The 57,671-nt window shown below is 29.1% G+C and carries 52 protein-coding genes and 1 other annotated feature (2 of these 53 only partly in view); of the genes, 11 read left to right on the forward strand and 41 right to left on the reverse strand.

Annotated features, from left to right (window positions below; genetic code table 11):
* A protein-coding gene (gene tyrS, locus ACSYT2_RS07245) for a tyrosine--tRNA ligase (protein WP_438385007.1) crosses the window boundary here: on the reverse strand, positions 1-219 show its start. It extends 990 nt beyond the left edge of the window; the window shows 219 of its 1,209 coding nt (coding positions 1-219); it begins with the start codon at positions 217-219; the stop codon falls past the left edge of the window.
* 74 nt (positions 220-293) lie between these two features.
* Positions 294-556, reverse strand: a binding site (T-box leader).
* A gap of 252 nt (positions 557-808) precedes the next feature.
* Here tyrS and ACSYT2_RS07250 point away from each other — a divergent pair.
* The 3 genes from ACSYT2_RS07250 to yidC all read left to right on the forward strand — a co-directional run bounded on the left by ACSYT2_RS07250 (position 809) and on the right by yidC (position 2,181).
* Positions 809-1,126, forward strand: a complete 318-nt coding sequence (locus ACSYT2_RS07250) for a hypothetical protein (RefSeq protein WP_430856515.1) — start codon at positions 809-811, stop codon at positions 1,124-1,126.
* 181 nt (positions 1,127-1,307) lie between these two features.
* Positions 1,308-1,550, forward strand: coding sequence for a hypothetical protein (locus ACSYT2_RS07255; protein WP_430856516.1), 243 nt, complete (start codon positions 1,308-1,310; stop codon positions 1,548-1,550).
* A 22-nt stretch (positions 1,551-1,572) separates the two neighbouring features.
* Entirely contained in the window at positions 1,573-2,181 is a 609-nt protein-coding gene (gene yidC / locus ACSYT2_RS07260) for a membrane protein insertase YidC (RefSeq protein ID WP_430856517.1), read from the forward strand.
* Positions 2,182-2,213: 32 nt separating this feature from the next.
* On the opposite strand, the gene ACSYT2_RS07265 is transcribed toward yidC, so the two are convergent.
* From ACSYT2_RS07265 to ACSYT2_RS07290, 6 genes are all read right to left on the reverse strand, one after another.
* Positions 2,214-2,411 carry a hypothetical protein gene (locus ACSYT2_RS07265; protein WP_438384343.1) on the reverse strand — a complete coding sequence of 66 codons (198 nt, stop codon included), beginning with the start codon at positions 2,409-2,411 and terminating at the stop codon, positions 2,214-2,216.
* 9 nt (positions 2,412-2,420) lie between these two features.
* Positions 2,421-2,717, reverse strand: coding sequence for an MBL fold metallo-hydrolase (locus tag ACSYT2_RS07270; protein ID WP_430856519.1), 297 nt, complete (start codon positions 2,715-2,717; stop codon positions 2,421-2,423).
* A gap of 44 nt (positions 2,718-2,761) precedes the next feature.
* Positions 2,762-3,835 (reverse strand): helix-turn-helix domain-containing protein, encoded by a 1,074-nt coding sequence (locus ACSYT2_RS07275; RefSeq protein WP_430856520.1) that lies wholly within the window; start codon positions 3,833-3,835, stop codon positions 2,762-2,764.
* 117 nt (positions 3,836-3,952) lie between these two features.
* Complete coding sequence (locus ACSYT2_RS07280) at positions 3,953-5,977, reverse strand: penicillin-binding transpeptidase domain-containing protein (protein WP_438384345.1); 2,025 nt, start codon at positions 5,975-5,977, stop codon at positions 3,953-3,955.
* A 44-nt stretch (positions 5,978-6,021) separates the two neighbouring features.
* Complete coding sequence (locus ACSYT2_RS07285; protein WP_430856522.1) at positions 6,022-6,372, reverse strand: hypothetical protein; 351 nt, start codon at positions 6,370-6,372, stop codon at positions 6,022-6,024.
* A 221-nt stretch (positions 6,373-6,593) separates the two neighbouring features.
* Positions 6,594-7,274, reverse strand: coding sequence for a pseudouridine synthase (locus ACSYT2_RS07290; protein ID WP_430856523.1), 681 nt, complete (start codon positions 7,272-7,274; stop codon positions 6,594-6,596).
* 186 nt (positions 7,275-7,460) lie between these two features.
* On the opposite strand from ACSYT2_RS07290, the gene ACSYT2_RS07295 reads away from it, so the two are divergent.
* Both ACSYT2_RS07295 and ACSYT2_RS07300 read left to right on the forward strand, forming a co-directional pair.
* The gene (locus ACSYT2_RS07295; protein WP_430856524.1) at positions 7,461-8,405 is read left to right on the forward strand and encodes a hypothetical protein; all 945 of its coding nucleotides are present in this window, start codon (positions 7,461-7,463) and stop codon (positions 8,403-8,405) included.
* 120 nt (positions 8,406-8,525) lie between these two features.
* Positions 8,526-8,684, forward strand: coding sequence for a hypothetical protein (locus tag ACSYT2_RS07300; protein WP_430856525.1), 159 nt, complete (start codon positions 8,526-8,528; stop codon positions 8,682-8,684).
* A gap of 48 nt (positions 8,685-8,732) precedes the next feature.
* Here ACSYT2_RS07300 and ACSYT2_RS07305 read toward each other — a convergent pair whose 3' ends face one another.
* The 3 genes from ACSYT2_RS07305 to ACSYT2_RS07315 form a co-directional block, all read right to left on the reverse strand.
* Positions 8,733-9,440 (reverse strand): DUF881 domain-containing protein, encoded by a 708-nt coding sequence (locus tag ACSYT2_RS07305; protein ID WP_430856526.1) that lies wholly within the window; start codon positions 9,438-9,440, stop codon positions 8,733-8,735.
* A 309-nt stretch (positions 9,441-9,749) separates the two neighbouring features.
* Complete coding sequence (locus ACSYT2_RS07310) at positions 9,750-10,157, reverse strand: PH domain-containing protein (RefSeq protein ID WP_430856527.1); 408 nt, start codon at positions 10,155-10,157, stop codon at positions 9,750-9,752.
* A gap of 126 nt (positions 10,158-10,283) precedes the next feature.
* A complete protein-coding gene (locus ACSYT2_RS07315; protein ID WP_430856528.1) occupies positions 10,284-10,517 on the reverse strand; it encodes a hypothetical protein in 234 nt (77 codons plus the stop codon).
* A gap of 151 nt (positions 10,518-10,668) precedes the next feature.
* Here ACSYT2_RS07315 and ACSYT2_RS07320 point away from each other — a divergent pair, with 151 nt between their 5' ends.
* Positions 10,669-12,159: an aryl-sulfate sulfotransferase gene (locus tag ACSYT2_RS07320; RefSeq protein WP_438384349.1), complete on the forward strand. Its 1,491-nt coding sequence runs from the start codon at positions 10,669-10,671 to the stop codon at positions 12,157-12,159.
* Between the two features lie 38 nt (positions 12,160-12,197).
* Here ACSYT2_RS07320 and ACSYT2_RS07325 read toward each other — a convergent pair whose 3' ends face one another.
* The 5 genes from ACSYT2_RS07325 to ACSYT2_RS07345 all read right to left on the reverse strand — a co-directional run bounded on the left by ACSYT2_RS07325 (position 12,198) and on the right by ACSYT2_RS07345 (position 21,210).
* Positions 12,198-13,973, reverse strand: a complete 1,776-nt coding sequence (locus ACSYT2_RS07325; protein ID WP_430856530.1) for a M3 family oligoendopeptidase — start codon at positions 13,971-13,973, stop codon at positions 12,198-12,200.
* Positions 13,974-14,228: 255 nt separating this feature from the next.
* Positions 14,229-14,930, reverse strand: a complete 702-nt coding sequence (locus ACSYT2_RS07330) for an ABC transporter ATP-binding protein (RefSeq protein ID WP_430856531.1) — start codon at positions 14,928-14,930, stop codon at positions 14,229-14,231.
* A gap of 13 nt (positions 14,931-14,943) precedes the next feature.
* The gene (locus tag ACSYT2_RS07335) at positions 14,944-17,436 is read right to left on the reverse strand and encodes an ABC transporter permease (RefSeq protein WP_438384351.1); all 2,493 of its coding nucleotides are present in this window, start codon (positions 17,434-17,436) and stop codon (positions 14,944-14,946) included.
* 250 nt (positions 17,437-17,686) lie between these two features.
* Positions 17,687-19,474 (reverse strand): ABC transporter ATP-binding protein, encoded by a 1,788-nt coding sequence (locus ACSYT2_RS07340; protein ID WP_438384352.1) that lies wholly within the window; start codon positions 19,472-19,474, stop codon positions 17,687-17,689.
* Positions 19,474-21,210: an ABC transporter ATP-binding protein gene (locus tag ACSYT2_RS07345; protein ID WP_438384354.1), complete on the reverse strand. Its 1,737-nt coding sequence runs from the start codon at positions 21,208-21,210 to the stop codon at positions 19,474-19,476. The genes ACSYT2_RS07340 and ACSYT2_RS07345 overlap by 1 nt, the downstream gene beginning before the upstream one ends.
* 578 nt (positions 21,211-21,788) lie before the next feature.
* Here ACSYT2_RS07345 and ACSYT2_RS07350 point away from each other — a divergent pair.
* Positions 21,789-23,156, forward strand: coding sequence for a [Fe-Fe] hydrogenase large subunit C-terminal domain-containing protein (locus tag ACSYT2_RS07350; protein WP_430856535.1), 1,368 nt, complete (start codon positions 21,789-21,791; stop codon positions 23,154-23,156).
* A 51-nt stretch (positions 23,157-23,207) separates the two neighbouring features.
* On the opposite strand, the gene ACSYT2_RS07355 is transcribed toward ACSYT2_RS07350, so the two are convergent.
* The 20 genes from ACSYT2_RS07355 to ACSYT2_RS07450 all read right to left on the reverse strand — a co-directional run bounded on the left by ACSYT2_RS07355 (position 23,208) and on the right by ACSYT2_RS07450 (position 47,517).
* Positions 23,208-24,941, reverse strand: a complete 1,734-nt coding sequence (locus tag ACSYT2_RS07355; RefSeq protein WP_430856536.1) for an FUSC family protein — start codon at positions 24,939-24,941, stop codon at positions 23,208-23,210.
* A 116-nt stretch (positions 24,942-25,057) separates the two neighbouring features.
* On the reverse strand, positions 25,058-26,194 hold the full coding sequence (locus tag ACSYT2_RS07360) for an NAD/NADP octopine/nopaline dehydrogenase family protein (RefSeq protein ID WP_438384357.1): 1,137 nt from the start codon (positions 26,192-26,194) through the stop codon (positions 25,058-25,060).
* A 286-nt stretch (positions 26,195-26,480) separates the two neighbouring features.
* Positions 26,481-29,546 carry a glycosyl hydrolase family 18 protein gene (locus tag ACSYT2_RS07365; RefSeq protein ID WP_438384359.1) on the reverse strand — a complete coding sequence of 1,022 codons (3,066 nt, stop codon included), beginning with the start codon at positions 29,544-29,546 and terminating at the stop codon, positions 26,481-26,483.
* A gap of 62 nt (positions 29,547-29,608) precedes the next feature.
* On the reverse strand, positions 29,609-31,327 hold the full coding sequence (locus ACSYT2_RS07370; protein WP_438384360.1) for a glycosyl hydrolase family 18 protein: 1,719 nt from the start codon (positions 31,325-31,327) through the stop codon (positions 29,609-29,611).
* Positions 31,328-31,518: 191 nt separating this feature from the next.
* Positions 31,519-32,244, reverse strand: coding sequence for a TIGR03943 family putative permease subunit (locus tag ACSYT2_RS07375; RefSeq protein WP_438384362.1), 726 nt, complete (start codon positions 32,242-32,244; stop codon positions 31,519-31,521).
* A gap of 13 nt (positions 32,245-32,257) precedes the next feature.
* On the reverse strand, positions 32,258-33,853 hold the full coding sequence (locus ACSYT2_RS07380; RefSeq protein ID WP_438384363.1) for a permease: 1,596 nt from the start codon (positions 33,851-33,853) through the stop codon (positions 32,258-32,260).
* Positions 33,854-33,875: 22 nt separating this feature from the next.
* A complete protein-coding gene (locus tag ACSYT2_RS07385) occupies positions 33,876-34,826 on the reverse strand; it encodes a CobW family GTP-binding protein (protein WP_438384364.1) in 951 nt (316 codons plus the stop codon).
* 176 nt (positions 34,827-35,002) lie between these two features.
* Positions 35,003-37,183, reverse strand: a complete 2,181-nt coding sequence (locus tag ACSYT2_RS07390; protein ID WP_438384367.1) for a dockerin type I domain-containing protein — start codon at positions 37,181-37,183, stop codon at positions 35,003-35,005.
* 176 nt (positions 37,184-37,359) lie between these two features.
* Positions 37,360-38,001 carry a pentapeptide repeat-containing protein gene (locus ACSYT2_RS07395; protein ID WP_430856544.1) on the reverse strand — a complete coding sequence of 214 codons (642 nt, stop codon included), beginning with the start codon at positions 37,999-38,001 and terminating at the stop codon, positions 37,360-37,362.
* 89 nt (positions 38,002-38,090) lie between these two features.
* Complete coding sequence (locus ACSYT2_RS07400) at positions 38,091-39,419, reverse strand: MATE family efflux transporter (protein ID WP_430856545.1); 1,329 nt, start codon at positions 39,417-39,419, stop codon at positions 38,091-38,093.
* Positions 39,420-39,469: 50 nt separating this feature from the next.
* A complete protein-coding gene (locus ACSYT2_RS07405) occupies positions 39,470-40,279 on the reverse strand; it encodes a MerR family transcriptional regulator (protein WP_430856546.1) in 810 nt (269 codons plus the stop codon).
* A gap of 111 nt (positions 40,280-40,390) precedes the next feature.
* Entirely contained in the window at positions 40,391-40,729 is a 339-nt protein-coding gene (locus ACSYT2_RS07410) for a hypothetical protein (protein WP_430856547.1), read from the reverse strand.
* A 60-nt stretch (positions 40,730-40,789) separates the two neighbouring features.
* Positions 40,790-41,101, reverse strand: a complete 312-nt coding sequence (locus tag ACSYT2_RS07415; protein ID WP_430856548.1) for a rhodanese-like domain-containing protein — start codon at positions 41,099-41,101, stop codon at positions 40,790-40,792.
* Between the two features lie 218 nt (positions 41,102-41,319).
* Positions 41,320-42,162, reverse strand: coding sequence for a hypothetical protein (locus ACSYT2_RS07420; RefSeq protein WP_430856549.1), 843 nt, complete (start codon positions 42,160-42,162; stop codon positions 41,320-41,322).
* 81 nt (positions 42,163-42,243) lie between these two features.
* Entirely contained in the window at positions 42,244-42,981 is a 738-nt protein-coding gene (nadE, locus tag ACSYT2_RS07425) for an NAD(+) synthase (protein WP_438384371.1), read from the reverse strand.
* Between the two features lie 14 nt (positions 42,982-42,995).
* Positions 42,996-44,465 carry a nicotinate phosphoribosyltransferase gene (locus ACSYT2_RS07430; protein WP_430856552.1) on the reverse strand — a complete coding sequence of 490 codons (1,470 nt, stop codon included), beginning with the start codon at positions 44,463-44,465 and terminating at the stop codon, positions 42,996-42,998.
* Positions 44,466-45,014: a cysteine hydrolase family protein gene (locus ACSYT2_RS07435; RefSeq protein ID WP_430856553.1), complete on the reverse strand. Its 549-nt coding sequence runs from the start codon at positions 45,012-45,014 to the stop codon at positions 44,466-44,468. It abuts the gene before it with no gap.
* Positions 45,015-45,027: 13 nt separating this feature from the next.
* Complete coding sequence (gene prs / locus ACSYT2_RS07440) at positions 45,028-45,816, reverse strand: ribose-phosphate diphosphokinase (RefSeq protein WP_430856554.1); 789 nt, start codon at positions 45,814-45,816, stop codon at positions 45,028-45,030.
* An 18-nt stretch (positions 45,817-45,834) separates the two neighbouring features.
* Positions 45,835-46,722 carry an NrtR DNA-binding winged helix domain-containing protein gene (locus tag ACSYT2_RS07445; protein WP_438384374.1) on the reverse strand — a complete coding sequence of 296 codons (888 nt, stop codon included), beginning with the start codon at positions 46,720-46,722 and terminating at the stop codon, positions 45,835-45,837.
* Positions 46,723-46,911: 189 nt separating this feature from the next.
* Entirely contained in the window at positions 46,912-47,517 is a 606-nt protein-coding gene (locus ACSYT2_RS07450) for a hypothetical protein (protein WP_430856556.1), read from the reverse strand.
* 251 nt (positions 47,518-47,768) lie between these two features.
* On the opposite strand from ACSYT2_RS07450, the gene ACSYT2_RS07455 reads away from it, so the two are divergent.
* Positions 47,769-48,272 carry a CarD family transcriptional regulator gene (locus ACSYT2_RS07455; RefSeq protein WP_430856557.1) on the forward strand — a complete coding sequence of 168 codons (504 nt, stop codon included), beginning with the start codon at positions 47,769-47,771 and terminating at the stop codon, positions 48,270-48,272.
* A 31-nt stretch (positions 48,273-48,303) separates the two neighbouring features.
* Here ACSYT2_RS07455 and ACSYT2_RS07460 read toward each other — a convergent pair whose 3' ends face one another.
* Complete coding sequence (locus tag ACSYT2_RS07460; RefSeq protein ID WP_430856558.1) at positions 48,304-49,095, reverse strand: endonuclease/exonuclease/phosphatase family protein; 792 nt, start codon at positions 49,093-49,095, stop codon at positions 48,304-48,306.
* A gap of 213 nt (positions 49,096-49,308) precedes the next feature.
* Here ACSYT2_RS07460 and ACSYT2_RS07465 point away from each other — a divergent pair, with 213 nt between their 5' ends.
* Positions 49,309-50,367: a YbjQ family protein gene (locus ACSYT2_RS07465; protein WP_430856559.1), complete on the forward strand. Its 1,059-nt coding sequence runs from the start codon at positions 49,309-49,311 to the stop codon at positions 50,365-50,367.
* Positions 50,368-50,441: 74 nt separating this feature from the next.
* The gene (locus ACSYT2_RS07470) at positions 50,442-51,593 is read left to right on the forward strand and encodes a 3D domain-containing protein (RefSeq protein WP_430856560.1); all 1,152 of its coding nucleotides are present in this window, start codon (positions 50,442-50,444) and stop codon (positions 51,591-51,593) included.
* 67 nt (positions 51,594-51,660) lie between these two features.
* Here the strand turns inward: ACSYT2_RS07470 and ACSYT2_RS07475 are convergent, their stop codons facing one another.
* Positions 51,661-52,125: a pyridoxamine 5'-phosphate oxidase family protein gene (locus tag ACSYT2_RS07475; RefSeq protein ID WP_430856561.1), complete on the reverse strand. Its 465-nt coding sequence runs from the start codon at positions 52,123-52,125 to the stop codon at positions 51,661-51,663.
* Positions 52,126-52,434: 309 nt separating this feature from the next.
* Between ACSYT2_RS07475 and ACSYT2_RS07480 the strand changes: the two genes are divergently transcribed.
* A complete protein-coding gene (locus ACSYT2_RS07480; RefSeq protein ID WP_430856562.1) occupies positions 52,435-54,099 on the forward strand; it encodes a GxGYxYP domain-containing protein in 1,665 nt (554 codons plus the stop codon).
* A gap of 23 nt (positions 54,100-54,122) precedes the next feature.
* Here the strand turns inward: ACSYT2_RS07480 and ACSYT2_RS07485 are convergent, their stop codons facing one another.
* The 4 genes from ACSYT2_RS07485 to ACSYT2_RS07500 all read right to left on the reverse strand — a co-directional run.
* Positions 54,123-54,740, reverse strand: coding sequence for a DUF488 domain-containing protein (locus ACSYT2_RS07485; RefSeq protein WP_430856563.1), 618 nt, complete (start codon positions 54,738-54,740; stop codon positions 54,123-54,125).
* A gap of 144 nt (positions 54,741-54,884) precedes the next feature.
* Positions 54,885-55,289, reverse strand: a complete 405-nt coding sequence (locus tag ACSYT2_RS07490; protein ID WP_438385008.1) for a dockerin type I domain-containing protein — start codon at positions 55,287-55,289, stop codon at positions 54,885-54,887.
* A gap of 12 nt (positions 55,290-55,301) precedes the next feature.
* On the reverse strand, positions 55,302-57,431 hold the full coding sequence (locus tag ACSYT2_RS07495) for a hypothetical protein (RefSeq protein WP_438384378.1): 2,130 nt from the start codon (positions 57,429-57,431) through the stop codon (positions 55,302-55,304).
* A 218-nt stretch (positions 57,432-57,649) separates the two neighbouring features.
* Positions 57,650-57,671, reverse strand: partial view of a hypothetical protein gene (locus tag ACSYT2_RS07500; protein WP_430856565.1) — the final stretch only. 392 nt of this gene lie beyond the right edge of the window; only the last 22 of its 414 coding nucleotides appear in the window; its start codon lies beyond the right edge, outside the window; the stop codon is at positions 57,650-57,652.

Genomic DNA, 57,671 nt, shown 5'->3' on the forward strand with positions numbered 1-57,671 from the left:
TACTACCTTGTGCCCTAAATCTTGCAACTGTTTCATCTTTCTTAAAACGACAGTGTGTCCAATATGAATGTCTGGGGCACTTGGATCTAACCCAAGCTTTACCACTAATTCTTTATTATCCTTCCTTGCTTTCTCTAATTTTAATTTTAAATCTTCTAGTCCTATTATTTCATTTACCCCTTTAAGAATAATTTTAATTTGTTCATCTATATTCATTATTTATCCCTCCAATATTAAACTAATTTCTAGCTACGCGCGCCAATAACTAGAAACATAAAAAAACCCTCGCCCTATAAAAGGACGAGAGTACTACTCACATGATACCACCTTAATTCATTATTACCTCACGATAATAACCTTTTCGAGTACGCCAACTTAACATTACCTGGTTATACTCTAGCACTATAACGGGTGCATCCCGACATCTGCCTACTGGTTGTTATCTTTCGGAGTGCTGCTCAAAGATGTATTCAAATTAACTTGTTTGCCCTTTTCACCAACCAGGAACTCTCTTTAAAACTCTATTAATCCTACTCTTTCTCTTCACGGCTTTACTTTTATATTATTAAAAAGTATTATATATTCTCTTTTATATTTTGTCAATAGATACTATTATTTCACTCTCTTTATTAGTAATTATTTAGGCTATCCTTAAAGATATTATATTGTTACACATCTAAATTTTATATTTTATTAATATTCCATCCTTGAGTCTAATTGCATTAAATTATCAATTAGTGTAGTATATTTACTATAGCTATGATAAGGAGCTTTTCCTTATACAAATGACTAAAGGTGGTAATTAATTATGACGTATGCAATAGTTTACTATTTACAAGAAGAACATAGTTCATGTGGATGTGGGGATCATAACCATGATCATGAACATCACCATGAAGTACGTTCAGATGCAAAATTAGTTGGCCAAATTAAAGAATTAGGTCCATGGGCTTGCTTTATGCCTGACAGCTACCTAGTTCAAACTGATTTGTCTGCTGATGAAGTATTAGTAAAATTAAGAGCTACTGTTGAAGAAAAGGATTTAATTTTCGTAACAGAAGCTAATTCGAAGAGCACAGCTTCTTCAACTCCACAAGTTGTCGAATGGATTGCTAGCAAAGAATAATTTAAAATTAAAAGGATATCTCAAAATTAAAGATGAGATATCCTTTTCTTATTCAATAAAAACATAACATTTATAATTATATATTTATTAATACCATATAATAAATTAATTTTAAACTTATATATTGCTATTCACTGGAATTAATTGTATTATATAATTATTCTATAAAGGAGGTGTGGATATGAATTTTGATAGTATAATCTTTGTAAACTTATATTTCATTATTTCTATTATTTTAATGGCAACAACCTTATTTGCTTTTGTTAATAGAAATAGCCAAAAAGTTAAACATAAGATTTTATCTACTTCAAGCTCCATAATTATTAATTCTTTTAAGAGTTTAGTAATTGAAGATTACCTCTCCTTTGAGAAGTACCAAATATGGCGCTATACAACATATAAAAGAGTTCCTTCTAATTTTTAACAATAAATTTTAGGAGGATTATATGGAAAACCTTATTAATTTTATCTATTTATTAACAGGTGATTTAGGATTAACAATTATTGTTTTAACTTTAGGAGTAAAGATATTAATGCTTCCCCTTTCAATTAAAAGTAAGAAAACTAGTTTAGAACAAATAGAAGTAAATAATCAAATTGATGAGATAAAGAAAAAATATAAAAAAAATAAAAGAAAGCTTGAGGAAGAAGTGAAAAAGCTTCAGAGTGAAAGTGTTAAAAGTATTGGCGGTTGCTTTACTCAATTTTTGCAGATACCTGTCGTTTCACTTCTCTATATTACAATAAATAGCATCTCAGTAGAAGCTGCAACTTTACTGGTACCTTGGGTAGAAAGTATTAAATTATCTGATCCATTTTTTATTATTCCAATTATTTATGTCATGGTTTCCCTATTACCAACTATAGTAAATCTCTTCAAAAAAGAAAATAAAGAACCTATGACTGTAATGAATTTTTTACCTGCTATATTTAGCTTTTTAATTACTATTAAAGCTCCAATAGCACTTGGGTTATATTTTATAACTTCTGGCTTCTTTACATTTTTAGAAGGTGAAGGATTTAAATTATATTCTAGAAAAATAGGAATAAATTAAAGAAAACTCCCCACTACTGGGGGGTTTTTATTTTATGGTTCTAACTCTATTCGTTCTTTTTCCTTAACTATTTTAATGTCCTCTGCTTTGCTGTTTATTCCATGTATAGGTATAACATATTTCGCTTTAATTAATTCTGATACTCTCTTTGTTTCTACCGGTCCTATATTAAATTCTCCATCATATGGCAAAAGTGCGTAGATTATTTTCTTATCTGAAAAAGTACTCATTTCAATAGTTTATGAAGTATCTCCGGCATGATAAATTTTAATTCCATCTACTTCTATAATGTAGCCTACACATAAATCTTTTTTATGATTTTTATTATAAGCTGGCACAGACTCTATTTTTATTCCCTGCTCATCAAAGGTATAGTAGGCACCATCTTTTAATGCATCTCTTGATCTTATTATCTTAGTATTATCCTTTTTAGTAACTAAATCTAGTTTATTGTGATCTTCATGCTCGTGAGTAATTAAAATTATATCTGCTGGATAACTATTTACATTTACCTTATTAAATAGCTTTAAACACAAAAAAAATCCAGTTATCACCACTGGATTTTAAAAGTTATAATAAACTATTTTTTTCTTTTAAAATATGTATTCCTCTTCTTTAAACCAAGTAATATCTCAACATCATCAGGATTTAAAGTCATTTTATTTTTGCTTAATATCTCAACAATTTCTTCTAAAGTTAAGTTATTTCTATCCATAACTGATCGAAAACCAACTACATTGTTATCCTTTAAAGAATCATCTAATGGTTCTTTTTTAAGCCAGCCTTTCTTTTCCATTTCTAATAGTAAAAACTTATATTTCTTATAATCTATAATTCCTAATCCATAAGCTCTAAATATCATTGCAGATACTGGCGCTAAATATTTCTTTTTGATATCTAAGTATCCATTTAAATTAGTAGGATTTACTAAATCCTTAAAGAATTCTTCCTTTGGCAATAAGAACTCACATGCAAATTCATCCATTGGGAATTTCTTAACTGGAATACCAACTTCATTTGCAATCATATACCCAAGTTCGTAAGCAAGATCATAATTTCTTCTTGCAATTGATCTATTATCATTACCTAAAGATACAATATACTTAAGATCTCCATTCATTGTAACTTTTTGAGTAAATGTTGAAATACCTTTTTTATCAAAATAAATATCTGAAACTATAATTCCATTATCAACCATTGCTGATACCATATTTTTTATAGGTCCATCACCAATATTCCAAGTCTTCCTTACAGCATTTACGATAGCTTCTAAATCCCTGTATTGCCCTCTCTTAGGTAAATTAACATTCTTAGTAGGTACATATTCATCTAATAGACCATAAATCTTACCTATCATTACTAACCCTTCTTTACAGGCTATCTCTTCATTCTTATTAGTTGAAGCTTTAGAGTTTAATGAAGTTCCTTCTATAATAACCTTTATAAGATCCTTTTCGTAAAAATACTTATTAGGAAATTTTAATGCCTTACATAGCTTCCATACGTTATCTTCAACTGGACGGTACTTATTTTCTTCAAAGCACATAATATCCTTTCTGTTTACTCCACTTTCTTCTGCTAATTGATCTAATGATTTACCTCTATACAACCTTGCTGACTTTAACCTTCTATAATTTATCGCTCTTTCTTCCATTCTATCTCACTTTCATTTCTTTTATTGAAAATGCTCTAGACATCATTGATATCCAGAGCATTTTCTATCCTTATTAATCTATTAAGTCTATCATAATTTTATAATTTAGTCAATTATCTACTTTACTGTTTCCAGAGCTTTCTTGACTTTTGGTATTACATAATGACTACCGCCTCTATCCTTTACATCTTCTGCCATTGTTACTACTAATAAATTATTTTTATCTTTATTTGTAGTCATTGCTGCGAACCATCCAAGTTCTGTTCCTGTTGTATCATCTTGAGATGCCTTTATTTCTGCTGTCCCTGTTTTTGCTGCTATGGTTAGTCCGCTTGTTTGAACTTCATGACCTGTACCACCAGTATTTTCAACTACTTGAATCATATTCTGTAATACAAGATTTGCAGACTCTTTACTAATTGCATTCTCCTTCCATATCTTAGATTCCGGATTGTTCTTGTACTCCAAATAAGGAGAAATAATATTACCTTGGTTTAAGAATGCAGTATATATTGAAGCTAAATGTACTGGATTCACTAATACTTCACCTTGTCCATATCCGCTATCTGCTAATTGAACTTCAGTTTTTATATTACCATCTGATGCTATTTGAGATTTGGTCATCCCGTATTCAAAAGGTAGTTCCTCACCAAAACCAAAACTCTTTAGTTTTTCTGCAAAAGTATCTTTACCAATATCTAATGCGGTTTGTGCAAAATAAATATTATCAGAATATACTAAGGCATTTAAAAGATTATTTCCCCCACCATACTCACTTACCCTAGTAACTGAATAATCTCCCCAACTGCTGTCTTTTTGCCATTTAAGACCACTTATATTCTTATTTCCATTTGGATCTAAAGTCTTACTATCTAATCCTATCGCTGCTGTAAGAGGTTTAAATATGGATCCTGGTACAACTTTACTTGAAAATCTATTGTATAATGGTTTATTGATATCATTATTTAAACTATTCCATTTGTCTGTTGATATCCCCATTACAAAGTCGTTTGGATCATATCCTGGAGTACTTACTAATGCAAGAACCTCTCCAGTATTAGGGTTCATTGCTACTGATGTCCCTTTATCCTTAGATAACTCACCATATAAAAGGCTTTGCATATTAGAATCGATTGTTAATTTTAAATCCGAACCATTTTGTGGTTCTTTTGATATTATACTACTAACTTTTTTACCATTCATATCTACTATATTTATCTCAAATCCATCGATTCCCCTAATCTTATCTTCGTATATCTTTTCTAAACCAGTTTTACCTATTACTGAATCTGATCTATAATTCTTATCACTATACTCCTCTAGTTCTTCTGCATTTATGTTTTGAACATATCCTGTTAAGTGTGCAGCATCTTCCCCTAAAGGATATACTCTTGCTGCTTTATCGTTAATCATAATCCCTGGAATCTGCAAAAGACTTTGTTTTCTTGTATCTGTACTAGATATAACCTTTATAGGTACAAACATATCTGACTTAACATAGGATGCCTTTAATTTGCTTTTTATATCATCTGCAGAAATTTCTAGTATACTTGCTATTGATGCTATTGCCTCATCTTGGTTAGCACTTAGCTTTCCTGGTACAATCCCAACATTTGCTGCTAACCCATCAGTGGCTAATGCTTTCCCGTTTCTATCTAAGATTTCTCCTCTTTTAGCTTTATTAGTTTTTACAGAAACCTTTTCTACTTCATCAAGTTCAGGGTAAATAACTTTCGACTCCCAAATAACACTAAAAGATTTATTTTCATTCTTCATTTTTATACTATTATCAAAAGTTAATTCACTTCCCATTACCGTCATAGATGTAGTATAATCAATTTTCTTATCCCCGCCATCACTTGTGACTTTGCTAATATCAATTTTTATGTCCTTTGCTTCAATACCTTCATAGATGTTCTTATTCCTTTTTATAAAGTCATCTTTTGATATTTTTTCCTGACTCTCACTACTTATCATTTCATACATACCTTCGTAGTTCTTATCATTAATTAAATCGAAGTATTTACTTAAAGCTTCATTTGGCTTATTAGAAGTTTTAGTAACTATAAATATAGCTCCACCTAATAAAACTAATATTGCTAATATTGCTATAGATACATAAATTTTAAGTTTTTTATTCATACTTTCTCCCTCCTCCTGTATAGCACAATCTATTTTTAACCTTTTTAATCATTAATTCCAGGTTTTAAGTTCATTACATATTCATTATTTACTTTACTAATTTCAATACTTACATCCTTATAATCATCTGGCAAAATAACCTCATCAAAATCCCTTTTGTAAGAGTTCCCTTGTAAATCATTAAATTTCACCATTAAATATCCAGCTTTTCTCATACCTCTTTTATTAATTGCAATTCTTTCTTTCGATTTTCCTAATACCTTCTTTATCTTGCTTGTCCCCATCGGAACATCCTTAAGGATAATTTCTATATCCTTTATTTCTTCACAAGTGTTATTTTCAACTCTAGCCCACATATTACCGAATATAGATTTAAAGTATAACCCTACAATCATTATATACCCCTCTCACATAGTAAGTTTTAACAATTTTCTCCTATCCTATTATACACCATAACAACAACAATATTATACAAATATATTACATAAAATCTTCTAGAATATACTATTTTTAGCACCTACTAGACTATTTCATTCAATTACTTCCACTAACTCTAATTTATGCCCCTTTGCTAATCCCAAGCTCTTTCCAAATAGAAGTCTCACATTAACTCAATTTAACATTTACTTAATGTCTCCACTTCATTTAAAGTTAGATGTCTCCACTTACCATAAATTATTCCATCTATTTTTATATTCATTATTCTAATACGTTCTAACCTTATAACAGTATATCCAAAAGCTTTACACATTCTTCTAATTTGCTTGTTAAGTCCTTGTGTTAGAATTATTTTAAAACTATCTTCTGAAATTCTCTCTAGCTTGCATGGTTTTGTTTTAACTCCACAAATTTCAACGCCACTTTCCATTCCTTTAATAAAATCTTCATTATAGGACCTATTAACTGTTACTAGATACTCTTTCTCATGTTCATTATCAGATTCTAATATTTTATTGGCTAAATCTCCATCGTTTGTCATTAGAATTAACCCCTGGGATTCTTTATCTAACCTGCCAACTGGAAAAATATATTCTGGATAATCTAAATACTTAATAATATTATTATCAACATCTTCAGCTGCAGTGCATGTTATTCCTATAGGTTTATTCAATGCAATATATATTTTTTCTTTTCTTTTAATTGGAATATTATCAATTAGAATAGCATCCCATTCTTCTACCCATTGTCCTGGCTCACATAACTTTCCATTAACAATAACCCTTTTATTTTCAATTAATCTATTTACATCCTTTCTAGAACAATATCCATAATTGCTAAGAAGTTTATTAATTCGCATTAATCTAATCCTTTCATTATACTATTTATTTAGTTCAATAATCGAAGTCTTTATGATGCTTTTGCACGAAATTTCTATCATTTAACTATATATTATTTAATGACATATGATATGTCAAATCTCATTTACTAGTAAAAGTTTAATTTGTTATAATAATACATATTGTCAATGAAAGGGGTATCTTATATGAAGGACAAACTACTTTATAATCTTGCTGAATCAATTGGATTAACATTTGTAAATCAGCAAGATATATTATATGGATTATATAGAGGATATAATCTTACAATTAACTCAATAAATTATGTATACTTTATTTACTTTCCAGTAAGACTCACTAATGAATTTGGACTTAATGATATGAATAAGTTCCTAAATGAATTAAAAGGCGAATATAAAAAAATAAAAAACGTTGTATATAAAGGTAGTGAAATTCAACTAGAATACGCTCCTAGGACTAGTAACAATGGAAATGACCTCATACTACTATCTATACTTGATAAAATTGTTAATATGGCTATGATAAATAATTTATTAACTTGCTGTGGCTTTTGTGGTGAATTTAATGAATCCCCTCCATTTTTATTAAATAACATTGTTGTACCTCGTTGTAAAAATTGTCAGAATAAAATTAATAATGTAATCCATGAGCAACGAAACACTTATGAGTCCAAGAAAAATAAAATATTTTTAGGAATAATCGGCTCTCTGCTTGGAGCCTGCATCGGATCTTTTTTATGGGTGATAATAGCACAAATGAATTATATTGCGGCTATTGCTGGTTTTGCTATTGCTCTATGTAGTATTAAAGGATATGAAAAATTTGGTGGAAAGCTAAATATTTCAGGTATTGTTATTACCTCAATCATAACAATTATTATGGTTTTCTTTGCAAGCTATATTTCACTTGCTTTTGATATTTATTTAGAATATAAAGCTGATTACCTAATTACTTTCTTTGATGCCTTTAAATCTGTTCCTGAATTTTTAACCGCACCTGAAATAAAGGATGTCTTTATGAAAGATTTAGCAATTGGTTATCTTCTTACAATACTTGGTTCTATATCATTTATTATTAGATCCTATAAAAATGCTAACTACAGAATAGAAACTGAAGAAATAGAGCTTTAAAAATCTCCACCCTTTCTGTGTGAGCATTAATAAATTTTCCATATATAAACCATAGTAAAATTTAACTCGAATTTTTTTCTTATTTGTGGCCAAAATACTATCGTAAGGAGTTGATGTACTATGAGTAATAAAAAACAACATAGAACTGATGGAGTAATTCATTCGGCAACAATGAAATTCCCAGCATCTATGCAATCTTACAATACCCCAACTTCTGATTACTCTTACACAAGAGGAGTTCATGCTAAAAAAACAGCTTCTCAAAATCCAGTTTATTAAAAAAGGGCAATCTTAATCTAGGTTAATTCTAGATTAAGATTGCTCCTTTTAATTTATTCCTTGTATATGATCAGACTTTATAGATTCAGTACTTTTATTAATTATGATTTCATTTTGTTCGACTATATCAAAATCGTAAGCTTTTAAACCTCCATACTCTATGTCCATCTTGAAAGTCAAGGCCTTTTTTAATTTAGGTACATCACCTATAATCTTTATAACAATTTTTTCAGCAGGATTAATTTTACCAGCTGAGCCTATAGTAATAAATTTCCCTGAATTTTTTATACCTGTTTGAGGTGTTACTCTATACTCATTTATTTCAATAGCTTCTGCTTGAGCATACCATATAAGATTTATTAGATGAACTAATTCTACTTCCCCTAAATTTTGTGCATCACCACTAACATTACCACCAAAAAATGAATTTTTCTTTGTAAGTGTAAGCTCTATACCTTTTCCCTTTACACTTACAAGTCCAAGCTGCATTCTTGCACTATCAAGTTGCTTTTTGATTTCTTGACCAATATCAGTTTCATCTGTTGCACTACCTTCAAGTTCTTTTAATTCTTTCATAAGCTCTGTCTGTGACTTTGTTAATTCATCTTTTTCTTTTCTTAATCCCTCTACTTCACTTACTATATCACTGCTATACCCTGTATTTCCTTTAGATAATGTTTTAAATTGGTATGTAATAAGAAAACCTAAAAGTACACATATAATTGCAATTGATACCTGCGATGTCCTTTTCTTCAACTAATCCACCTCAATTTTTATTGACTTTATTTATAATCTAATAGCTCTTAATACCTATATAGTAATATTCTCCCTTAAATATTTCAAGGGCTAGATATTTATCTCTTATTATAGAATATGAACTTTTCTAACTTTTATATCTAAACTATATTATAACATTACTTACCTGTTTATTATATTACAATTACATTACATATTAAATTTGTAAATCATTTTAACACAAAAAGAACCTAAAGTTAAAAGAATAGCACCTAAAATATTTTCTCAGGTAAATTCATTCAACTTTAGATTCTTCAACTTATCTTTCAATTAGTCACATAAGTAATATCTTTTTACTAATCCTATTATTTCTTTAGCTTCATTAGATTGTTTCTTAGGTACCTTAAAGGAAATTGGAGCACTGAAATATGCACCACCAGGCCCCATAACTGTATTTCCATCAACACCTATCTTTATATCTACATCTAAATCAAAATTCCCTGCGGTCTCATAAGTAACACTTTTTATATTTTTTTTCGGGAAAAACTTAACTTCTACTTTCTTCCCTGTAAGTCCTTGTACATCTACTAGGTAAACACCTAAATTTGTTAGAATAACTGAATCTCGAATAAATTGATAAGAGCTAAGAACCTCTTCCCCCTCGAAAATATAGTCTTCTACATATGTAAGATCTGCTCCCATTGTTGCCTTACCTGATAGTTTATCATATAATCCCATAAAACCCTCCAAAACTTTTTAATTATTTATCATCTATAATTATACTATATTACTAACTAATTACAAAAGAAAAAAAGTGTAAGTTATCCTTACACTTTAAAAATAGATAATTTATCAATATGTTTATTAACCATTTAATAGTTGAAACATATCTTTAACTGTATGCTTAACTCTGTCTGGCAACTTATCTATAGCTTTTTGTCGTTTTTTATCATCATTTATTTGAGCTATTTTCATTACTTCTTGCTGAAGCCCAGGTATATTATTAAGTTCATTTGTTAATGCTGTAAATCTAGCAGCGAAGTTAGGGTCAGTATTCATTCTTTGTTGTATTTTCATAATTAGCTCATAGGGATTCATTATATCTAATCCTCCTATTTACTGTTTTCTTTATATTTTCATAATATTCATTTATTAGATAAATGTTCATAACCGCATATAATTTTAAAAAATCTATTCTACAAATCTAAAAAAAGATATGGTATAATTCTGCTTTAGAAAGGAGTAGTATATGATAAATTTAATATATAAACAAAAGAGTATAACAGATCAAATAAATGAAGAATTTAAAAGTAGAAACTATACTTTAGAATCACCTTACATAAAAATAAATCCATATAATTTTTGTCCACTTTCAGCATTAGTGCTATTTACAACAAAAAACCCTTGCAGAATTAGTTTATACATAGAAGATGATATTGTTCAGGATTTAAAGGAATATTCAAGAACACATAGATTAAATGTCATAGGGTTAAAGGCTAATTTCAATAACACTATTAAGATAACCTGTACATATAAAACATATAAAACTGAAAGTTTCACCTTTAATTTAGAGACAAGTCCTCTACCAGAAGATTTCCCTAAGATAAAAATTCTTAAATCTGAAGATAATGCAATATTAGATGGTTTTTATGCATTATCTCTTACTAACACATCTGGCAATCGAGGTAAATCTCATTATATTTCTTTGATTGACTCAAAGGGTAATATCAGATGGTACTATAAAGGTATCTCAAATTATCTCTTCAAGAAGCTTAATAATGGTAACTTTCTAATAGATGCTTCTTATCCTTCAGAGAATTTAACTAAAAATACATCTCCTGGATTCTTTGAGATAAATCTTATTGGTAGAATTATTAATTATTACCCTATTGATGATGGATTTTATTATGAACCAACAGAACTACCAAATGGAAACTTCTTAGTGATTACACAAAGTAGCAGTAATAAAAGAGACTTAGTTATTGAAATTGATCGAAAATCAAGGCAAATAATTAATAGATGGTACTTTAATGAAATATTAGATACTAAAAGACCTGCAGATTTATGGTTAGATGATGACCCTGATGATTGGATTCATATTAACTCTGTTTTCTATGAAGAAAAGGATAATTCTCTGATAGTTTGTTGTAAAAACCAAAATGCCATAGTCAAAATAAATAAAAACACTGCTGAGATTAAATGGATATTAGCTCCACATTATGAATGGAGAGATTCCTTTAAAGAATATCTACTATCACCTAAAGGCAATAATTTTGAATGGTCTTGGGGTCCACACTCCCCTATAATAACAAATGATGGTAGTTTATTTGTATTTGATAATGGAAACTTTAGAAGTAATGATATGGATGATGTAGTACTAGCTCATAACAATTATAGTAGGGCTGTAGAATACATAATAGATGAAGACGCTATGGAAGTAGAACAGATATGGCAATACGGTAAAGAAAGTGGTAATACCCTTTACTCTGCCCAAGAGGGTTCTATAGATATACTCCCAAATTCAAATAGATTAATAACTTTTGGTAGTATAACAAAAGATATCTATGGTAATCCAATAGATGATGTTCATAATCCAAGATGTAAAAAGGAAGCTTATATTATTGAAGTTTCTAATTCACAGAAACCCAAAGTTATATTTGAAGCTATAATAAAAAATAATATCTTTAATCCAGAAGGTTATATCTGTTTTAGTTCAAAAAAGTGGTATATTTCAAGGTAATACTTGAAATATACCACTTTCAATTGATAATACACCTTTTATTTCTTGCTTAACTCAATAAACTTTTCTATATCTTCTTCAATAGTCTTTAAAGACTCTTTCCAGAAATCTTTACTTCGAATATTTATCCCCATAATTTTTGTTACATCAGCAAGATTATTCTTACCTGTAATTGCAAGTAATTTTTCATATGCCTCTGGGAATGAATCCCCCCTCTTTAGATACTCTGCATATAATCCCTTTGAAAATAATAGTCCAAAGGCATAAGGGAAGTTATAATAATTAGTATCCGCTGAATAATAATGAGGTTTCCATGCCCACATATAAGGATGTAGGTAATCAGGATCTAATCCATCTCCATAAGCTTCTCTTTGAGCTTCTAACATTAATTCTTTAATCTCTTCTACTCCTAAAGCACTTACCTTTCTCTTTTCAAATACTGACTTTTCAAACAAGAATCGTGAATAAATGTCAACAATTACTTGAGTACAATCAGATATTTCACTTTCCAATATTGCTAGGGCCTCTTCTTTTGAAGCTTCTTTTACAGCTGCTTTCTTAATTATTGTCTCACAGAAAGTTGATGCTGTTTCAGCAATAGGCATAGGATAGTCAGCATTTAATGTAGTTTCACCCTTTAAACATTCATTATGGAATCCATGACCTAATTCATGAGCCATAGTAACTACATCACCAAACTGCCCTCCAAAGTTTAATAAAACTCTACTTTCCCCAAGACTATGAATTCCTTCACAGAAAGCTCCACCAACTTTACCTTGCTTTGGATAAACATCTATCCAGTTATTATCTATAGCTTTTCTTGCAAATGTACCTAAATTCTTACTAAATGTATTAAAGTTTTTTTCAATAAAACTACCAGCTTCTTCATAAGTAAATTTCATCTCTGCATCTGCAACTGGTGCATACATATCATAGAAAGGAAGCCCATTCTTATGGCCCAATAGCTCACCTTTCCTTCTTAGATACTTTCTAAAAATAGGTAAGCTATCTACCATTGCCGAAAGCATTGCATTTAAAGATTCTTCATCCATTCTTGATTCTATTAGAGTCATTTCTAGTGGTGACTTATAACCTCTAAATTTACAAACAGATATAACTTCACCTTTTATTCCATTAAGTGCAGCTGCTACCCCTTCTTCTACCTTTGAATATGCTGCTATCTCAGCTTCATAACCATTTTTTCTAACCTCTGAGTTTTCATCGTAAGCCATATTAAGAACTACAGTTAGAGGTAATTCTTTTATTACTCCATCCTCCTCAATATCTACCATCAATGAAGATATTAAATTATCTTTAAGCTTTAACCAAGCATTTGATCCTGTATTTTTCATATTTGCAATAATTGATTCTTCTTTATCAGAAAGTAAGTATTTGCTCTTTTCAACTATTTCTTTTAATATAAATTCATGATCCTTTAATAATTTTGATCCATTAATAACAGAATCCAATTCTGGTATATTACTAATCCATCTTTCAATCTTAGTAGAACTCTCCACTAATTCTGAAGACTTCTTATCTAATATGTCTGAATACTTAAGAGCAGTAGTATCTTTTGTATTTACACTTATAGATAATTCTGCAAATGTATATAGTTTATGAATTATATCTGTATATTTAGAATATCTCTTTATATATTCTTCTAATTTTGTAGTCAGATCCTCATTATTCTTAACTACTTCTGTTGCCCATATATTAATATCAGCAATCATATCATTAAGCCTCTTTATATCACTTTTAAATTCATCACTATCAAATGAAGAATATAACTCTTTCAAACTCCAATTTAATTCCATGTTAATTCCTCCCATAAGTCTTTTTATTATTATATCACGAAAATACTAAAATTTAGTTTAATCTATCCGAATTAAGTAAAAATTTTGTAGAAAGTAGTATTCCTTTATTTATAATAGATTCATATAACTCCTATATTTCCTAAATAATATTAGTTAGATTTCACAAAAAATAACCATATACTAATTTAATAGTTTATGGTTATTATCTTATTATAGTTCCAATTAGATATAAAAAGTATTACTATTTATTTTTTTCTATCCTACTTTTTTTACAGTAAGCTCCTTCCTATCAACAATTTCGCCATCAATTAACTTTATGATAGAGGTTCCATATTGTGCAGCTTCACTAGAGTGTGTCACTTGAATCAAAGTTTTCCCATACTCAAGATTTATCTTTCTAAATAGCTCCATAATTTCCGTACCAGTTTTAGAATCTAGATTCCCAATAGGTTCATCTAAAAAGATTATCTCTGGATCAAATATTAAAGCTCTTGCAATTGCAACCCTTTGTTGTTGTCCTCCTGATAATTCCCTTGGGGTTACCTTTCTCTTATCCTTCATACCTATAATATCTAATATTTCACTTAGTTTTTTTTCATAATCCTTTATCTTCTTTCCATCTAATATTAATGGAAGCATTATATTATCTTCAACAGTTAAGTTAGGTACTAAATTATAGAATTGAAATACAAATCCCATTTCACATCTCCTCATTCTACTCATTTCCTTAGTCTTAATAGTGCTTAGATCCTTTCCATTAATTGATACCATACCAGATGTTGGCTTATCGAGACCACCAAGAAGATATAATAAAGTTGATTTCCCACCACCTGAAGGTCCCATTATTGATATAAACTCTCCTTTTTCTACGGTAAAATCAATATTCTTTAATACCCTTGTTGTTTCCTTACCTACTTTAAATGATTTATCTAAATTTTTTACTTCAATTATATTCATATCTCTAATCTCCTTACTCATACTTTAATTCTTCAATTATTGATAGCTTTCTATTTTTAAATAGTATTGGAATTGTCGCTAGAAGTATTACAACTAATGATGCTATGAAATATAGTGGAATTAAATTAACATCTAGTTCTACATTTAACGGCATCCCTACAACTGTTAACATTCTAGTTAATAGTGATAACCCTAAGTAGCTATATGGAATAGCTATTACTAATGACCATACTACTGATAAAATTGATTCTGTAATTAGCATTGTTCCTCGACCGACTCCTGTCATTCCAACTGAACTGAATACTGCAAGCTCTCTTTTTCTTTGTAAGAATCCTATTATTATATTGTTTAATACACCTAATGCTGCAATAAACATAGCCATATATGAAAATATACTAAGAACATTTACAACCATCTGATTAGATTTTATATTATCCTTTTCGAATTCTGCCTTTGTAGTTGCCTTAGCTCCAAATTCCTTAATAATTGGTGTTATTTCCTCTTTTACTTCTTCAGGATCACCACTTGTCTTAATTGAAATTTCCGTTGCTTCTTTTATATTAAATTCTCTTTTAAAATCATTCATATCCATAAAAATAACTTGCCCATTATTGTATAGTTTTCCATCTACTGAGCCTAAAACTTCAAATTCTTTTGTAATCTCATTACAATCTAATTTTATTTTGTCTCCTACTTTTACATCCAATGTCTTTTTTAATTTATTAGTTATTATTACTTTATTACTACCTGCTTTTTCAAACTCATCATAAAGTTTAGAATTTTTTGAAGATCCAAATTCTAAATAACCGTTAAAATCCTTATACTTACTCTTCTCTATACCCTCTACTGAAACCATAGCTTTTCCTACAAATCCAAATCCTTGATTTTGTAACTGAATACTATCTTCATTGATATTTTTATTCTCTTTTAGACTTTTAACAATTTTTTCGGTAACATTTGATTCCTTAACCCCAGAAATACCATTTATTTCACTTATACTTATATCAAAATTCAACTTTGAATAAGCATCTGTTACCATACTCTTCATACTAGTTCCTATAGAATTAATCATAAATATTGATAGTAAGGATATTACTATAAGTGTTATATTTCCCATAAGAACTTTAGATGTCCTTAAATTATTTAAAGCAAAAATAATAACCTTACTTCTACCTCTAAATATATTAAATAGTAAATTAGTAACTATATCTATAACCTTTGGATACATAAGAACTAACCCTATAATGGATATTATTATAAATAACCCACTAAAATTAATTGCCCAATCTATATTAACAAAGTTTATGCAGATTGATATAGCTAATAATGCAGCGCCTATAATAAACTTACTCCAGCCTATTCTCATTGAGATATTCACATTATTTAAAATTACTTCTTTTACTTCTATTTTTCTTATTCTTCTAATTGGAATAACTGCTGATATAAATGATAAAATTATTGCAAATCCTGTACCAATTATAAAGTATGATGGATTTACTACCAGTTTTTCTATAACACCATAGTCCCTTAATGGTGATATTACGTAATTTATTAAATATAACCCACCTAATCCAATAACATTACCTAGAATGGCGCCTATAATTCCATAAGCTATACTTTCTAAGTATAATATTTTTTCTACTGTCCAGTGTGTTGCACCTTGGCTTAAGAATGTTCCAATTACTGATAGCCTTTCAGTAATTGTTAACTTAAATGAACCATATATAATTATTGCACTCATCACAACGACTACTAATAACATTACATATAATACTGATGTGAATTGCCCCATTTGGCTTTTTACTGCTTCTTCATCAAATAATTCTTTAGCCTCAAATTCCGAATTATTTTCATTAAATATTTTTATACTATCCTTAATATTATCCATTTCTTTATTTGCAAGATAATAATTAAACTTCCCATCTAATTTATATTGACTTTCTAGATATCCATAAGGAACTATTATCCCATATGATTTTGCTGTTTCTATATAAAATCTTCCATTGTTAGATGATATAGCTTCAATGATAAAACTCTTTTTTTCCCCACCCACTATTAGTTCAAGTTTATCGCCTATTTTTAAACCTTCTTCTTCACTTACTCTTTTAGAAATAATACATTTTTCTCCTATAAAATCATTTAAATTTCCATCTAATAAATCCTCTTTTGATATAGTATTATTTTCTCTACCGCTTATACTTACATTTTTCGGCTCATCTTCAACTGTTGTTGAAGGTATTATTACTTCCCCCTGTATTCCCTGAACACCTTCTTCTTTAATTCCCTCTAAAGTAAAGAATGCTTCTCCTTTTTTTGATGTTATTGTAATTTCTTTTCCTTCATAAGCTTCCGTCATTGGCTTTTCGAAACTTTTTATAGCCACTTGCACTGCGCCTGTAATTGATACTAATAGCCCTGTACTTAGTGATATAGCTAAAATTAACAATGCAAACCTTGCTTTCTTCTCTGTCATACACTTAGCTATATATTTAAAAAATATCTTCATAGTTTCCTCCTAATATAAAACACTTAATTGATTCTGTATCAGTGTACTAATTGAATGGTACACTAGTATAGTTAAATTTACAAAGTTAACCATGAGTGAAATTGAGTTATTATATGTATTTATATGGTTCAATCTCCACTTTTCACCTTATTGCTCTGTTTTATCCATTTTTTTCTATTTAGATTATTTCTCTATATAAAAATAAGGTATCTATGATAAAAATATCATCATAGATACCCTATTTTTTCATTTATGCCCCTTCATTAATGAATTCATATTGAGACATATAAAGATTATAATATATACTTCTATTTGCTAATAAATCTTCATGATTACCTACTTCTACTATTCTACCACTTTCAACTACTATAATCCTATCACAGTCCCTAATGGTTGATAATCTATGTGCTATTACAAAGGAGGTTCTGCCCTCTAATAATTTCTCTATACCAGATTGTACTAACTTTTCGGTTTTTGTATCAATATTTGATGTTGCTTCATCAAGTATTAATATACTTGGATTAGCTAAAAGAGCTCTTGCAAAGGATACTAGTTGTCTTTGTCCTAAAGATAGCCTTGAGCCTCTTTCATTAACCTCTGTATAATATCCACCTTCTAACTTACTAATAAATTCATGAGCATTTACAGTCTTTGCTGCCTCAATTACTTCTTGATCAGTAGCATCTAATCTACCGTATCTAATATTCTCCATAATAGTAGTTGAGAATAAAAATGTATCTTGAAGCATTATTCCTAATTGGCTTCTATAAGTCTCTAAATCTAATTCTTTTATATCCTTACCATCAACTAAAATCTGCCCTGATGTAACATCATAAAAGCGACTTAAAAGCGATACAATAGTTGATTTTCCAGCACCTGTACTACCAACAAGGGCTATTTTCTCTCCTTGCCTTACCTTTAAATTTATATTCTTCAAAACATCATAACCATCTTCATAGGCAAATCCAACATTATTAAACTTTACATATCCTTTAATATTATCAATTATTTCTGGATTTTTAACATTAACTATATCTGGCTGAATATCTAAAATATCAAAGATTCTATCAGCTGCTGCTAAATTTGTTATTAAAGTATTATAAAAGCTTGATAAATTCATTATAGGTCTCCAAAACATACCTGAATACATTGAAAATGCTAACAAAGTTCCTATTTCTATCTCTCCATTAACTATTAACTTGTATCCTAAACCAAATACTACAACTGTTCCAATTCCCCATGATAATTCTACAAGTGGCCAGAATAAATCATTAAGTCTTACTGCTTTGTTAAAAGCAAGCTTCTGCTCCTTAACTAACTCCCTAAATTTATCTTCAGTATTATCCTCACTAGCAAAAGCTTGAACTACTTTCACCCCTGAAAAATCTTCATGAGTAAAGGCGTTTAAATTAGATCGCTTACTCCTGTACTTTTCCCATCTTATTCTTGAATTTATTTCAATGAAAAACATTGCAAATCCTAGTACTGGAAGCAATGCAATGCATGCAAGGGCCAATTTGACATTAAGAATTAACATTACAACTGCTACAGTTATTAAATTCAACATTTCAGGTATCAATGATTGAATACTTTGATCAAATAAATTTTTCAGAGCATTAACGTCACCAACAACCCTTGCTAATATTTTACCTACAGGTCTATTATCAAAGAAGTTAAATGAAAGCTTTTGAATATGTGAATACAGTTCATTTCTTATATTAACTAAAATATTATTGGTAATTGATGCTATCATTTTCCACCTAATCCTTGATAATATCCATCCAATTAAATTCATTATTACTAAGATAATACCTATAATAATCAATCCATTTGTATCTTTATTAACAACTTTATCGTCGATTGCAACCTTTAAAAGATATGGATTTATAACACTACAAATCATAACAAATATCATTAGGAGTATTACTAACACTGATTTTGATTTATATGGTTTTAAATATACTAAAAGTCTTCCTACTAAATCTTTTTTTCTTCTACTACTTATCTCTTCATCTCTTCTTATAGAATTTTTAGCCATTATACCACCTCTCTATCTAAGGTATCGAAATCTTTAAACTGCTCAGAATAAATATTATGATAAATCCCTTTTTTCTCTAATAATTCCTTATGAGTCCCTAGTTCTTTTATTTCTCCATTTTCCACATATAAAATTGTATCTGCATTTTTCACTGCAGATATTCTATGGGCTATTATAAATGTTGTAGATGATTTTTCTCTTTTATTTAAGTTTTCTAATAAATCATGCTCTGTCTCCATATCTAGTGCTGAAGTTGCATCATCTAAAATTAATATAGGTGCTTTTCTTAATAAGGCTCTTGCTATAGAAATTCTTTGCTTTTGACCACCAGATAGCCCAAGACCTCTCTCTCCAATCTCAGTTTCAAACCCCTCTTCTAAATTTTCAATAAAATCTAGACAACATGCTACTCTACATGCCTCAATAACTTCATCTTCAGTAGCATTCAAACTGCTAAACTTAATATTATTTAATATAGAATCAGAAAATAAAAAGGTATCTTGTGGGACTATAGACATATTACTTCGTAATATATTTATGTCATAATCCCTTACATCTACTCCATCAACTTTTACTGCACCAGTATGGACATCATAATATCTACCAATTAAATTTAATATTGTAGATTTACCAGATCCTGTTGTACCCATAATTGCTATAGTGCTTCCTTTCTTAATATTGAGATTTATGTTATTTAGAACATTATCCTCATTATATCTAAAGTTCACATCTTTAAATTGTATATCTCCTTTAACTTTTTCAGGACTATAAGCATCATCTTTTGTAGTTATATTAGACTTCCTATCAATTATATTAAATATCTTCTTTGCAGAAGCAGTATTTCTTGACAGTATATCCATTAAATTACCAAGCATCCTCATAGGCCAAATCAGGTTCCAAATATACCCACTAAATGCTACTAATATTCCAATTGTAATCTCTTCATTCATTACAAAATATCCACCTAAAATAATCATTACCACCAATGAAATATTAGTTAAGAATTCGATTGGTGGAAAGTACTTAGCTATAACTGTTGCTTGTTCCATATTTAAATCATAATAAGATCTATTCATCTTTAGGAACTTATTAACCTCATATTTCTCCCTTGCAAATGCCTTAACCAGTCTAACTCCTGCTATATTTTCTTGTGCTGTTGTATTTATCTCAGCAGTCTTATCACTTATTTTCCCATAACATTCACCAAAGATTTTCTCAAGCTTTATTCCAATAAAACCTATAGGAATCATTATTGTAAAGCAAGCTAATGCTAACTTCCAGTTTAGATAAAATAGTATTATTGTTGATAAAACAAAATATAGTATATTTTCAACAAATAATCTTAAACCAAAGGAAATGGTTTGCCAGATATTCTCAGCATCCTCCCCTATCCTAGACATTAATTCTCCCGTATTCATTCCATCGAAATATTTAAATTCTAACTCTTGTATATGAATGAATATATCATTTTTTAATTCTTCATGAACTTCACTACTTGCAATATCATAAAGATATTCCTTAAAATAGCCAAGAATAGCTTTAATTATAGAAATTGATAAAATCATTAAAACTATTGGTGCAATTATAGATTTATCTCCTTGAATAATTCCTTGATCTAAAAATACCTTCTGAAGGTATGGTATACATAAATCAGCACCAATAATTGCAAGCATGGATAAGCTACCTAAAGCTACCCAAAGTTTATACTTTAAAACATATTTTAGTACTCTTTTCATATTATTGCCCCCTTAATTGCGACCTTTATTATAATTATTACTCCCGCCCTAAAGAAAAAAAGGTCATGGATATACCATGACCTTAATAATCTATTATTTTCTAATTTATGGCGCCTATAAACTATAATAATAAAAGGTCATGGGCTACAACCCATGACCTTGTTTTACAATACTAAATAAAACATAAAAACAACTAGAAACCTAGTCCTTTTAGTGAGATAGGGTTATAACTATATTTTTTACCATATGAATTTTTAACAATTCCATTAATATTAAATGATTTCATCGTTATATTAAACATAGTCCTACCTCCTTAATATTTTTTTCTTCTTTTTTATTATATTTAAAAGTTTTCTTTTTGTCAATAATTTCTTTTAATTTTATTTTTTAACATTAAATATTATACTTTTGCAAGTTAAAAATCATATTACATAAGAATATTATTGAAAATGAAAATAATATTGTTCTTAAATTATATTAGATTATCATATTAATCTAGGTATTATTTTCTATAAAATTATATATACTAAGGATATGAAATTTGCATAAATAAGTTTTAATAAATTGGAGGATTTTTAATGAATAATAAATATAATGATATATTTGATACTTTAGTTAAGTCTTACTATGATGGAAACTTTGATGAAACATTAAATAAAATCATGCTTTGCCATGAAAAATCACCTCAAGATACCTTCCAAATAATCACATCCCTATGTGGGGTTGATGTAAAGTATGATAATAATTATCTATATAATTTAAAGAAAGCTATTACTGATTATACAGTTAGTAATAGAATAATAAAAAAACTTCATGATTGTTCTGTATCCTGTGTAAGTAATGATTCTAAAGAACATAGCTGCCAAGTTGCTTGTCCTTTTGATGCTATAGGTTATGATGAAAAAAAGAAATCAACATATATTGATCCGGAAAGTTGTGTAAGCTGTGGTTTATGCGTGGATGCATGTAAAACCGGAAAAATAATAGATAAGGTAGAGTTCCTACCAATAATGGATCTTATTAAAAATCATGAAACCGTTATAGCAGCAGTGGCACCTGCTATTTCAGGTCAATTTGGTTCAGACGTAACTATGGATCAATTAAGAGCCGCCTTTAAAACAATAGGCTTTACAGATATGATAGAAGTAGCTTTTGCAGCTGACATGCTAACAATTAAAGAGGCTTGTGAGTTTAATAAACATGTAAATAAACCTGGTGATCTAATGATAACTTCTTGTTGTTGCCCTATGTGGGTAGGTATGTTAAAAAAAGTCTATAATGATCTTGTCCCTGACCTCTCCCCTTCTGTTTCTCCTATGATTGCAGCTGGAAGAGTAATTAAAAAGCTAAATCAAGAAGCTAAAGTTGTATTTATAGGACCTTGCATTGCTAAAAAAGCAGAAGCTAAGGAGAAAGATATAGAGGGGGCTATTGATTTTGTTTTAACCTTCCAAGAGGTAGAAGAAATTTTTAAAGCTTTAGAGATAGACCCTAGAGATTTAAAGGGGATACCTTCCCTTGAATATGCTTCTCGTGGTGGAAGACTTTATGCACGTACAGGTGGTGTAACTATAGCAATAAGTGAAGCTATAGAAGAACTATATCCGGCTAAATATAAGCATTTAAAAGCAACTCAAGCAAATGGCATTAAAGAATGTAAGGAAATACTTAAAGCTGCATTAGAAGGTAAGATTGATGCAAACTTTATAGAAGGAATGGGCTGTGTTGGTGGCTGTGTTGGTGGTCCAAAGGCTATAATTCCACCTGCTCAAGGGAAAGTAGCAGTTGATGATTTTGCTTTTGATTCCCCAATTAAAGTTCCTGTTCATAGTAGAGTTTTAGATAATATTCTTAATGAAATTAATATTACCTCTTTAGAAGACTTTAATGATCCTGAGAAGATAAGTATTTTAGAACGTGATTTTATTCAACCTAAAAAAGCGTAAAATATTAAGGCTTCATTCTACAATGGTTGAAGCCTTAAACCTATTAATAATTTAACTACCACCACCCATTTCAAATAATATTTTATATCCCACCTCTACAACTAAATTAGTATTTGAATCTATAAACTTATCAATTTCTTCCCTTTTTTCTTTAAGATTTCTAAGATAAAGTTTATGACATAAAAGGGTTGTATGAATTATTATATCCCTAATATCATTTGTTTCTTTCTGCCTTGCAATATTCTTTATACTTTCACCGATTAACATATTACTTAATTTTATAATCTTTTTCTTTAAATCCTCTATCCCATACTCAAGCTTATATGGAAATAGATATCTATTCACTAAGATAATAACCAGCACACCTACAAGTACATAACTTACCCTATAGAATATTAAAGTATTAATATTCTCTGTTAAAGAAGAGATACAAATTGATGCTACTGCAGCAAATAAAGAAATTTTCGAATAATCTTTAAATCCATAAAGTAAATATAAAGATATAATTAATATTAAAACAGTTACCCATCTAATATTAATAAAATTTATTGTTACGCCCGTAAAAATGATTGCAATCACATTACCTACTATCCTTTCCTTTGTCCTTGATAATGTATCTTCGTAATAGGGTTGCATTATAGACATTATAGTAATAATTACCCAAATTATTTTATAATATCCTAGAGTTTCACCAATAAATAATGCCATAGTTAAAGTAATTGCCATTCTCATAGCAAACTTATACCTTATACTTTCTGGATTAAAGTACTCTTTAAAAGTTGTTTTTATTCTATCTAAATCCGATCTCTGCCATTCTTTATATACCTTATTTATCTCCTTCTTTCCTAATAATTCGATTTCTTTAATATTTTCTACTAAGAGTAAAACTGTATCCATTAAATTATATGGATACTTTAATGGATCAATATATTTATCAGATATCTCATATGAGTACTTTAGCAATTCTGAACTCTCAATATTACCCTCTGAATAAAATATTATGTAATCAACTATTAATAATAAATCTTCTATTACTTCTTTCTCTATTTCACCCTTTAAATAATCTTTATATATTTTTTTCAGGTTTAAATTCATATGTTCTATAGCTATAAATATTTTGAACTGAAATCTACCAAGGTTAGTTGTTAAATACTTTTTATGCCTGGTAATGTAAATCCTATATACTAGTTCCCTCATGCTCTTTGATGAACTAATTAATAAAGCTTCATCAAATTCTCCATGCAATATATTCTCTATCTGTTTTTTAAAATTATTAAGTGTATTAATTACATTTTTACCCAATATCTTTTTCTCATCCTCCATATGAATAAAACTCCCAACCACCACCACTAGAACTCCAAATATTACTGCTAAAAATCTATTAGGTAGTTCAGCTAGTGATATGGAAGCGTATTGTGTAAATACATATAGCATTATAAAAGGTTTATAAAATGTAAGATCATATGGTGAAACAACTGTGTAAATTATTAAAAAAATACTAATAAAATTTATAGGAACTCCTAAATAAATATTTTGAGATGATAAAAATGATATAAATACAATAAGTAAATCTAAAGCGATGATTCTAAATACCTTACTTGTTTTTTTTACTTGAAAGTTCTGCCTACTCATTACAGCAGATGTTATCGCAATAGGAAATGCAATCATAATATTTTTAACTCCAAAGAACATTCCAACACCAAACATTGTTATAAATGCAACTGTCCCATGCTTAATCATTGAATATTTATTAATTTTAAATTTAGATATCAATTTATTAAACATCTACTTACCCTTATTCCTTTCATGCTATTATTTATAGATATTATTTCTCTTTGTAATACTATGTATTCAGTAATTATTTTATATAATAAAAGATACTAGGTTTCCCTAGTATCTTTTTATAATTTTTTATAATAGTTTATTAATTCTTCCTTTGTTTTAATTCCCTTAGCCTGTGGAATTAATAACTCTCCTTTATCTTTTCCTACTAATTTTCCATTAATCATATACTCTTTTCCAACTAATTTCTGTCCCCAAGTAATTACCTTATCAACTGTTGGTGTATCAACATCACAAAGCTCTCCAAAAGCTTTTATAATACAAAGCCCAAATTGTATATCTTCAACGAAATATCTAGAATTCTTATCTGGAATATATCCCCCTTCAATTTTTACCATTGGTGAATCAATTCCTTGGAATCCTGGTGCTTTATTTATCTTACATGAAAGTTCCTCAGGTTTTTCTATTTTATATCTTTTTTTAATTTTCTCTATATCCTCTTCATCAAAATCATTATCTTCATTTAATGAATTAAATATTAAAGCTAACTCCTCATCTAAATCTAATAATGTTTTCGATGCTAAGGTACTCCACTCCTCATAAAAATATGGATTTCTACTATATACCTTTTCGCCTTCTATATAATCATTAAATAGTTCATATAATCTAGATGGGTGCATTGTTGGATTAGATGGAGATAATGTTATAGGCAAATAGTTACTTAATGGAATACAGGGTATATCAATAAAGCTAGTCAATATTTCACATACCTTACCTGAATATTCACCGGGAATTACCCTTACCTTCATAAATTCATTTTTTTGCTTAAGTAATACAGATTCACCATATGTTTCTAATCTTATTATTGATGGTACCCTTTGTGTGCCAAAAAATATACATCCCTTCTCTAATAATTCATCTATTAAATATTCTTTACCACCAAAGCCAGGAATAACACCTATTACGGTACCTTTTTTCACATATTTGCCTATAATTTTCAATGTTTTCTCAATCATGAAGGAAGGATATGTTATTAATATATAATCAGCTTCCTCCACTGCCTCTTTATAGTCAGATGTTATTGAATGTAATTTTACTTTATGTTTTAAGTTTTTTTCCTCTTCTACTAAAAGTAATTCACTTTTAAAATTTTCTGGTTTTGATGTATGTAACCAAACTTTACAATCCTTTTTCATTGAAATATATGTTGCTAAATATGTACCAATATTACCTGCACCAATTATAGAAACATTCATAATATTACTCCTTTATCCTTCTTTTTCAGTATTAATACTCAGAACTATATTTTTAATTTAATAGTATTCTATCTCTATCTTCCAATTTATCTCTCCCATTAAATTCGATATATTGTCTAATTATTCCTATATCTATGGCTTTATTAAATTATCTACTACTCTAATATTATATCCTCTTTTCTTATATAATAACTTATTTTAATCTTCTTTATTCTTAATTCATTTTAATAAAAAGCTCATCCAAATCTTATATTGAATGAGCTTTTTATTTTATTATATTTATTAACTAGTTTACCTTTTTCCAAGGTCCCCATTGATTATCTGGAGCCTCACTATTAGTATCCCATTTTTCACATAAATACTTTTCTCCATGGTATATAACTATATCGCCCTTATAATATTGCTTTCCTTGTACCCATGTATCATTAGGAAATGGATTTGGTTTTTCTGGATCAATCTTTGATGATACTATTACAATATCATATATATCAATTACTCCGTCACCATTCATATCACATTTAGCATCATAATTAGCTTGACCATAAACCGTATTGTACTTAGATGCTACTAAAGCTACATCATCTAATGCTACCTTACCATCACCATTTACATCTGGTGCTCCTGGGACTACTACTTGTTCAGTTACCTCTACAGATCTTTTTGTTATAACAGAATCTTTTCCATCTGTAAGTTCAATACTATAATCGTATGTCCCCTTTTGCTTACCTTTAAAATCAAATGATATTGTTTTTTCAACATCACCAGCTTTTAAAGTTCCTGTTTTTATAAGTGTAGTTCCTTCATAAAACTTATAACTAGTTGCAGTGTTTCCCGAAGGTATTGTAGCTGTAACTGTATAAGACTTATCAACTATACTGCTTACACTTAACTTTGCAGGTTTTAATATATCATCTTCTTTAAATTTATGAATGTAATTACCTACTGTTGTTGAGAAGGTATTATTATATTTGGTATCCCAATTCACTGACCAAGCCATTACACCTCTAAATCCGGAGTACCCAGCAGGATTACTTAACTTCGCTTTTCCTCCATAACTTTTAGCCTCTCCATATATAATATATTCACAAGCCTTAATAATTTCACTTGGCTCTACATAACCACCACTTGGAGCAGCAGTATTTCCAGGGCTTCCCGGTAAACCAAACATAACTTGATCCGGTCTTAACCCCTTAAACCTTCCAGCTGTTCCATAACCTAAATCAAAGCCATTAATTAGCATATCTGTCATTGCTACTAGTGAATCTGCTGTTCCCCTAGCGTAGTTTGCACCATATTGAGATCCATCTGGAGCTGCCGGTATACCATTATTATAATATTGAACATGAAGATATGATAATTCATCTCTTATACCATTAATAATTGGTAAATAAGCTCCATTTATTCCTCCGAATGTTGAATATCCTTGTTGTACATAAGGAACTTCTGGTGCAGCACTAATAATAAAGTTTGAACCATAATGAGCCTTAATTTGTTTAATTGCCTTTATTAGGTTTACTATTCTTGGCGAAACCGGTTTATCAACAGTATCCCCATTTAAGCTTATTCCTTCTTCAACATCTACATCAAGCCCATCAAAACCATACTTATCTATTATATTAATACATGATTTAATAAATTTATCTGTTTTTTCGTCATTGTCTAAATGTATAACTCCATTTTGCCCACCTAATGATAGTACTACTCTTTTACCTTCTTTGTGTAATGTCTTAATATCTCCTATAAATTCATTTTCATCGTACTCTGGTACAAACTCAACTGTACAAAAATCCTTAGGAGCTTCCCCAAATGATACGTTGTAAACATCCCAAGTTCTATTAACATTCTTTAATTTAATAAAACCTGTTCCATTATCAAAGTTATGCCAATATCCAACCATAAGCTTTTTATTACCTATGGATTCAGCATCATTTATAGTATCTGGTATTACTTTACCTGGATCTGGTGGATTAATCACTCCACCTCCTGAACCACTACCTCCTGAAATTTTCAATTGATAGTTTTCAGAGGTTAATGACTTTCCTGAAGAATCTTTTACAACTACAGTATAATCGTAGGTTCCATCTTTCTTATTATTTATAGTTACAATTTTACTTTGAATAGATGAACTACCAACTGTTAGATTTCCTTTTTGTAATGATGTTGTGCCTTCAAATATTTCATAACTACTAGCAGTATTTTTAGCTGGAATATTTGCTGTTAAAGTAAAACTTCCATTTACTACTGCACTAGATGATAATGATCCTTTTTGTAATGTATTTTCAATTACTTTTAAGCTATCTAATGTTTTTCTAGCATTATTAGAGAAATTAAAGTTCTTTGCTGCATCCCAGTTTGCAGACCAAGACATAACTCCTCTAAGTCCTGAATATCCAGCTGTATTTTGCATTTTATAGGTATCACCATATGATTTACCAGTTGCTAAAGCTAAAATAGCTTTATTTAGATCATCATTTGATACATATCCACCAACTGGTGCTGCCTCCGGACATGCTGGAAGTCCTATAATAACTTGATCCTCTCTCAAAGCTGGGAACATATTGCCAGTACCCCAGCCAACTTCAAATCCATTCAAAAGCATTTCAGTCATTGCAACTACAAAATCAGGAGTTCCTTGTGTATAAGGTCTTCCATCGCTTCCATTCATACCACCTGAATTGTATAATTGTACGCTTATATATGTTAGTATATCCTTTACACCATATATAAGTGGAAGATAACCGCCACTACCTGACATTAAACGTCCTTGTACATAATCAGTTTCAGGTGACATAGATAAAATAAAATTATCACCATATTTTGCATGTAATTCTTTACATGCAGCAATTAAATTAACATTTTGAGCAACCTTTGGATTTTTATAATCATCTGATGTTTTCATTGCATGCTCTAAGTCAATATCAAGTCCATCAAAGCCATACCTATCAATAAGATCGCTTACCGACTTTACAAATCTTGTTTTAGCAGCTGTATCACTAAGTTCTACAACTCCATACATACCACCTATTGATAAAACCACTTTTTTCCCTTTACTTTGTAGATATTTCACATCACTTATAAACTCTGCTTCTGATTGTATCTCAGGTTTAAATATAATTGTTGCTTTATCCTTTGTAGCATCTGTCTCTCCAAAGGATACATTTATAACATCCCAATTCTCATTTACTTCCCTTAATTTTAATACCTTGCTATTATTATCGAAATTGTGCCAGTATCCAACCATAAGTCTATCCTTTAATTGTGGTGCTGCCTCTGCAACTCTTGCTGGCAAGAATGATAATAATAAAAAACATACTGTTAAAGTTGATATAATTTTTTTTAATCTATTAGACATTTTCCCCCCCTATTTATATGTAGGAAGGTTGTAATCTATAGTACAACCTTCCTAAAGTAATATTATGCTACTTTTTCCCAAGCACTATCTATAGTGTCTGGTGTTACATTTTGAGTCCACCACTTTGCTCTATATTTAACTCCTTTATAAATCACAGTGTCTCCACCTACATATATCTTCCCTAGTTCAAAAGTATCATTAGGATCTGGCTTTGGTTCAGGATCTGGTTTTGGCACTTCAGGAACTAACTTCCTTGAAACTGCTACGATATCATATATATCTACTATACTATCAGAATTAACATCACAAGCTGCAACATAATTAGTTTCACCTTTTAATGTATTATATTTATCTCCTATTAAAGCAATATCACGTATATCAATAACTCTGTCACGATTAACATCTTCTTTTTCAAATTCTTCCTCTGGGAATTTCTGCCCCTTAATTAAGCCATTATTCATAATTGTATGCATTGGAGCTCCATTTTTGAAATCATCTCCACTTGCATCCCATACAATTAACCCACCATAGTTATTATTATTAATATAGTTACATCTCTCTTTCAAAGAAGTTTCATCTTCATAGGTAATAAATTGCTTTTTAGATGCATTATAAAGGTAAGGAGTTCTTGCTATTGGATCCCTATACTTAGTCCATCCACTACCAGCCTTCTCTAAATAATTCTTAATGCCCCACCATTCATATTGTCCTCCACCTTCAGTTGAGCCTCCGTATTGTGGTTCACCTTTAAATCCGCCAGTTGCTTTTTGATATAATCCATCACCATTTGGTCCTGGTTCAACTCCGCCCCAACCTCTTGAGTATAAAGGTGTTCCAGCTAATAATTTATTTGCAGGAACTTTATACTTATCTCTATATATCTTCATAGCATCATCCATATTAAATTTAGGTCTTGTAGTGTCTGCTGGATTGCCATATAAACCTGCAAGATTACCAGTTACATTATCCCATGTTCCTGCAAAGTCATATGTCATAACTCCAATATAATCAACATATTGTTGATACTTATCTGGCTCTGTTAGATTAATTTTCTCTTCTCCAGCTGACACCGCAACAGTTAACATTTTATCTTTCATATTACTTGCATCAAACTTTTCTCTAACCATCTTTAATAATCTTGTAAAGTTTTCCTTATCTTCTGGTCCTCCAACTGCACCTCTATCAGTTGATCCTTCAAAGGTCTCTGGAGCCCTTGTTATTCCTGGGTACTCCCAATCAATATCAATACCATCAATGAATGGATACTTTTTCAATGTATCAACCATACTTTGGGCTAATGTATCCACCTTCTTGGTATCCTTTGCAACTTCATGAAACATTTCACTTCTAGTCCAACCACCTACAGAAATTAAAATTTTAACATTAGGATATAATTTTTTGTAATATCTGTACTCTCCAAAATGCCCAGCTAAAAGATTGCCACCTATACCAGTACCTGGATACTTCTCCCAGTCTGCTTTATCTCCATGAGTCATTTTTTCTGTATCCTGGAAGTCTGCCCAGGCATCTGTTGTCTGAATTTTATAATCCTTTGAAATTTCCCAAAAACCATGGTTAATGTGAGTAACCTTGTCCCATGCAATATTTTCCACCTTACAATTACCCATTATTTCATCATAATAGGCCCAATTTGGAAAATAGCTTACAATCCGTTTTGTCGTATCATTTGTTACTGCATTTACTTTTGAGCTAATACCTGATGGCACTATTAAACTTGTACATAGTAACATTGGTAAAATAGCTCTTAGAATTTTTTTCATTTAATCCCCCCCTTTTTAATTTGTACATAAAAATAATATATACATAATAAATACTATACTTTTAAATCCAAAAGTCAATATATGTAATAAATGTAAATTTTTATTTTTTTCTATCGCTTTACTAATGCTTTTATATCAAGAAAAGACTAAGTCAATTAGTATATAATAAACTTAATCTTTTTTTCTATTTACTAAAATGGATATACATATTGATTGCTTGGTGGCTCTACTATTTCAATTGATTCAGCTTTTAATATTATTTCCTCCTCTAAACCATTCTTCTTTTTGTAAATTTTACCAATCACCTTTACCCAAAGTCCTTCTTCATATTCATGTACACTACTACTTTTAATGCCTATTTTAGTCATATCTGATGTGCAACATGTCATCATAAATCTAGTAATTTGAAATTCCTTATTATCATAAGAATCTTCCTTATGTATAAATCCAATTATTTCTATTTCCTTATTTTTATACTCATCATATTTTTTCAAGCTTTCTTCAACAAAATTTATAAAATTCCTATCGCTTACTATAATTCTATCTTTAAAGTTTGTCTTCTCGTTATTCAAATTACTGTCCTCATCTTCTATAAACTTTTTACCTATTTCAGTTTTCTTATACTCTATTGATTCTTTTTTAAAATCCTTAATTACAAAAGTAGTGGCAATAATTAATGGAATAATGAAAATTACATACTTCGATTTCTTCCTTCTAACTTTACTAGCTTTAAAAATAAATGGAATTAAAGAGATAATAATAAAACCCATTCCACAAGTAGCTATAATAATATAAGGTATAACCCTAGGATGCACTAAATCTGTTATTTTTCCACTTAGAACAATTGAATAAAAGAAACAAGAAAATCCTAATAAAATTATTATCTTTATAACAATATCTATATTTATCCTCTTCATACCTTCCCCCACCCTAAATTCTAATATTTACCAATATAATAGATGCTATTAGAATCACAATAGAAAACAGCTTAAGTATGAAGTTCGTTTTGAAACTCCCTAAAAGCATCATTGTGTTTTTTATATTTATCATCGGTCCTAGCACTAAAAACCCTAGAACTGAATTTAATGAGAATTGACTAACAAATCCTTTAGCTACAAAAGCATCAGATGTAGAACATACTGAAAATATAAATGAAAAAGCTATCATAGTTAATACAGACCCTATAGGACTTCCTGATAAACTACTAAAGCTTGTCTTAGATATAAAAATTTGCATTGTAGTTGCCATTAGGCCCCCTATAATCATATATTTTCCAACTTTGAAAAATTCCTCACCAGCGTAAATAAATACCATTCTAATTTTGCTTATTAAACTTCCTTCTTGATCATACCCACCATTACAGAGACCACAGTCACAGCTTAGCATATTTTCTACCAATACTTCTTTGGCTGGTTTTCTCCCCATAATTAGTCCCGCTACTATTGATATAATCATACCTATTAATACACGATAAATTACAATAGCTTTCATCTTTGGAAATGCATATATAGTTGACATTATAGCTATTGGATTTACAATTGGAGCTGCTAGCATAAAGCTTATAACTCCTGAAAAATTCATACCTTTTTTTGCAAAACCACGAGCCAATGGAATAGTTCCACAATCACAAACAGGAAAGAGTACTCCTAAAAGGGATGCCATCACACAGGATAATAATCTATTTTTTGGGAAAAACCTTAATATGTTTTCTTCTGATATAAATATTTGAATAATTGATGAAACAAAAGATCCAAGAAGTATAAATGGAATACTTTCTATAATAATTCCAATAAATATAGAATTAAAACTTAGTAGCATAGACATATCAACAGATAATTTATCTGCATTAAAACTCTTTAATGTTATAGCTAATAGTAATCCTAAAATAATAATTAAAATACCAATAACCGAATTATTTAGATACTTAGATATTTTACTCTGACATGTTATATCAATCTTTCCAACTGAAATTAATTTCTTAATATCCTCAATTCCGTTACAGTTTACAAAACTAGCTACCTCATTAATCTGTTTTATATTTTTCTTAATATCTGAAATAGCCTTTTTATTCATATTTTCTGTATTGTTAAGTATTAATATATCACTATAAAGAATAGGTTCACTAATAATATCTCCCATATTCATCATATACATATTTGCTGTCTTTCCATCAACTGTACATACAACCTTTTCTAAAATACATTTATTTTTAATTGATTTATCATTAAAGATTTTTATTACAGCTTCAGTTCCCTTCATAGAGTTGCATTCTATGAGAATCCTAGTTGGATAATATGTTTTAATAATTCCTTTAAGAACTTCAGCATTAATCCCTTCATTTGTTTTAGTTTTTAAAACTATTACATCTTTATTTCTCTTAGAAAAATCTATCTCATTCCTACCAGATTCATCCTGTATAATTAGAATATTTTCATCCTTATGTTTATCACTATTTATCAATGAGTTTATCACTGTAGTTTTCCCTGAACCTAACATTCCCAAGAATATATTAACCTTAATCTTCATAATCTTCCCCATCTATAAATGTCTAGTTAAATAAATATTTTAACTTACTTTTATCTAACTTCTCACCAATTATAGCTATTTTCCCTAATCCTTTATTATTTGTAGATTTGATATTAAACTGTCCAGGTGTGTAATGAAATTCTACCCATCCACCAGATTCTGTCTTTACTAAACCCTTGCCTCTTAATATATTTCCAAACTCGTCAGTTTCTTTTATTCTTTCAAATATTCTCTTTAAAGCTAATTCAGAATATAACTTTGTCGTTTCAATTCCTAAAGTATCAAATATGTTATGAGCGTTATGTTTTGTAGTGTTTACCATTCTTTTACTTATAGATGATTTTTCAACCATAGACAATCTTTTTTCTATAGTTTTTATAAAATCTCCCTCTGCTATTTTTACAATATCAGAGCCATCCATCATATTTAAAGGAACTGCAATAATAGTAGCATATTTATTATTCTCTCTTATTTTCTGAGTAGCTTTTTCCACTAACTTGCTATCTATATCCTGAACCCTTGTAAGAACTATTGTTTTAGCATTGCTTATTTGGTCTTTATAAAACTCACCAAAATTATTTACATACATGTCAAAATTAATAATATCAACTACTGTAAATATATAATTTATTGAAGCATTATAAGTTTTACCAACCTCTCGACAAGACTCTATAACTTCTGTTACCTTTGCTACTCCTGAGGGCTCTATTATTAATCTTGTTGGATGATAACCTTTAATTATGTCCTTTATTGACTGCTTAAAATCCCCAGCTATTGAGCAACATATACAGCCAGATGAAATCTCCTTAATATCAATATTTGCATCCTTTAATAAATCTCCATCTATAGAGACTTCTCCAAATTCATTTTCAATTATTGCAATTTTATCTTCTTTCGAAACCTCACTTATTAACTTCTTAATTAGTGTTGTTTTCCCAGCACCAAGAAAACCTGAAACAATATCTATCTTCAAATTAAGTACCTCCATTTCTTGCTAATTACTAACAGTTGTGTAATAACTAGATATTAAACCTACTATTATGATAGATGTATATTCAGGACTACCTTAATTAATTACCATTACTGCCCTACTAACAAAAAAAGATAAGGCAAGTATACATACTTACCTTACCTTCTTAAAATATTTAATTATATTTTTTTACTTATTAAAACAATATCATAAATATCAATTATTAAATCTTTATTGATATCACATTTGTTATCCCAATTAGAATCTTTATTTGTAATATTATATCTTTGTGTTATTTCTGCTAGATCTTTTAAATCAACTTTTCCATCACAATTAACATCTTCTTTCATAGTTTCATTTCCACCATTTACTATTAATACTGGATTCTTATAATATCTTTGAGCTTTTGTAATCCACCAATAACTATCCTCTGGAGGACTACCTACTGAATCAGTACTATCTCCAACTCCAGCTCCAAATAACATAGTAGTTACCCCTGCATCCATTGCTTCTTTAATATGACTACCATAGATTACAGTATCTCCATTAACTGTAACCTTTGTATCTTTTGCTTCATTGCTTGAAAAATAATTAAATCTATTTCCTGCTCCTGGTTTAAAGCTATCACCAAAGAAATATGAAGGTGCTGAATCCTCATAATTCTTTGGAACGTTGGTCAAATCCTTAAATAATCCACTACCATAAGGACTCCTTTCCTGTGATGTATTAATATGTCCTACTGGTAACTGCCATAATGTAACTGGCATGTTAGTAGTTTCATGTAATGTCTTTGTATACAATAAATAGTTATTCCATAAGTCAGGCCCCCAAAACCAACAGGATCCTTTAGGATCTTGAGCTGCATTTTTTTCATAGGCACCATCAAAGCCATATTTATCTATAGAAATAAAATCCGCTCCATAAGACAGAATTCCTGCTTCCATATAATATTCTGCAGTGGCCTTTGCAGCTCTCTTAATAAATTCTCTGCCTTTATCCCATCCCATAGTCTCAGTTGCATGCATTAAGCCTTGAGATGGAACTCCAACTTCTGTATAACCCCAGGTGTTAAACTGCCATCCATAATTAGCTTTAGTAGTATTTTTATTAATAATATAATTTATAGACTTTACAATCCCTTCAATTGTATTTGGAAACTCTGGATCTTTTCCTTTTTGAAGAATACCAGATGTATATGCTGATTCCACGCCAACAGCTTCTATTTCTGTTGTTTTCTTACCTGATTGCTGCATCATATATCCTATAAAGTCAGGCTCAAGTATTATGCCAAAGGTCTCATCCACCAAATATTCATTACAAATATCTAAAAAGAATTTTAAATCCTTGTAGTATGCATCCATATATGTTTTGTCATTAACATGTTTTAAATCACGACCATAATCCTCTGCTGAGTCTGGTATATTATAGAATACAAAGTAAGGAATCATTCCAAGCTTTAAGCTCTCAGTAATATATTTCTTAGCTCTTCCTCCATCATCAGACGTCCAACTCCTCCACCCAGCAAGAGGACCACCATTTATATAAATATATCTAATATCGCACCTTTTATTAGTATCATCTACATCTGTATCTTTCCAAAAATCCAAATCTGTTTTTGTATCCTCTGATACTTGCCCAAGTGAAACGTATTCAGGTAATCCAGGTAATGAACCATCAGCTTTTTTTACCCTTACTCCAATCTGCCTAATATATCCATTAGTTTCATCTACTATTTTCAGTCCACTTCTTCCTGCATTCGTCCCCTCCACTCTCAAAATATTTCCATTGATTATAGTAGCCTTTACTGCTGATGTATTACTTGATATAACACTAAAATTTTTACTATTTGTCTTTGAATTACTTATTTTATACTCTGAAACCCCTTTTTCTACTGTAAATTGATATGCTAAATTCTCATCATCAACCTTATCAATTGATATATCGCTTGTCTCTCCACCACCTACTCTTACAGAAATAAGATCCGTATTTGTGCTACCATAGGAGTTTTTTAACTCTACATAGTAATAGTAGGTTCCCTTCTTTTCTCTTCCTCTAATATTAATAATAAAATTCTGTACATTTGGAGTTCCATCACTTAATGATTTTGATTCTATTGGAATAAAGTCTCCTACTCCTCCAAACCTTTCGTAGATAGTATAACTAGTCCCATTATTTCCATACCACATATTTACTTCAATATCATAGTTCCCGTCAATATCTTCTCCATATTGGTTATGCTGTAATGTTGCTTTACCAGGGACCCCAGTTGCAATTGCACTTACAGTTATATCTGGTACGAAAGTTAGAATAACTACAAATGTTACAATTGCAGATATAACCTTTTTAAAATTCAATTTCATAAACATTCCCCCTACATTAATACTCATATCATTATATTACCATAAATGTAAATTTTTTATAGCATTCTACTAATATTTATTTTAATTAACATAGTTCTAAAGTTTTAACTTCTATAGTAAACCAAAAGTATATTTGAGTAATAAAAAAATACTAGCTAATTTAGCTAGTATTTCACTTATTGAGCCTTTTCTAAAAATCTTATTACATAACTTAATGTATGAAAATCTCTATCTATTTGATCTTTAATTATTTCTAATCTTTTTATTAATGATTCCTCATGGAAATTTTCAAGTAATAACATTATTGTAATTGGACTGATATTACCTTCTTTAGTATCAAATACTCTAGACTTTTTAACAAATTGATTTTCCATTATGTCTTCTACAGCTTTTTTTAAATTATCACTTATTTCAAGCTCTGGCATCTCATCAAAGATTCTAATACCTGGATCACCATGGTCTAAGTTTTTAGCCTTTTCTACATCAGTACCTACAAATATTGTATTTTTAAATTCTGCCTCTTGGAAGTTAACACCATCTAAATTAACCCCCTCAAATATTGTGTTCTCAAATTGTGCACCTTTAAACTTACTTTCTTTTAAATTAGATCCTATAAATTCTGCACCATTAAATGTACATTGTTGAAAGCTACACTTTTTAAAATGAGCCCCTCTAAAACTTACAAAATCAAAATTTGAGCCACTAAAATTACAGTTATAGCAATTACTACTCTTAAGATTAAGATACATAAAATTCTTATCTCTTTTTTCTATGTTATCATATTTAAACAGTCCTACTGGTCTTCTACCCCTAGCCATACTTACCTCCTTGGTTACTTATATGATTTATCCAACTTTCATAATATAATTATACCTTCTAAAAGTCAATTCATAATAAGATTGAAAAATTATATTTTTATTCTTTCTATTCTAGGTTTTATTATTAAATAAATAATAACAAGGGTTAGTAGCTCTGTCATAGGTACTGTAAGCCAAATACCTCTTACTCCCAATATAGAAGATAGTGGATATAATAATATAATAATAAAAATAAGACCTCTACCTAATCCAATTGTAAGGGACTCCTTAGCTAATCCCATAGCCTGATAGTATGCACCATTTACCATATTTACTCCAGCAATAATAAATGTAAATGAATATATCCTCAAACCTTCACTACCAATACTAATCATATCATCTGTAGCTTTTGTAAAAATGTTAATTAATAAACTAGGTGCTGTTATTGAAATTATCCATGCCCCTATTCCTATTATTAGTGCAGTTATAATTCCAATTTTTCTAGCTATTTTTGCCCTATCATAGTTATTTGCTCCAACATTATAACTTACTATTGGCTGTATAGTTTGTCCGATTCCGTTAAATAGTGCTGATACAACTATAGCGATATTTGAAATCACCCCATATACTGATACAGCAACTAATCCACTAATATCTTGTAATTTTAAATTGAATAATAATATTACTATTCCTACCGATAATTCAATACAAAAACTTGGTAGTCCACATTTTACAATATTCAATATGTTTTTAAACCTTATCTTCATCCAAGCAAATTTCAGATTATTTTTCTTTGAGATGAAGTGTGTTAAAAGTACAATTACGGATAATACCTGGGCAGTAACTGTAGCCAAAGCTGCACCTGCCATTCCCATGTTTAGTGGGAAAATAAATAGATAATCTAAGATAATGTTAGTAACTGCACCAACTCCCACTGCTATCATTGCTAATTTAGGTGCTTTATCACACCTTAAAAATCCTTGCAAACTGTTACCAATAAGAAAGAATCCTGATCCTCTAACTATCCAATAAGTATATTCTCTAACCATGTCTATATTTTCAGATGTAGCTCCTAAAAGATAGGCTATCTTTTCCTCAAAGACCACACCTATAACAGTAAATATTATAGCAAGTGTTACTGCAAGTACCATAGATAAACTAAATATAGCGTTACCCTTTTTATTATTTCCTTCTCCTTTAGCCATTGACATTAGTGTAGAACCACCAACACCTATAAGTAGCCCAATTCCAAAAACAAAGGAAAATATAGGAATATTTATATTTAGAGCTGCTAATCCATCTCCCCCAAGTCCTTGTCCTACAAAAATAGTATCAAATAATACATAAACACTTGTTACTAATGATGCACCTAAAGTTGGAAATAGATAATGCAGATATAACTTTTTAATATCATCTTTTAATAAATCAATTGACTTCATAATTACCTCCTTCCTTTAAGGTAATTATAAACCTTATAGTTACTATAAGGTCAAGGTTTTTCAATTTTAACTTGTAATTTCGTTAAATACTCATCTTCATTTTTTGTATAAGCACCATCAATTGTATATAATAAAAAACCATCTCCTTTTTCTATATATCCATTTTTATTAATCCACATAAGTAGCTTATTATATTCTTCTTCTATATCATTGACCTTTCCTTTAAACTCAATTGTTGCATATTCTCCATGTTCTATCTCTGTTGCGCCTACTTCTGAGAAAATATTTTCTTCTGAAAGCATAATTAGATGATTTTCATATTTACAATCACTAGGCTCTTTTCTTTTATTTCTTATACAGTATCCAGGAATTCCATAAAACAATAACTCTACCTCGCCTACTTTTCTTAAAACCTCTTTAATTCCCTTTTGATATGATTCTTTTTTTTCCATCTTTAATTTATATCTTCTTTTTTCGTAGACTATTTTATATTTACCTTCTTTATTGTATTTATCATACTCTGATAATAAATTAAGTTGAAATTCTGTAACCTTCTTTATTTGATTTAATCGTATAATTTCAGAATCTATCTTATTACTGGCTTCCCTTAAAAGATTTCTCATTGTTTCAATATCTCTGTTTTTCCTGTATTCTTTAATTTCTTCTAAACTTTTATTTATCTTAGTTAATAAAAGTATCATATCTAACTCTAGAAATTGATTCTCTCTATAATACCTATACCCATTATCTTTATTTATAATTTCCGGAGAAAATAATCCGATTTTATCATAAAATCTTAATTTTTGTGTTGATATTCCATGAAGCTTTGCCATCTCTCCAATCGAGAATATTTTTTCCATAGTTCCACCTCATTAATATTATTTGTATACATAAAAAAAGTATAGCATTTTGCTATACTTAAATAAATCTTTTCTAGTTATATATTTTAATTTTTGATGTATTTAACTATATTAATCATTTAGATATCTATTAATCTTATTTGATTCAAAATAATTTATTTTTTCTCTAATATATATCTCATGTTTTTTATCTCTTTGCCTATAGTAATCATTAACTATCCTCTGATACTCTTCTCTTGATAATTCCTCTAGAGACTCCCTTTTTCGTTTCACTGACCTAATAATAATTTCTATCCACTTTTTTTGGGGAACCTTATTTTCGATCATAATGTCCTCTAAGGTTACATCTAATGGCTCAAAATAAAACTCCTTATATCCATCCTGACTTTTATATTCAACTAAGTCAGGTCCATACATCCCATCTGATTCATTATTAAATAAATTCTCCATAATTCCTCCTAATTAAGCCTATCTATTGGAATTATGGACATGTTTAACTCTTTTTATACACTATTTTTTTATTACTTCAAAAGGCCAACTCTGTATACCACCTATATTATAAACATCTTTATATCCAAAATCATTTAGTATTTCAGCTGCTACATGGCTTCTATGTCCACTTCTACAGTATACTAAAATAATTTTTTCTTTATCTGGTAATTCTGTCTCCAACATGTCTTCTAATTCTCTTAATGGAATCAGCTTACTATTTTTTATATGTACTTCTTCATATTCTTCTTTTGTTCTTACATCTAAAAGAATTGCTTCACCTTTATCTAAAACTTTTTTTGCTTCCCTTTGAGACATTGACTTAATTTCCATTTTTTTCTCCTTAGTTAATATACTATGTCCTCTTATTATCAAACCCTACATAGATATTATTTTTCTTTTTTATATTATACAACATTTTTTCTAATTAATAAATATTATCAATTACTTTTCTTTTTCATAAAAAATACTCATAGAATTTATCTATGAGTATTAATCATAACCTTTATACTCTTATATAACATAAAAAACACATAGTAAGTTTAACTTCACTAGATTTTGTTATCATCATCTCTATCTAACATATTTCCATCTTCTAAAAAGTCTAAATTAAACTCTGGTAACCCTTCTTCTACTATGATATTATTACAAGCATTGACAAAGGATTTTAAAATAAATCCTGATATAGATATAACTATGCTTCCTAAGAAAGGTATAAAACTTATAGTACTTATTACAGCTGATATTAACATTGCTAAAGCTCCAACAGCAAGTAACTTTATAAAATTGTTCTTCAACATCCCATTAGTTATGGAAAAGGCCTCCATCACTTCAACATCCTTCTTCACCAAAGTACTAATATATAATGGTTGGATAGAAGTTACTAAAGCAATAAATATTAAAATTACTGGAATAAGTAATATTACCCCTAAGCCAACTGTTAGTAAAGTAATCATCAATCCTAATATTAATAATAATACTCCTAGTACAAAAATAACTACTCCCAATAAGAGTTGTATTAGAATTAATGACACCTTCTTTTCCCATGCAAAGGATGCTGCTTCTCTCCAAGTTACATTATTGCCACCTTCTCTTTCTACAAGTAGATGTATTACTGCTCCACTTCCAAGAGCACTAAGAATAAAACTTAAAATTGAATTTAAAATACTACCTAATACTGCAATACCACTTACAGTAAATTTAGGAATATTTCCCCTCATAAGACTAGCCACATCGATATTTACAAAAGAACTAACTGTTATTAATGATAAAATAATTACTGGGAGCATAAAAACTGCACATAATATTAGAATATCCTGAAGATTATCTTTTACACAAATAAATCCCTTACTCAGAATATCGCCAACACTTAATTTTCCATAGTTATTTTTCATAGTATCCTCCAATTTATTTCTTTATATCTATATATATTCATAAACTGAAGGAAATCACTTTATTTTCTAAATAAATATTTATTACTTTTGCTCTACTAAATACTTTATAGGCATCTCTCTCTTATGCTGATTATATTGATATTTTCTCTTTATTTTTTTATCAATATCTGTATTCCCACAACTTCCATTTTCAATAACTTGATTTACCTGTTTATAAGTAAATCCTAAGTTATCCTCATCTGTCTTTCCTGTAAGTCCATCACTTGGTGCTTTATGAACTAATTCATATGGTAATCCTAAGGCATCACCAACAGCTACTACCTCTTCTGTAGTTAGGTCTCCTATAGGGTTGAAGTCATATGCACTATCCCCCCATTTAGTTGTATATCCTACATATCCTTCTGATTTATTCCCAGTACCTGCCACTCTATAATCCATTGTTGCAGCTATTGCATAAACAGTTGTCATTCTTAGTCTTGGTGGTATATTTACCTTAGCTTGATTTGATAACTCTTCATTTATACCGGCTAATATCCCTTTATAGGCCTGTTCTATATTAACTATCTTATAGTTAATTTTCAAATTTTCTACTACCCTTATACTGTCCTCAATATCCTTCTGCTCTCCATTTGGCATTAAAACTCCAAATACATTTTCTCTTCCTAATGCTTCAACAAGTAACTTTGAAACTACAGTACTGTCCTTTCCGCCACTAATTCCAATTACAGCTCCCTTTGCCCCTGGCTGATTATTAAAGTATTCCTTTATCCACTTAATTATATTTTCTGCTTCTTTCTTTGCATTAAATCCTTTTCTCATTTTATCACCTCATATTAAAATTTATCGTGAAGTCTACTTCTGATTTCACTTAAAGAGTAATCTCTTAGTAAGGAGCCATCCCTAAAAACTGATTTTAATAAGTTATCACTCTTCATTTTCTGTTCCTCTATAGTTAACTCATCTTGATAGAGTATATCTCCATTTTTTTCATAGACATAGCACATTCCTTTTTGGGATTTTTTAAAGTTACCTGTATCTGTTTTAGGATCTTTAAATATAAACTTCTCTTCACCATTAATAACAGCATGTGTTGCTTTAAGTGCAAATCCAAAAGTATCTCTAGTATTGTACTGATATGTGTATGACCCAATTCCAAATACACAGTTACTAACTGAAAATCCCTTCGACATAAGTTCTTCACATATTGCCTCACATCTTTCTACAGTAATGCTATCTCCATATATTGTTCCTATATGACTATCTAAAACCTTATATCCTTTTTCGTTAATTTCTCCACCGAATAGATCCCATAGTAATTCTACAGTACCTTTATATTCTGGCGAATCCTTTTCTGCATCCTTATCACCACAGATTATCTTAACTGGGTCACCACTATCCCCTCTAATAACAATCTTACCCTCTCTATTCATGATATCTTCCTTTAGCCTTGGTAAAATATTAGTTATAAGATTCCAGTAATCATAGGTATCAGAAACTATACTTAATATTCCATTTGGAAATATTTCAGTTACTAATCTTTTATATGCACTATATTCATCTGTACCATAGCTACACATTACACTATGCTCTGTTGATGGTGTACCTAATCCCACTATTTCATCATCTATACTGCAGTTATAATATTGCTCTAAATATAATATTGACGCTATTGTAGCTGTACCAGTAAAAGATAATAAATGTCCAGCACTACTTACCTCTGCACTTTCAATTGAACTAAATCCCCTCATACTAAAATCTCCGCAGGCTTTTGTAATATCACCATTTACTACAGTTAAATCAAAATATTTTTCTACTATTTCTCTATATCTATAGGCTATAGTTGCACTTGTCATTGGCTGCCATATATTGCAGCTCATAAAAGTTTCTAAATAATTAACAAGCCAAGCAAACTCATCATGGGTATTTGTTATTTCTATCATTGGAGTCTTAATATTAACTCTTGTCCCCTCTTCTATTGCCTTAATCTCTATTGGCAGATATCCTAAGTCATGAAGAGCTGCTATATGAGTAGCATCAGCTGCCATATCTCCTAATGTTTTTGATATTACTCTTTTATATTCATTTATTATATCTGACTTATCTCTTTTAAAAAAATTCTCATTGAAGTATTCAATTAGATACTTCTTTAAAAAAGGTTGAAGACCAAACATAACAACCTTATTCATATTTTCCTTACGAGACATTCTAGGTGTCCAATAACTAACTAATTTTGTCATACCTGGTGCATAACACATATGATGTATTGTTTTGTAGAAATCTGTCAGTAATAATGGGTTTATCACCTATATCTCACCTCTATTCATTACTTTTACTTGAAGTGATTCAATTAAATCCAATGCTTTTTCGTGTAACTTATCATCAAAACTAGCACAAAGACTTCCATCCACAGTAATATTTGCATTTATATATTGGGATTGGAATGTTACCACATTACTTATAACACACATATTAGTAACTACACCTGTAAATTCAATATCAGTAACCTCACCTAGTTCTTTACTTATATTAATCATATCTTTTGGCGCTATCCCAAAGGCTTCTTTATCATAATGAAGAGTATTCTTAGCTCCTTGGAACTCCTTTAATCTTCCATATAATCTATGACCTTCTGTTCCTTTAATACAATGGTTAACTGGAAGATTTTTCCCCTCTCTAGTTTCTAAATAATCCTCAAAATGAGTGTCATAAGTGAATAGTACTTTATCTCCATTTTCCAAATATGACTTCACCTTATTATATATTTTTTCTTCTAATGTTTCTGCTTTCTTAAAGCCTAATGCCCCATCTACAAAGTCATTTTGATAGTCAACAACTACTAATAATTTACTCATTTATAAATCCCCCTTAAATACTCTTAATTACTATTTTTTCATGTTCTTTACTTAGGATACTATTTGTCGTATAAACCTTATTAATGAGATTAGTTTTTAGTATATCCCCTTCAAATATAGTATCTTCACAATGAGTTACTATAAGATAAATGTTTTTAGCTCCTATTTCTTTAAGCTTTTCAGCTGTTAATACAAATGTACCGCCTCTTGAACATAGATCATCTACAATAACTGCTGTAAATTCGCCTTCTACCTCTCCGTTTATATCAAGTTTTTTTATATAGCCAGTTTTAAAATCCCTTTCTTTATTTGCTGTAAGGACTTTTTTATAATTAATTTGCTTCCCATATCTCTTTGCAGCACCAGCATCTGGATATACAATATATACACTTTCATCTTTAATTTCTTTTAAAAGTTTTTCAGTTAGTTTTTTAGACATATTAACTGTTTTTACTCTATCTAGTAACGCTATTGTAACCTCTGAATGAGGCTCATAAACTGTCACATTTTCAAAATCCATATTATTTATAAGCTTGCATAGATACTTTAATGTGAATACTGTCATCCCCTCTGTTCTATCCATTCTGCTATAAGGCATATATGGAATCACTAAATTACATTTTAGATTTAGTTCTTCAAGATATCCCTTTATAAATATAAGATGGGTAATATCCTTATCACTCTCAAATTTCACCTTTATTTCATTTATATCGTTGAATATATTTAAACTTTCACTACTTATTAATGATTCTCCATTAGGAAACTCCTTAATCTCAACTCTCTCGCCATTTAAAAATATCATATTGAACCCTCTCTTTCCTTAAAAACTATGCTCCCAATTCTCATTAAACTTAAAAACTTTAGCTGGTCTAAAAGGTTTACCCTCAATTTTTTCATTAGTTTCTATAATCATATCACCCATTTTCCGCCTAAAGTTTAAGATCTCTCTTCCCATTATTGCTTCATATACATTTTGTAACTCTTTAACAGTAAATAGTCTTGGGAGAAGATTAAAGGCTATTGGCGTATATTCAACTTTATTTCTTATTCTATCTATAGCAAAGTCTAATATTTTATAATGATCAAATGCTAAAGATTCCTTAGTTCCTTCCGATAAATAATAATTTATTTCTCTACGTCTTAGGATATTCCTTCCTATCTTCTCTTTGATATTATATTTTATTTCTTCTTCTCCATCTTCTGATTGAAGATTCAAGATATATTCATTCTCAAAATATTCATCATTCTTATTAGATATTATTAAAGACTTTTCTACCCAAAACCACTTACTTTCCTTTAAAGAGTCTACCTCAACGTACTTTATACAATCTTTTTCCAGCAATGCAATATTTCCTATACTTATTACTCGTGTTCTCACATCTCTAGTGACGTCTCCAAAAGTATATAATTGTTCAGTGTATACATCATCAATCCCAGTCTTTTCTTTTAACTTACGTTTTGCTCCTTCCTCAAGCCCTTCTTTTATATTTATAAAACCTCCAGGAATTGACCACTTACCACGTTCAGGAAATTCATCTCTTTTTACTAATAATACCTGCATCCCTTTTTTGGGAACCTTACGCCGATTATCTTCTTTCTTATCATCAGTAGTAAATATAATTATATCATTTGTGACACTAGGTCTTTCATAATCTTTTTCATTATAATCTCTAAAGAACTCCTTTTCCCCACTACTCACTTTTCTCACCTCAACTTACTCTCTTATAGATAATATCAATTTGACTTTATATATACATTCTATACATTAAACTAAAAAAAATCAACCATTTTTACTAATTTTTTCTATATATCCAAAATAAAAAAAGAGAAGCCTAAAGCTTCCCTATGATTCTTACTATTTTGATAAGTCTTACCAATCAAAATTTTCTTTTATTTCTTATCTTCTCTTTAATCTAAATTCCTTGCCCTCAGATACTATTTTAACATTTAGGATGGTAAGTAGTTTCTCTAAGCTTTTAACATTATTTACATATTTCAAATGGTTTTTTCCAACTAATATCTTGATCATATTCACTATATCTTCTTTTTGCTCAGTACTTAGTTTCTCACCTTTCAAACATAATGAATTTATATATGTTAGAGTAGTCCAAATTTGTTCATTTGTAATCTTATTTATATTCATAAGAGTCCATGTAAAATCTTTTTTTCTCTCCTTATATGGATAGGCAGCCTTAAAAAATTCTATAAATTGATTTACTTCCTTTGGATCTTTATCTGCTACAAGTTTACCTAATTCACCCTTAAGCTGATTCTTTAAATACATTATTGTATTTGGTTTTACTGAAGAGCTCATTTTTTCAATTTCTTTATATATCATTGTGTACGTATCTTGTAACTGTTCATTAGTTGCATTGCCATTTTTAAGAACTTTAGTTATTTCAATATAATCCAATACATTCTTTTTTGTATTTAACTCTTTATTATATAACCTCTCCCATATTTCAATTCCATTTAATCCTTCTAATTTTATCTCTGTATTCATAGTTTACCTGCCTTATTTTATATTCTTGAAAAATACTAACATATTGATATTTATTTCGCCACCATTTTTTTCATTACCACTAATGAAAATTCTAACTAATATTTCAACATAACTCCCAATACATCACAATGAAAACATTTTAACAAAAAAATTATTTTTATTATTGACACCAAAAAACTATTATGCTAAAATAATAAATTTGGCTAATCACCCCAATATGTGTTATACTATTATAGATATAATTATTGGAGGTGCTCTATTTGTTTAATATAGGCGATAAGATTTTTTACCCTAGTCAAGGTGTAGGGGTAGTTGATGTAATAGAAGAAAAAGAATTTCGTGGTGAAATGCAGAAGTATTATAATATACATTTATTAAATAATTCACTTAAGTTAATGTTACCATCTAGCCGTCTTGCTATATCTAATATAAGATTAATTAGTGATCCAACAACTTTAGATCATGTCTTAAATAACGTTAATGATTATGCAACAAAAGAAGATGAATTAAATAGTAGTAATTGCAAGGAAAGAATGCTAACTAATACTACTAAAATCAAATCTGGAACATTAGAAGATTACATAGGGGTAATTACTGATCTTACACACATAAAAATGAATCATACATTGAATACAAGCGAAAACCAAATGCTAAATAGCACTAGAAAGATTATTATTGAAGAGATAAGTCTAATTAAAGATATTTCTAATAATGAAGCAAGCGATTTATTAGATACTTCTCTAAGCATAGTTTAAAGAAAATCCCATAAATAAAGACTCTACCTAATTAACTATTATGTAGAGTCTTTAAATTTATTTCACACATTAAAGGGTAATGGTCTGAAGGATATTTACCATTTAAGTTATCCTTTATTATTTTAACCTCACTAATATCTATATCCTCTGATACAAATATATAATCTATATGCATTCCCTTCTCTTTTCCTTTAAACATACTCATAGTTGTGTGTTTGTATATCTCTTTATTATGTTCCTGAGCTGCAATTAATTTCTTATCATAGTACTTACCATCTTTAAACTCCTTAATAACCTTACTTTCAGGAGTAGCATTAAAATCTCCCATAAGTATTATTGGTAAATATTCCTTCTCCTGTTCCATCTCAATATACTCTACAACCTTTCTTAATCCATATTCTCTTCCATTTGGAAGGAGGCAGTCTAAATGAGTGTTACATATTCTTACCTTACTCCCCTCTTCAATTTCTACTATTGCTGTTGTGCATATTCTAGGGAATAGTGAGTACCATTTTGAACTCCCAATTTTATCTGGCTTTTCTGACAACCAAAATGTTTTAAAGTCTACTACTTTATACTTTTTAGATATTAAAATATCATTCCGTTCTACAAAGAGCCTTTTACTTCTTGGATCCCCAATAACATAGTAGTCTTCCATATTATTTTTAATATCAATAAACATCTTATTTGTTACTTCTTGTAAACCTATAATGTCGCATTTATAGGATTTTAATATGTTAAAAGCTATTCCCTTTCTATTGTCCCACCTATTTTTAAAATCAAATATAAAATCACACCTTAAGTTAAATGTCATTATTTTCATACCTTATGCACCTTAACTCCTTATTTCACTTTATAATCCTAAGTTCACCTATAATTATAAACTAATTATTCAAAATAATACCTACTAATCTGTCCTTTATTTTTACTAGCATACCCATAATTTTAGTGGTGATTCTTGACTAATACACTTAAATAACTCATACTTATGTTTAATTGGTAATATTTAGATTTGATTATAAGGAGGAGATTAATTTTGAATAATGCTGTAATTCTTACAACAACTACAAATTTAAAAGAATATGATGTTCAAGAGGTTTATGGATACATATCTACTCGTTTTGTAATAGGAGCTAATCTTTTTAGTGATTTTGCAGCTTCAATAACAGATTGGGCAGGTGGTATATCTGAAACATATACATCTGAACTAGAGGAGTTAGAAGAGTTAGCTATAAATGATATAAAAGAAAAGGCTCTATTAGTTGATATGAATATGGTTATGGGCTTTAGGGTGAATATAAATCCTGTATTTGGATCAAATTACAGTATGTTTATGATATCTGCTTATGGTACTGCAGTTAAGATTAAAGAAGATGACTCAATATATGAAAATGTGTCAATAAGAGACAGACTAGGTAATAAGATTTCAAACCTTTCAATGATATCATTAGAAAATCTTACTATTAATGATCTTGAAAATTCATCGCTATTCACTTTGAAATCTAGTATTCAATCATCCTCTAAAGAATGTATTGCTCATGTTTCTGGAGTTCTAATAGAATTAATAAAAAAGAATGGATCTAATATAACTAAACAACTTAAAAAGAAGATTATTATGTTTAAAGATCTTTACAAATTATCTTCCCCTGAAGACTATATTAGCATATTTATTGATGCCTTGGATAAAAAGGTCATTTATTTAATGAACCTATTAGAGATAATTTATTATCCAATTCTACTAGCAGAATTTGAAAAGGCTCCCTCTAATGATAGGGAAATTCTCCTTTTTGATTTATTAACTATACCTCCAAATAATATATATCCCAATATTTTAGATGATATAATAAAACTTGAAACTTATTTAGATAATAAATATAACACTGATGTGGAAATTAAAACTCAAGGACTAATTTCAAAAAAGACTGGGTGGATTTGTAAAAAATGTGGTGCCTTTGTGAATTTAAATCAAAGCAAATGTCATGTATGTTTTAAAGATAAATATGGACTCCCTTACGAAGCACTTTACGGAAGAAAAATAGCCTATTTAAAAGGAGTTAAAAAAGTATTAAAAGAAGAACTTTCCAATGAAATTTAATATTATAACTTTTGTTAATTAAGGTATTTTGTGATATTATAGCTTAAAAGACTGTAATTAAAAGGTGATAAATTATGAAAAAGAAATTAACAGCAGTTATATTATCTATTTCGCTATTTCTTAATATAAGTATTCCAGCCTTTGCAACTAATTCTTTAGATCAAAGCAAAGGAGAATTTAATCAAATATCTTCAGAAATAAAAGAATTAGATAATCAAATATCTGCACTAGACGATGAAATATACACATTAAAAGAAAAAGTACAAGCTAATGAAAAAGAGGTAATTAAAGTAGAATCAGAAATTGAAACTACTAAAATTAAAATTAAAACCCTAGAAGAAGAGATAGAAGAAAATGAAAAAATTCTTTCTAGTAGACTTAGAGAGATCTATAAAAATGGCTCTTTATCAAGTATCAATATGCTATTATATGTTTTTGAATCAGATAGTTTAAGTGATTTATTTACAAGAATAAATACAACAAAAACTATTATAGCTTTTGACAATAAACTGATAGATGAAACAAATGAAATGGTTAATTCACTTAATACATCTGTAACTTCACTAGAAGCTAAAAAAGAGGCTCTTGATCTCCTTAATAAAGAAACTAAAGAAAGTCTATTATTGGTTCAAGAAAAACAAAATACAATTGCTACAAAAAAGGTTGAACTTTCTAAGGAGAGAGATAAAATTAGTAACTCAATTCGTGAAAATGAAGAAAAACTTGTAAATCATCAGATTTCAATAGTATATTCTTCAAATCCAACAGTTAATCAGTTAAACGAAGCAATAATGACACTAAAGTCCTTATTACCTCAAATATCAACGGATTCAGTTAAAAATAAAGTTAATGAAGCTATCTCAGAAGCTCAAGAGCTTATTGAAAGGTTAGGAAAACCTACTACCCCTCCACCAGTAACTGATGGTAATTATAAAGCAACCTATATAATGGAAGCAACTGCTTATAGTGGTCATGGTATAACTGCTATGGGTACCGTTCCTGTTAGAGATCCTGATGGGTTAAGTACAGTAGCTGTTGACAAGAGTGTAATTCCACTAGGTAGCAAGGTATTTATTCCTAATTATGGATATGCTATTGCTGCTGACACAGGCGGTGCCATTATTGGTATGAAAATTGATTTATATATGAATTCTAAGGAAGAGTGCTATCAATTTGGACGAAGAAATGTTACAGTTCATGTTATTGCATACCCTGGAGAATGGTAAAAAAAATCCCTCACTAACTTTTTAGTGAGGGATTTTTTTAGAAATAAGATATATCAATATATATATACTATAATCTTCCTTTTCCTGTAATATGATTAATATTTATTTTAATAACACTTGTACGCCCCTTACCTTTTTCTATATATTCTTTGCCTTCTTTAATAAAACTCTCAGAGTATTTCTTTATTAATTCAAATAAAGCCTGTTCTTTCTCTTCTCCCTCTGCATTAATAGCTTCTCCATATACTACAACACTTTTATATTTAGTAGTAAACATGTTTGGTATTACTTCAGTATCTGTAACAATAGAGAATGAAACCTTGCTATTAAATTTAATGTTATCTAACTTTTGACCTTCTATTGCACAATGAAAATATATTGCATCATTAAAATAAACATAACTTATTGGTAATGAATAAGGATATCCATTTTCACCAACTGTTGCAAGTACACCATACTCTCCTTTTTCTAATACATTTACTATCTCTTCCGTAGGTATTTTCCTTGTATTTTTCCTCATTTCTTTAAACATAAATAGATCCCCCTTAATTTATAACTCACTTTGATATCTTTTCACAAATAAAATTTATCAAGTATACATATCCTATTTAGTAACTTTTATGTATCGTATTATTATATCCTTTCTTACTAATTATGTAAATAACTACTGCTTATTGAGTATCCTAATCCATTGCTTATATTTAACTGTATATTATACTTAAAAGCTTTACTTTTATAATAATCTAGTATCTATTAATATAATTTAAAAGCTCATTTATTAGGATTTTATTTTTAAAATTGAATAAACTAAAGTCAAATATTATATTCTAGGAGAAAATAAATGAAAAAATCTATTATAAACTGTACCTTAGTATTATCAATATTATTATCCTTAAATTTAATACCTCAATGTACCAACACTATTAATGTATTTAACCCTAGCTTCTTAAGATATCTGTCTTATGAAAGAAATAATACAACATCCTCAGTTAATCCTTATATTAAAAATCCAACAGTACCTAATTATCTTTACATAATAAAAGATGTAAATATGACTAAAGCAGAAAGAACTATGATTGTAACTCTCCAAGGCTTAGTTGCCTCAAAATCAAATCATCAGATTTACACACTTAATGAATCAGAACCTGATTATAAAGTATGGTTAGATGATCTAAATGATAAGTACAATATAGATTATAAATATATTGACAATCCCTGGGATCTAATTGATATCTTTAAATCCTATGTAGATGGTTACGTACTATATAATCTTAACTCCTCAATGGATCCTTCAATTAACAATGCATGTTCTCTAGCCTCACTAAAAAATTCTATTGCTATTGATGCATCATTGGAACCTTCAGTTAAAAATCATGGAATAATAAAGCTAATAGGTGATTGTAGGAATACAAAAGAAAATTGGGCCTTTGAGAATCTATGGAATTTAGGTCTTAATCATTCAACTGTAATTCAGTTACCACCAAATAAGGAGCATGCCCTTAGGGATTATTCTATACTCACTAAGTCCTTAGTATTTTATGAGGATAGTATATCTGATGTATCTTTAAGAAAAAGAATATTCAATTCTATTGATGAAAATGGTATCTGTCTAGGCTGGGGACCAGATGAACATACTAATGTTTCAGTTGCCTCTAAATATGGTGTTAGTATAATAGCAGCTGATTGGTCTTATAACCTTTCAGTACTTAGTTCCTTTCCATCTATACCATTATGTCAAGGCAGTAGCGAAATGATACCTACTGAGGAGGACGTTCACTACCTGACTTTTATGATGTCAGATGGTGATAATCAACAATGGCTCCTTGGTAGTAATTACACGTCAGATAAGTGGTTTGGTTCTAAGCTTAGGGATAATCTTAGTCTTGGATGGAGTCTAAGCCCTTCAATATATTACTTGGCCCCTACTATTTTTAATAAATATTATGATACAGCTAAAAATGATTACTTTTCTGTTGCTCCATCTGGTAATGGCTATATTTACCCAAGTAAATATCCTAAAGGTAAATTAAAATCCTTCACTAAAGAATTAAATAATTACATGCAAAAGGTAGATGAGAAATATGTGATTGTTATTGATGATGAATCATTTTATAACACTAACCTTTGGGATAACTACACTAGTCATAATAATATTAACGGTCTTTTCTATTTAAATTTCAATAAAAATAATGACTATAATGGCGATATTATATGGTCTAATAATAAACCTATCGTATCTTGTAGAGATTTGCTTTGGGAAGGTCTAGAGTCTGAAGATGACCTAATAAATAATGTGGTAAATAGAATAAATTCAGGTAGTACAGATATTAAAAATAAAGATGCTTATACTATGGTATATGTCCATGTTTGGACTAAGGATTTAAATAATGTAAACTATGCAATATCTAAATTAAATGAGAATCCTAAAGTACGAATTGTTAATCCAAATATATTTATGGAGCTCATAAATGAAAACCTCTCTCTAGATAATAATAAGAGCCGCTAAAAAGCGACTCTTATCTTATATTTTTAATCATCTAAATGCTCAATTCGATGTCCAATTTCTCTATTAGCTTTTCTATATCCTTCTCTTATCATATCATTCCTTGATAAAATATTTCCAGTTAAATTATCTAAAGACAATTGAACTCCGCCTCTATAGTATTTATCAATAATATATTCATCTATATCCTTCTGTGAAGCCAATGAATAATCATCTAAAATATGCTTAACATCAAATCCATGATTTATTAGTTCTCTACCTACCAGTATACTTCTATGGCATCTTATCGGATCTTGCATTGCGCCCAGTAAAACAATCTTATAACCCTTTTTACAACCTAGCTTTAATCTCTTAATTCCATTCAAAAAATCCTCTTCTTTGATTACTTTTTCAAAATCAGAATATCCCTCATTATTATATGATACCTTGTTTTCTCTTTTAGCTGCAAACTCTTTAGCCATATAAATATATATAAAACCAGCAGCTCTTAATGTATACTGTATTGTTTCTTTATTATACTGAATATTATATTTTGAATATGGTGTCCCTCTAATATCCACTACACAATCTATATGAAACTCTTTTAGCATTTCTATTAACTTTTCTACAGGATAATTAGAATGTCCTATTGTAAAGATCTCCATCCCATCACCTCTTTGAATACTTAATCACTTTTTAAAATTCAAAATTTAATTTGATGTATTTCTTCTTATTTTATCATCCACTCTTAAAAAGTTCTATACTATTTTGTATGGATACTAATATCCATATTAGGTAGATTTAATTTATTAACTTGTAACCTTACTTGATACTTTTACTATATCAAATATATCAATAATACCATCTTTGTTTAAATCACAGTTACTTAAAAAGCCTTTCTCTCCCGTCATTGTATTATAGGCATTAGATACCATTGCGATATCAAGTATGTTTACTAAACCATCCTTATTTACGTCCTCAAGTTCATGGGAATCACTGACTATTTCTGAGGGTATATAAAACTTAACAGGTAGTGGCGTTGCTAAAGTAATCTCTGCTCTTTGTCCTTTAGCTAATGCAAAGTCTCCATAGTTATCTGTATATTTTCTAATTAATTTTCCTTCACTATCATAAATAGATAAATTATACCTTCCACTATTATAGGTGGTAGAATTTGTTACTGAAACTTTTATAGAACTTGTATTTTCAATGATATATGTTTTATTCTACTCTAATTTATATTCTTTAAAAATTGATTTATCGATTTTTTTTATTAATTCCTTATTTTCATATGGTACATATAATTTTAAAGGTACATTATTTGATGTTCCTATTTTTAATCTTTCTTGTGCTGCTAAAGTAATATTTCCATATTCCCCAACCATAGCTTTACTCATATTCCCAGATCCATCGTATCTTGTATAATCATATCTAACACCGTTTAAGTAACTTGATGTGTTAACTGTTATTAAACTACTATTCCTATTATTATTGATCTCGTAATATTCATTAGTTCCTATATTAACTTCGTAAAGAGCTGGTGTCTCAATTTTTTTGTATAAATCTTTATACTCGTATGGAATATGGATTATCATTTCCACTCCTGCACTTGTAGTAAACTTAGCTCTATGCCCTTCCTGAATATTAATATTACCATACTCATCTTTTAGTACCTTACTTAGATTTCCTGAAGATGTGTAAGATACTATATCATATCTTATACCACTATAAGATGAATTATTGATTGTTTTAATCTCTTTCTGAGCTGTAAATTCATATGTCTCACCTTTTTTTATTAATACTTCTTGTAATGCTGGATTATCAACCTTCTTATACGAATTCTTAAATTCATATGGCATATATACAACCATACTATCTCCTGTTGAGAGACTTATTCTATTAGTGTGATTTGCTTTTAGTGACATCCATCCATTAAAATCACTAATGATATCTATTATCTTCCCACTATCATCAAATTTAATAATATCATATTCTATTTTTTTTGTATCTGCAGATGTTTTTATAGGTATATCAATAATTTTATCTCCAGTAAATTGATAATTATCTCCCTTACTAAGAATAAAGCTATGTAGAGCTGGATCCTTAACAGGTTTAATTGAATCTCTATATTCATAAGGAATATGTAAAGTCATTTCATTACCAAAAGTTGTAGTAACTTTTATTTTATTGTTTTTATCTATTTTAATATCTCCATAGTCATCTTTAGCTAAATAATAAGGAAAACCTTCATCATTATATTTAATTAAATCATACAATATTGATTTACTTTTAGAATTGTTATTAGTTGGTATTGCTTCATTATTATTACCTGTTACTTCATATGTTTCGCCATTTCTTATAATCACTTCTTTTAAGGCAGGAATCTCAGATTTTCTATAACAATTTTTAAACTCACTTGGCATATATAACTCTAATTTATCACCCTTAGATACACTTATTCTACCTCTCCAACTTGGCTTTATTGCAATATCACTTGTTTGATCACTAAAAATAGCTTCTATTTTTCCTAAATCATCATATCGGGCCATATCAAATGTGCTTATATTGGATGGGTTATTTAGTTTTATTCGCAGTGTTTCTTCATTATTACTTATTACTTCATAGTTTTCTCCACTATTAATAAATAAAGAATGAATTGCTGGATTTTCTACTTTTTTTACTAAATCTTTATGTTCTTGTGGAATATATAATATTAATACTTCATCGTATGATTGACTGATTCTAAATGATTCTCCTGAATTACTTATTATATTACCTTCTCTATTTTTATAAAAACTCTTTACCTTATTGTATATATCATAATATACTATATCGAATACTTTATTAGATGTTGTTAAAATATTTATACTAGTTGATGTATTATTCTTAAACTCATAGTTTTCACCATATTGTACCTTTAATTTTGTGAATACCTCCGTTTTTGCAATAACTTTTGATGTTTCTTTCAATGAATTAGGTACATACAATGTTATCTTTTCAGATTCAGAGTTAATTCTCAGTCTTTCTCCAGATTGCAGTGTAATATAAGAAGTAGAATTAATCCTTGTTGTTTTTATATTTCCTAATGTGTTGTAAATTAGACAGTTATAACTTTCACCATTTGAAATAGTGCCACTATTTCGTATTGTAAGATTGTTTCCTGTATTATTTATGATTTCATAACTATCATAGTTATTAAGTTCAACGTTATATGTACCATCCCTTTCCGTATATCTCTCTACCTCCATTACCATTTGAGTATTTTCATTTTTTATGTATGCTTGTACATTTATAGAACTAGGAAATATATTGATTCCTATAAAAAAAGCACAGCAGTATGAAATAATTTTCTTCACTATTTTTCCCCCTATTATTTTTTCTAAATACTATAATACCACTATTTATGTATTTTTTGTAACATATAGAAAAAATAAAAATCTATGGAAAAGTACACTAATTCAAATTTACTATATTTTAATTCATTTAAATATTCATTACTAAATACTTATAAAACCATAAGAAGACTAGTATCTTAAGATACTAGTCTTCTTAACTTTTGGTAAGATACATCCACTTATTCAACTTGTGTTTTCAAC

Origin of the sequence: Clostridium zhoujianii, from assembly GCF_051590805.1 — a bacterium.
Taxonomy (GTDB): Bacteria; Bacillota; Clostridia; order Clostridiales; family Clostridiaceae; genus Clostridium.

Coding starts and splice junctions, on each gene's coding strand:
- ACSYT2_RS07335 (WP_438384351.1), bottom strand. CDS start 17,436: ATGAAGATATTTTTTAAATATATAGCTAAGTGTATGACAGAGAAGAAA.
- ACSYT2_RS07285 (WP_430856522.1), bottom strand. CDS start 6,372: ATGATTGTAGGGTTATACTTTAAATCTATATTCGGTAATATGTGGGCT.
- ACSYT2_RS07255 (WP_430856516.1), top strand. CDS start 1,308: ATGAATTTTGATAGTATAATCTTTGTAAACTTATATTTCATTATTTCT.
- ACSYT2_RS07420 (WP_430856549.1), bottom strand. CDS start 42,162: ATGAAAAATAACTATGGAAAATTAAGTGTTGGCGATATTCTGAGTAAG.
- ACSYT2_RS07300 (WP_430856525.1), top strand. CDS start 8,526: ATGAGTAATAAAAAACAACATAGAACTGATGGAGTAATTCATTCGGCA.
- ACSYT2_RS07265 (WP_438384343.1), bottom strand. CDS start 2,411: ATGAGTACTTTTTCAGATAAGAAAATAATCTACGCACTTTTGCCATAT.
- prs (WP_430856554.1), bottom strand. CDS start 45,816: ATGATATTTTTAAATGGCGAGAGAGTTGAGATTAAGGAGTTTCCTAAT.
- ACSYT2_RS07360 (WP_438384357.1), bottom strand. CDS start 26,194: ATGAATGTTTCTATAATTGGTGCAGGTAATATTGGTACATATTTAGCA.
- ACSYT2_RS07345 (WP_438384354.1), bottom strand. CDS start 21,210: ATGAAAAGAGTACTAAAATATGTTTTAAAGTATAAACTTTGGGTAGCT.
- ACSYT2_RS07355 (WP_430856536.1), bottom strand. CDS start 24,941: ATGTTTAATAAATTGATATCTAAATTTAAAATTAATAAATATTCAATG.
- ACSYT2_RS07340 (WP_438384352.1), bottom strand. CDS start 19,474: ATGGCTAAAAATTCTATAAGAAGAGATGAAGAGATAAGTAGTAGAAGA.
- ACSYT2_RS07410 (WP_430856547.1), bottom strand. CDS start 40,729: ATGGAGAATTTATTTAATAATGAATCAGATGGGATGTATGGACCTGAC.
- ACSYT2_RS07475 (WP_430856561.1), bottom strand. CDS start 52,125: ATGTTTAAAGAAATGAGGAAAAATACAAGGAAAATACCTACGGAAGAG.
- ACSYT2_RS07485 (WP_430856563.1), bottom strand. CDS start 54,740: ATGGAGATCTTTACAATAGGACATTCTAATTATCCTGTAGAAAAGTTA.
- ACSYT2_RS07250 (WP_430856515.1), top strand. CDS start 809: ATGACGTATGCAATAGTTTACTATTTACAAGAAGAACATAGTTCATGT.
- ACSYT2_RS07460 (WP_430856558.1), bottom strand. CDS start 49,095: ATGAAAATAATGACATTTAACTTAAGGTGTGATTTTATATTTGATTTT.
- ACSYT2_RS07390 (WP_438384367.1), bottom strand. CDS start 37,183: ATGAAATTGAATTTTAAAAAGGTTATATCTGCAATTGTAACATTTGTA.
- ACSYT2_RS07405 (WP_430856546.1), bottom strand. CDS start 40,279: ATGGAAAAAATATTCTCGATTGGAGAGATGGCAAAGCTTCATGGAATA.
- ACSYT2_RS07280 (WP_438384345.1), bottom strand. CDS start 5,977: ATGAATAAAAAACTTAAAATTTATGTATCTATAGCAATATTAGCAATA.
- ACSYT2_RS07365 (WP_438384359.1), bottom strand. CDS start 29,546: ATGTCTAATAGATTAAAAAAAATTATATCAACTTTAACAGTATGTTTT.
- ACSYT2_RS07375 (WP_438384362.1), bottom strand. CDS start 32,244: ATGAAGAGGATAAATATAGATATTGTTATAAAGATAATAATTTTATTA.
- ACSYT2_RS07275 (WP_430856520.1), bottom strand. CDS start 3,835: ATGGAAGAAAGAGCGATAAATTATAGAAGGTTAAAGTCAGCAAGGTTG.
- ACSYT2_RS07435 (WP_430856553.1), bottom strand. CDS start 45,014: ATGAGTAAATTATTAGTAGTTGTTGACTATCAAAATGACTTTGTAGAT.
- ACSYT2_RS07400 (WP_430856545.1), bottom strand. CDS start 39,419: ATGAAGTCAATTGATTTATTAAAAGATGATATTAAAAAGTTATATCTG.
- ACSYT2_RS07470 (WP_430856560.1), top strand. CDS start 50,442: ATGAAAAAGAAATTAACAGCAGTTATATTATCTATTTCGCTATTTCTT.
- ACSYT2_RS07320 (WP_438384349.1), top strand. CDS start 10,669: ATGATAAATTTAATATATAAACAAAAGAGTATAACAGATCAAATAAAT.
- ACSYT2_RS07450 (WP_430856556.1), bottom strand. CDS start 47,517: ATGAATACAGAGATAAAATTAGAAGGATTAAATGGAATTGAAATATGG.
- ACSYT2_RS07380 (WP_438384363.1), bottom strand. CDS start 33,853: ATGAAGATTAAGGTTAATATATTCTTGGGAATGTTAGGTTCAGGGAAA.
- ACSYT2_RS07395 (WP_430856544.1), bottom strand. CDS start 38,001: ATGGCTAGGGGTAGAAGACCAGTAGGACTGTTTAAATATGATAACATA.
- ACSYT2_RS07310 (WP_430856527.1), bottom strand. CDS start 10,157: ATGGGATTATATGATAAACTATCAGGTAAGGCAACAATGGGAGCAGAT.
- ACSYT2_RS07315 (WP_430856528.1), bottom strand. CDS start 10,517: ATGAATCCCTATGAGCTAATTATGAAAATACAACAAAGAATGAATACT.
- ACSYT2_RS07290 (WP_430856523.1), bottom strand. CDS start 7,274: ATGCGAATTAATAAACTTCTTAGCAATTATGGATATTGTTCTAGAAAG.
- ACSYT2_RS07415 (WP_430856548.1), bottom strand. CDS start 41,101: ATGGAAATTAAGTCAATGTCTCAAAGGGAAGCAAAAAAAGTTTTAGAT.
- nadE (WP_438384371.1), bottom strand. CDS start 42,981: ATGAGAAAAGGATTTAATGCAAAGAAAGAAGCAGAAAATATAATTAAG.
- yidC (WP_430856517.1), top strand. CDS start 1,573: ATGGAAAACCTTATTAATTTTATCTATTTATTAACAGGTGATTTAGGA.
- ACSYT2_RS07325 (WP_430856530.1), bottom strand. CDS start 13,973: ATGGAATTAAATTGGAGTTTGAAAGAGTTATATTCTTCATTTGATAGT.
- ACSYT2_RS07330 (WP_430856531.1), bottom strand. CDS start 14,930: ATGAATATAATTGAAGTAAAAAATTTAGATAAATCATTTAAAGTAGGT.
- ACSYT2_RS07480 (WP_430856562.1), top strand. CDS start 52,435: ATGAAAAAATCTATTATAAACTGTACCTTAGTATTATCAATATTATTA.
- ACSYT2_RS07370 (WP_438384360.1), bottom strand. CDS start 31,327: ATGAAAAAAATTCTAAGAGCTATTTTACCAATGTTACTATGTACAAGT.
- ACSYT2_RS07350 (WP_430856535.1), top strand. CDS start 21,789: ATGAATAATAAATATAATGATATATTTGATACTTTAGTTAAGTCTTAC.
- ACSYT2_RS07295 (WP_430856524.1), top strand. CDS start 7,461: ATGAAGGACAAACTACTTTATAATCTTGCTGAATCAATTGGATTAACA.